This window comes from Peloplasma aerotolerans (assembly GCF_030012175.1).
GTDB classification, from domain to species: domain Bacteria; phylum Bacillota_I; class Bacilli_A; order Acholeplasmatales; family Acholeplasmataceae; genus Peloplasma; species Peloplasma aerotolerans.
Genome location: NZ_JASCXW010000007.1, coordinates 1 through 57671, shown reverse-complemented (window position 1 = coordinate 57671; position 57671 = coordinate 1). Strand labels below are relative to the sequence as shown.

The 57671-nt window shown below is 32.3% G+C and carries 57 protein-coding genes and 1 tRNA gene (1 of these 58 running past the window's edge); 52 read left to right on the top strand and 6 right to left on the bottom strand.

Translation table 11 applies throughout. The features are described 5' to 3' along the window. The 4 genes from uvrB to QJ521_RS03595 all read left to right on the top strand — a co-directional run. Positions 1-1143, top strand: the 3' portion of a protein-coding gene (gene uvrB, locus QJ521_RS03610) for an excinuclease ABC subunit UvrB (protein ID WP_282839061.1). Its footprint begins 822 nt before the window's first position; only the last 1143 of its 1965 coding nucleotides appear in the window; the start codon falls outside the window, past its left edge; it ends in the stop codon at positions 1141-1143. A gap of 24 nt (positions 1144-1167) precedes the next feature. Then, a complete protein-coding gene (locus QJ521_RS03605; RefSeq protein WP_282839060.1) occupies positions 1168-1788 on the top strand; it encodes a GDSL-type esterase/lipase family protein in 621 nt (206 codons plus the stop codon). A 68-nt stretch (positions 1789-1856) separates the two neighbouring features. Next, positions 1857-3122 carry a tetratricopeptide repeat protein gene (locus QJ521_RS03600; protein ID WP_282839059.1) on the top strand — a complete coding sequence of 422 codons (1266 nt, stop codon included), beginning with the start codon at positions 1857-1859 and terminating at the stop codon, positions 3120-3122. After that, positions 3110-3385 (top strand): hypothetical protein, encoded by a 276-nt coding sequence (locus tag QJ521_RS03595; RefSeq protein ID WP_282839058.1) that lies wholly within the window; start codon positions 3110-3112, stop codon positions 3383-3385. Before QJ521_RS03600 ends, QJ521_RS03595 begins: the two co-directional genes overlap by 13 nt. Positions 3386-3421: 36 nt before the next feature. Here the strand turns inward: QJ521_RS03595 and pepT are convergent, their stop codons facing one another. Further along, positions 3422-4636, bottom strand: coding sequence for a peptidase T (pepT, locus tag QJ521_RS03590; RefSeq protein WP_282839057.1), 1215 nt, complete (start codon positions 4634-4636; stop codon positions 3422-3424). A gap of 186 nt (positions 4637-4822) precedes the next feature. Here pepT and QJ521_RS03585 point away from each other — a divergent pair, with 186 nt between their 5' ends. The 15 genes from QJ521_RS03585 (at position 4823) to rlmD (ending at position 21915) form a co-directional block, all read left to right on the top strand. Next, positions 4823-5182, top strand: a complete 360-nt coding sequence (locus QJ521_RS03585) for a hypothetical protein (protein ID WP_282839056.1) — start codon at positions 4823-4825, stop codon at positions 5180-5182. A 14-nt stretch (positions 5183-5196) separates the two neighbouring features. Beyond that, the gene (locus tag QJ521_RS03580; protein ID WP_282839055.1) at positions 5197-5607 is read left to right on the top strand and encodes a DUF2089 domain-containing protein; all 411 of its coding nucleotides are present in this window, start codon (positions 5197-5199) and stop codon (positions 5605-5607) included. A gap of 28 nt (positions 5608-5635) precedes the next feature. After that, positions 5636-6019: an SHOCT-like domain-containing protein gene (locus tag QJ521_RS03575; protein WP_282839054.1), complete on the top strand. Its 384-nt coding sequence runs from the start codon at positions 5636-5638 to the stop codon at positions 6017-6019. Positions 6020-6129: 110 nt separating this feature from the next. Then, positions 6130-7908 (top strand): ABC transporter ATP-binding protein, encoded by a 1779-nt coding sequence (locus QJ521_RS03570; protein WP_282839053.1) that lies wholly within the window; start codon positions 6130-6132, stop codon positions 7906-7908. Continuing rightward, entirely contained in the window at positions 7889-9676 is a 1788-nt protein-coding gene (locus tag QJ521_RS03565; RefSeq protein WP_282839052.1) for an ABC transporter ATP-binding protein, read from the top strand. The genes QJ521_RS03570 and QJ521_RS03565 overlap by 20 nt, the downstream gene beginning before the upstream one ends. 96 nt (positions 9677-9772) lie before the next feature. After that, positions 9773-11158, top strand: coding sequence for a TldD/PmbA family protein (locus QJ521_RS03560; protein ID WP_282839051.1), 1386 nt, complete (start codon positions 9773-9775; stop codon positions 11156-11158). Beyond that, positions 11158-12468: a TldD/PmbA family protein gene (locus QJ521_RS03555; RefSeq protein ID WP_282839050.1), complete on the top strand. Its 1311-nt coding sequence runs from the start codon at positions 11158-11160 to the stop codon at positions 12466-12468. Before QJ521_RS03560 ends, QJ521_RS03555 begins: the two co-directional genes overlap by 1 nt. A gap of 16 nt (positions 12469-12484) precedes the next feature. Further along, complete coding sequence (locus QJ521_RS03550; RefSeq protein ID WP_282839049.1) at positions 12485-13477, top strand: aldo/keto reductase; 993 nt, start codon at positions 12485-12487, stop codon at positions 13475-13477. Positions 13478-13592: 115 nt separating this feature from the next. Next, positions 13593-14417 (top strand): ZIP family metal transporter, encoded by an 825-nt coding sequence (locus QJ521_RS03545; RefSeq protein WP_282839048.1) that lies wholly within the window; start codon positions 13593-13595, stop codon positions 14415-14417. A gap of 16 nt (positions 14418-14433) precedes the next feature. Next, positions 14434-15090 carry a metal-dependent transcriptional regulator gene (locus QJ521_RS03540; protein WP_282839047.1) on the top strand — a complete coding sequence of 219 codons (657 nt, stop codon included), beginning with the start codon at positions 14434-14436 and terminating at the stop codon, positions 15088-15090. Between the two features lie 85 nt (positions 15091-15175). Then, entirely contained in the window at positions 15176-16498 is a 1323-nt protein-coding gene (mgtE, locus tag QJ521_RS03535) for a magnesium transporter (protein ID WP_282839046.1), read from the top strand. A gap of 1 nt (position 16499) precedes the next feature. Then, positions 16500-17840: a magnesium transporter gene (gene mgtE / locus QJ521_RS03530; protein ID WP_282839045.1), complete on the top strand. Its 1341-nt coding sequence runs from the start codon at positions 16500-16502 to the stop codon at positions 17838-17840. A gap of 82 nt (positions 17841-17922) precedes the next feature. Beyond that, a complete protein-coding gene (locus tag QJ521_RS03525; RefSeq protein WP_282839044.1) occupies positions 17923-19419 on the top strand; it encodes a carboxypeptidase M32 in 1497 nt (498 codons plus the stop codon). A 17-nt stretch (positions 19420-19436) separates the two neighbouring features. After that, positions 19437-20651, top strand: coding sequence for an L-serine ammonia-lyase (locus tag QJ521_RS03520; RefSeq protein ID WP_282839043.1), 1215 nt, complete (start codon positions 19437-19439; stop codon positions 20649-20651). After that, the gene (gene rlmD / locus QJ521_RS03515) at positions 20635-21915 is read left to right on the top strand and encodes a 23S rRNA (uracil(1939)-C(5))-methyltransferase RlmD (RefSeq protein ID WP_282839042.1); all 1281 of its coding nucleotides are present in this window, start codon (positions 20635-20637) and stop codon (positions 21913-21915) included. The genes QJ521_RS03520 and rlmD overlap by 17 nt, the downstream gene beginning before the upstream one ends. Positions 21916-21932: 17 nt before the next feature. Here the strand turns inward: rlmD and QJ521_RS03510 are convergent, their stop codons facing one another. Next, positions 21933-22532, bottom strand: a complete 600-nt coding sequence (locus QJ521_RS03510; RefSeq protein ID WP_282839041.1) for an MBL fold metallo-hydrolase — start codon at positions 22530-22532, stop codon at positions 21933-21935. A 103-nt stretch (positions 22533-22635) separates the two neighbouring features. Between QJ521_RS03510 and cysK the strand changes: the two genes are divergently transcribed. The 21 genes from cysK to QJ521_RS03405 all read left to right on the top strand — a co-directional run bounded on the left by cysK (position 22636) and on the right by QJ521_RS03405 (position 41649). After that, positions 22636-23571, top strand: coding sequence for a cysteine synthase A (gene cysK, locus QJ521_RS03505; protein WP_282839039.1), 936 nt, complete (start codon positions 22636-22638; stop codon positions 23569-23571). After that, complete coding sequence (gene epsC, locus QJ521_RS03500) at positions 23564-24073, top strand: serine O-acetyltransferase EpsC (protein ID WP_282839038.1); 510 nt, start codon at positions 23564-23566, stop codon at positions 24071-24073. Before cysK ends, epsC begins: the two co-directional genes overlap by 8 nt. 134 nt (positions 24074-24207) lie before the next feature. After that, on the top strand, positions 24208-25242 hold the full coding sequence (locus QJ521_RS03495; protein WP_282839036.1) for a Fe(3+) ABC transporter substrate-binding protein: 1035 nt from the start codon (positions 24208-24210) through the stop codon (positions 25240-25242). 70 nt (positions 25243-25312) lie between these two features. After that, the gene (locus QJ521_RS03490; RefSeq protein WP_282839035.1) at positions 25313-26905 is read left to right on the top strand and encodes an ABC transporter permease; all 1593 of its coding nucleotides are present in this window, start codon (positions 25313-25315) and stop codon (positions 26903-26905) included. Further along, a complete protein-coding gene (locus tag QJ521_RS03485) occupies positions 26895-27560 on the top strand; it encodes an ABC transporter ATP-binding protein (RefSeq protein ID WP_282839034.1) in 666 nt (221 codons plus the stop codon). The genes QJ521_RS03490 and QJ521_RS03485 overlap by 11 nt, the downstream gene beginning before the upstream one ends. Before the next feature lie 76 nt (positions 27561-27636). Further along, positions 27637-27861: a preprotein translocase subunit SecG gene (gene secG, locus QJ521_RS03480; protein ID WP_282839033.1), complete on the top strand. Its 225-nt coding sequence runs from the start codon at positions 27637-27639 to the stop codon at positions 27859-27861. A 76-nt stretch (positions 27862-27937) separates the two neighbouring features. After that, positions 27938-28633, top strand: a complete 696-nt coding sequence (locus tag QJ521_RS03475) for an RsmE family RNA methyltransferase (protein ID WP_282839032.1) — start codon at positions 27938-27940, stop codon at positions 28631-28633. Between the two features lie 76 nt (positions 28634-28709). Beyond that, a complete protein-coding gene (gene rpsU / locus QJ521_RS03470) occupies positions 28710-28883 on the top strand; it encodes a 30S ribosomal protein S21 (protein WP_282839031.1) in 174 nt (57 codons plus the stop codon). A 120-nt stretch (positions 28884-29003) separates the two neighbouring features. Beyond that, the gene (locus tag QJ521_RS03465; protein ID WP_282839030.1) at positions 29004-29960 is read left to right on the top strand and encodes a PhoH family protein; all 957 of its coding nucleotides are present in this window, start codon (positions 29004-29006) and stop codon (positions 29958-29960) included. Beyond that, positions 29950-30366, top strand: coding sequence for an rRNA maturation RNase YbeY (gene ybeY, locus QJ521_RS03460; protein WP_282839029.1), 417 nt, complete (start codon positions 29950-29952; stop codon positions 30364-30366). Before QJ521_RS03465 ends, ybeY begins: the two co-directional genes overlap by 11 nt. A gap of 1 nt (position 30367) precedes the next feature. Next, the gene (gene cdd / locus QJ521_RS03455; protein ID WP_282839028.1) at positions 30368-30766 is read left to right on the top strand and encodes a cytidine deaminase; all 399 of its coding nucleotides are present in this window, start codon (positions 30368-30370) and stop codon (positions 30764-30766) included. Further along, positions 30759-31655, top strand: coding sequence for a GTPase Era (gene era, locus QJ521_RS03450; protein ID WP_282839027.1), 897 nt, complete (start codon positions 30759-30761; stop codon positions 31653-31655). The genes cdd and era overlap by 8 nt, the downstream gene beginning before the upstream one ends. Further along, a complete protein-coding gene (gene recO / locus QJ521_RS03445) occupies positions 31655-32308 on the top strand; it encodes a DNA repair protein RecO (protein WP_282839026.1) in 654 nt (217 codons plus the stop codon). Before era ends, recO begins: the two co-directional genes overlap by 1 nt. A 20-nt stretch (positions 32309-32328) precedes the next feature. Beyond that, the gene (locus QJ521_RS03440) at positions 32329-33699 is read left to right on the top strand and encodes a glycine--tRNA ligase (protein ID WP_282839025.1); all 1371 of its coding nucleotides are present in this window, start codon (positions 32329-32331) and stop codon (positions 33697-33699) included. 17 nt (positions 33700-33716) lie between these two features. After that, a complete protein-coding gene (gene dnaG / locus QJ521_RS03435; RefSeq protein ID WP_282839024.1) occupies positions 33717-35459 on the top strand; it encodes a DNA primase in 1743 nt (580 codons plus the stop codon). A gap of 11 nt (positions 35460-35470) precedes the next feature. Beyond that, entirely contained in the window at positions 35471-36733 is a 1263-nt protein-coding gene (gene rpoD, locus QJ521_RS03430) for an RNA polymerase sigma factor RpoD (protein ID WP_347568074.1), read from the top strand. Then, positions 36720-37340: a tRNA (adenine(22)-N(1))-methyltransferase gene (locus tag QJ521_RS03425; RefSeq protein ID WP_282839023.1), complete on the top strand. Its 621-nt coding sequence runs from the start codon at positions 36720-36722 to the stop codon at positions 37338-37340. The genes rpoD and QJ521_RS03425 overlap by 14 nt, the downstream gene beginning before the upstream one ends. 90 nt (positions 37341-37430) lie before the next feature. Continuing rightward, positions 37431-37859: a MarR family winged helix-turn-helix transcriptional regulator gene (locus QJ521_RS03420; RefSeq protein ID WP_282839022.1), complete on the top strand. Its 429-nt coding sequence runs from the start codon at positions 37431-37433 to the stop codon at positions 37857-37859. Positions 37860-37892: 33 nt separating this feature from the next. Continuing rightward, complete coding sequence (locus QJ521_RS03415) at positions 37893-39638, top strand: ABC transporter ATP-binding protein (protein WP_282839021.1); 1746 nt, start codon at positions 37893-37895, stop codon at positions 39636-39638. 1 nt (position 39639) lies between these two features. Continuing rightward, positions 39640-41520, top strand: a complete 1881-nt coding sequence (locus QJ521_RS03410) for an ABC transporter ATP-binding protein (protein WP_282839020.1) — start codon at positions 39640-39642, stop codon at positions 41518-41520. A 52-nt stretch (positions 41521-41572) separates the two neighbouring features. Next, positions 41573-41649: transfer RNA gene (locus QJ521_RS03405), tRNA-Arg, on the top strand. Between the two features lie 57 nt (positions 41650-41706). On the opposite strand, the gene QJ521_RS03400 is transcribed toward QJ521_RS03405, so the two are convergent. The 4 genes from QJ521_RS03400 to QJ521_RS03385 form a co-directional block, all read right to left on the bottom strand. Further along, a complete protein-coding gene (locus QJ521_RS03400) occupies positions 41707-42516 on the bottom strand; it encodes a Cof-type HAD-IIB family hydrolase (protein WP_282839019.1) in 810 nt (269 codons plus the stop codon). 89 nt (positions 42517-42605) lie between these two features. Then, entirely contained in the window at positions 42606-43757 is a 1152-nt protein-coding gene (locus tag QJ521_RS03395; protein ID WP_282839018.1) for a hypothetical protein, read from the bottom strand. A 13-nt stretch (positions 43758-43770) separates the two neighbouring features. After that, entirely contained in the window at positions 43771-44301 is a 531-nt protein-coding gene (locus tag QJ521_RS03390) for a hypothetical protein (protein ID WP_282839017.1), read from the bottom strand. After that, positions 44294-44740 (bottom strand): type IV pilus modification PilV family protein, encoded by a 447-nt coding sequence (locus QJ521_RS03385; protein WP_282839016.1) that lies wholly within the window; start codon positions 44738-44740, stop codon positions 44294-44296. The genes QJ521_RS03390 and QJ521_RS03385 overlap by 8 nt, the downstream gene beginning before the upstream one ends. A 159-nt stretch (positions 44741-44899) precedes the next feature. Between QJ521_RS03385 and QJ521_RS03380 the strand changes: the two genes are divergently transcribed. From QJ521_RS03380 to rnhB, 12 genes are all read left to right on the top strand, one after another. Continuing rightward, positions 44900-46096, top strand: coding sequence for a hypothetical protein (locus QJ521_RS03380; protein ID WP_282839015.1), 1197 nt, complete (start codon positions 44900-44902; stop codon positions 46094-46096). A 1-nt stretch (position 46097) separates the two neighbouring features. Next, positions 46098-47756 carry a GspE/PulE family protein gene (locus tag QJ521_RS03375; RefSeq protein ID WP_282839014.1) on the top strand — a complete coding sequence of 553 codons (1659 nt, stop codon included), beginning with the start codon at positions 46098-46100 and terminating at the stop codon, positions 47754-47756. 5 nt (positions 47757-47761) lie between these two features. After that, complete coding sequence (locus QJ521_RS03370; protein WP_282839013.1) at positions 47762-48982, top strand: type II secretion system F family protein; 1221 nt, start codon at positions 47762-47764, stop codon at positions 48980-48982. Between the two features lie 96 nt (positions 48983-49078). Continuing rightward, the gene (locus QJ521_RS03365; RefSeq protein WP_282839012.1) at positions 49079-49468 is read left to right on the top strand and encodes a prepilin-type N-terminal cleavage/methylation domain-containing protein; all 390 of its coding nucleotides are present in this window, start codon (positions 49079-49081) and stop codon (positions 49466-49468) included. 79 nt (positions 49469-49547) lie between these two features. After that, positions 49548-50300: a prepilin peptidase gene (locus QJ521_RS03360; RefSeq protein ID WP_282839011.1), complete on the top strand. Its 753-nt coding sequence runs from the start codon at positions 49548-49550 to the stop codon at positions 50298-50300. A 9-nt stretch (positions 50301-50309) separates the two neighbouring features. After that, positions 50310-51761 carry a type IV pilus biogenesis protein PilM gene (gene pilM, locus QJ521_RS03355; RefSeq protein ID WP_282839010.1) on the top strand — a complete coding sequence of 484 codons (1452 nt, stop codon included), beginning with the start codon at positions 50310-50312 and terminating at the stop codon, positions 51759-51761. Then, on the top strand, positions 51754-52320 hold the full coding sequence (locus tag QJ521_RS03350) for a hypothetical protein (protein ID WP_282839009.1): 567 nt from the start codon (positions 51754-51756) through the stop codon (positions 52318-52320). The genes pilM and QJ521_RS03350 overlap by 8 nt, the downstream gene beginning before the upstream one ends. Positions 52321-52459: 139 nt before the next feature. Further along, positions 52460-53233, top strand: coding sequence for a hypothetical protein (locus QJ521_RS03345; protein WP_282839008.1), 774 nt, complete (start codon positions 52460-52462; stop codon positions 53231-53233). Then, entirely contained in the window at positions 53230-55311 is a 2082-nt protein-coding gene (locus QJ521_RS03340) for a DNA translocase FtsK (RefSeq protein ID WP_282839007.1), read from the top strand. The genes QJ521_RS03345 and QJ521_RS03340 overlap by 4 nt, the downstream gene beginning before the upstream one ends. Positions 55312-55329: 18 nt before the next feature. Next, positions 55330-56169, top strand: coding sequence for a signal peptidase I (gene lepB, locus QJ521_RS03335; RefSeq protein ID WP_282839006.1), 840 nt, complete (start codon positions 55330-55332; stop codon positions 56167-56169). Next, positions 56169-57032, top strand: coding sequence for a ribosome biogenesis GTPase YlqF (gene ylqF / locus QJ521_RS03330; protein ID WP_347568076.1), 864 nt, complete (start codon positions 56169-56171; stop codon positions 57030-57032). Before lepB ends, ylqF begins: the two co-directional genes overlap by 1 nt. Beyond that, positions 56998-57618 (top strand): ribonuclease HII, encoded by a 621-nt coding sequence (gene rnhB, locus QJ521_RS03325; protein WP_282839004.1) that lies wholly within the window; start codon positions 56998-57000, stop codon positions 57616-57618. The genes ylqF and rnhB overlap by 35 nt, the downstream gene beginning before the upstream one ends. The last annotated feature ends 53 nt before the right edge of the window (positions 57619-57671 follow it).

Here is a 57671-nt window from a genome sequence, read left to right as displayed (position 1 = left end):
AAAGATAACAATATGTTATTAGAAGCTCAACGTATAGAACAAAGAACCAAATATGATATGGAAATGCTAGAAGAAATAGGAATATGCAGTGGGGTTGAAAATTACTCAAGACATTTAGCACTTAGAAAAGCAGGGGAAACCCCTGCGACACTTATGGATTTTTTTGGCGATGACTTTTTAATGATTGTCGATGAATCACATGTTACAATTCCCCAAGTTAGAGGAATGTATTTTGGAGATCGTTCAAGAAAAACAACACTTGTTGAACATGGGTTTAGATTACCTAGTGCACTTGATAATAGACCACTACAGTTTGACGAGTTTGAAAACAAGCTTAAAAACGTTATTTATTTATCTGCGACACCGGGTCCTTATGAATTAGAAAAAGGGATTCCAATTATAGAGCAAATCATACGTCCAACATATTTACTAGATCCCATTATTGAAGTTAGACCAACTGAAGGTCAAATGGATGATTTGTATTTCGAAATTAAAAAGCGAATTGCGAATAATGAACGTGTATTAGTAACAACTTTAACCATTAGAATGAGCGAAGATCTATCTGCTTACTTCAAACAGTTAGGACTCAAAGTTACTTATCTTCATAGTGAAATCAAATCACTAGAAAGAATTACTATTTTAAGAGATTTAAGAATTGGTAAATATGATTGCTTAATCGGTATTAACTTATTAAGAGAAGGACTAGATTTACCAGAGGTTTCATTGGTTGCAATCTTAGATGCTGATAAACAAGGATTCTTACGTAGTGAAAGAAGTTTGGTTCAAACCATTGGTCGAGCAGCAAGAAATCAAAATGGTCGCGTCATTATGTATGCTGATAAAGTCAGTGCGGCAATGGATTATGCGATAAATGAAACCAATAGAAGAAGATCGATTCAGCTTGAGTTTAATGAAAAATATAATGTCGTTCCTGTATCCATTCAAAAAGATATAAGGGATAAGATTAGTCTTAAAGAAGAATTATTGGAAGAAGAAAAAGATTATACGAAATTAACGAAGAAAGATAAAGACAAGATGATTAAGAAGCTTGAATCACAAATGAAAGAAGCTGCTAAAAATCTTGACTTCGAAAAAGCTGCAGAATATCGAGATTTATTATTTGAATTAAAGACAGAAAATTAACTTTATATCGAAAGAGGTTTCTAAATGAGTGAAAAGCGTGAAAACATAAAGGCAATCATTAAAGCTGATTATGAAAATAAAGTAAAAAAATTTAAGCAGCAAAATGAGACCCAAAAAATCATCTTTTTAGGTGATTCAATCGTCGCTTATTTTCCGTTGAAAAAGTTTCATTTAGAAAATAAAGTCGTCAATCACGGAATTCCAGGAGATACAACACCAGGTGTGTTAAATCGCTTAACAGAAACAATTCGACTAGAACCAAGACATGTTATTTTAAGCGTTGGGTCTAATGATTTAGTATTAACAAATCTATCTATGGACGAAACGATAAAAAACATTATTGAAATTAAAAACAAGATCGAAAAAGAAACTCAAAAAAAAGTATATATTATGAGTTTAACACCCATGCTAAAAGACCATGCATTAACGAATATCGATTATGTTGAAGGCAGAACCAATGAACAACACTTAAACATTAATGACCAACTTAGAAAGAGAATTAATGCTCATGAATTTATAGATCTCTATCAACTTTTTTTAGGTGATGACAGTCAGCTTTCTCCTGATTTAACAACAGATGGTATTCACCTAAATGAAAAAGGTTATCAAATTTATTTTGACGCAATAAAGCATTTGTTAGACTAGTCTTTTTAGATGTCTTATTCACAGTAAAATAGATTCATTTATGTTATGATTATGTTGGAGTTGATTATATGAATGCAAACACCCATTATCAAGCGGGTCTATCAAATTATTTACTAAATACACCAAAGAAAAATATCATGGCAGCGATTGAACATTTCAATCAAGCAGCCGTTTTAGGTCATGCTGATGCTCATTATTTTCTTGGTCGCTTTTATGGGCTTGGAGATGGTATATCTTTAGATCAAGGAAAAGCAATCGAACATTATAAAAAAGGTGAAGAACTGGGTAGCAATAAATGTGGATATGCTTTAGGTTTAATGTATCATACTGGGACAGGTGTCGAAAAGGATGAAGACACCGCTAAAGACTATTTCAAACAAAACTATCAAGTGCTCCTTAGTGAAGCTCAAAATAATGATCCTGTAAGCATGCACATATTAGGTACATATTTCTATTATGGCTTTTCTATACAACGTTATATATTTGCTGCAATGGAATGGTTTATCAAAGCTGCAGATTTGGGATACAGCGATTCACAGTATATGTTGGGTATGATTTACGAAACACTCAATCATGATGACGAGAAACAAAAAGACAAAGCAAAGCATTATTATGAACTTGCAGCTAAGCAAGACCATCCATATGCACAGTATGCATTAGGCATATGGGCGATTGAAGAAGAAAGATGGAGCAATGCAGTATTCTATCTTGAAAAGGCTTCAAACCAGCAGTATGGGCTTGCTGCATATACATTAGCAATGTATTACCATGAAAAAGAACCTAAACACCCATTGAAGGCATTCGAATGGTTTATGGTTGCTGCTAAGCAAAATCATACGGAATCAGAATATTATGTTGGACTTTATTATCAAAATGGTAAAGGTATTCCAGTTAATATTGAACAAGCAATTCATTGGTTTGAAAAAGCAGCCTTAAAAAAAGATAAGAATGCTTTATATCATTTAGCAATGATTTTAATTAAACAAGAAAGTAAAGATTATAAGAATATTGCAAAGCTTTTAGAACAAGCAGCTCAACAAGATCATGCACACGCTCAATATAATTTAGCAGTTATGTATCAAAAAGGTGATGGACTAGTTCAAAACATGGAAAAAGCATTTTACTGGTACGAGAAAGCAGCAAACTCAAATCTAGCGATTGCACAGTATAATTTAGGGATGATTTACTTTGAAGGTTCAATCGTAGAAAAAGATGAAAAAAAGGCTAAAGAGTTATGGCAAAAAGCTGCAGACCAAGGTTTGGAGGTTGCAGTCAAACTTATGTTATCAATTAATAACTACGAGAAACTGCAAAAAAGCACATGGCAGTCTTAAAGTATAGTTATTTAATATTTGGTGTTTTACTTTATATAGTCATCAATGTCATTTCATATACGAACCCCAATTTTGGTGGTGAACTTGGTATGAAACTATTATTTAGCACAGCATCACTATTTCTAATGACTTTAAATTATTCGATTATTTTATTTTCAGAGCGTTTATTTCATAAACCTTTTCATGCGTTTTCAACTTACGTAAAGGTTTCGCTATATTTAGGTGTTATCGTAACACCATTAATCAGTTTATATTATACGTAATCATAAACTGGCAACAAAAAAAGGGAATATTCCCTTTTATTTTTTTACACTTAATTTCACAATCTCAATTAAAACTTGCACTGCCTTGTTCATTTGTTGAATTGAGCAAAACTCCATACGACCATGGAACTGATATCCGCCAGTACCTAAGTTAGGGCACAATAATCCTTCATAAGTTAATCTTGCTCCATCAGTACCACCTCTAATAGGCTTAGTAGAAGGCGTTAGACCAACATTTTGAACAGCTTTTTTCGCTAAATCAATAATATGCATATGGTCTTTAATAATCTCATACATGTTATAGTAACTATCTTTTACCGATAATTCAACTGCTTGATAACCATATTTTTCATTCATGTATTTGCTGATTCTTTCAAACTCACTTTTCTGTTCTTTAAATTTATTCATATCATGATTTCTAATGATATAACTAGATATAGCTTGCTCCACTTCACCCTTCATACCAGTTAAATGATTAAATCCTTCATAGTTTTCAGTAAATGCAGGATTCAAAAATACAGGTAATAATGAATGAAATTCCATACCAAGATGCAATGCATTAATCATTTTATGCTTAGCAGAACCCGGATGAATGCTTTTTCCAGTGAATTTTACTACAGCAGTTGCTGCATTAAAATTCTCATACTCGATAATACCAACTTCATCCCCATCTGCAGTATATGCAAAATCAGCTTTGAAATAATCATAGTTAAAGTGGTCTGCACCTTGACCAATTTCCTCGTCCGGTGTAAAACAAATATAAATGTCACCATGCTTAACATCAGGGTTAGCCACAAAATACTCAGCTAACTCCATAATTTCAGCAACACCACATTTATCATCAGCACCCAATAAAGTATTGCCATCAGTTACAATAATATCATCACCAATAACTCTTGATAAACTAGGATAATGACTGGGGTCCATAGATAACTTATCATTTAGTTGAATGACTGAACCATCGTAGTTTTCGATAATTCTCGGGTTAACATCTTTACCTGGTGCATCAGGAGAAGTGTCGACATGAGCGACAAACCCTATCGCAGGTGCGCTTTCTATATTCTTTTCTATTTTTGTATAAACATAACCTAAATCATCTAGAAAAGCATCTAGTCCTATATCTTTTAACTCCTTAACTAAAACTCTACTTAAATCCTTTTGTTTTTCGGTCGATGGTGTAGTTGTTGACTCATGATCTGATTGTGTATCGATTTTTACATATCTTAAAAAGCGTTCAATTAATCTATTCATTTTGATATACCTTCCTTCTTTATGTCATATTATAACGCAAAAAGCTCCAAAAAAACAGGAAATATGAACAATTTCAAGGCAAAAATTAATTATTTTAATCAAAATCACACAAAAGTGTTGACAAACATCTAATAAATCAATATAATTAAAGTACAAATTAAAAATATTAATTAAGGCGGTGACAAAATGACAAAATATGAAGTGTTAACTAAATTAGAAAAAAAAGAACTCAATAAAAAGAAGGCATATCAACTTTTGTATAATCCCTATAAGGAAAGAAAACCTCAAAGAGCTGGTTTCGTTAAAATAAAAGTAAGGGTTCCAGATGAAAAAGCGGCAAATATGCTTTTAGGTATCATTTTGCTTTTACCCCTACCTATATTTTTAATTAAATGGATCTTGTTAAAACGATTTAAGAATCAAGAACAAATCAGTGAACAATTTCCAATGTCACCAAGTGAACTTATCGATTTGATATCGATGAAAGGTGTTAAAGTTAATATAAGTACAAAAACAAATGAAAGAATATTGATAAAAACAATCTAAAGGAGATGAATTAAATGAAAGAATCCAATAAAGTCAATGTTAATCCCGTTATATCAATGTGTCCAATATGTAAAAATGATTTAAGAGTAGCTAAGTTACATTGCGATCATTGCCATACTTCCATAGAAGGATCATTTACATTATCAAAATTTAACTATATGGAATCAGAGAAGTTATACTTCATAGAGATATTTGTAAAGAACAGAGGTAACATTAAAGCAATCGAAAAAGAACTTAATATAAGTTATCCGACTGTTAAGAAGATGTTAGACGATGTCATCATTGCTTTAGGTTATACACCAGAAACTGTTGATGACGAAGTTGAAAAAGAAGAACCAAGAGTGTCTAAAGCAAGTATTCTAGAAAAAATTGAACGAGGAGAATTATCTGTTGCTGATGCATTAGGTCTTCTCAAGAAAAAATAGGAAACATATAGAAAGAAAGGTGAACGAAATGTCAAAAGATCAATTAAAAGAAGGAAGAATGAAGATATTAGATTTACTAGCTAAAGGCATTATCAAAGCAGATGAAGCAGAAAACTTACTATCAGCTATGGAAAAACCAGAAGTTAGATTTGCTGAACAAACTGTTAATATTAAGAAACCACCGTTTAGAATGTTACGTATCTTTGTTGATTCTAAAGATGGTGACGTTGTAAAAATCCAGATACCAATTGAATTTGCCAAATTACTTAAAACTGGAAAATTTAATGTTAACTTACAACAATCTGATATCGACATTGACTCATTACTAGAAATGATCAATGCAGGTGTAGAAGGCGAACTTGTTAATGTGCAATCTGCTGATGGCGACACAGTTAGAATCGTTGTTGACTAAATCAAGTTTAATTAAATAAGTTTTCAATAGGGCGTTGATGAACGTCCCTATTGTTATGTTATAGAGCATATACAACAAAATGTATATTTGCATCATGTAAGGAGAAAAATATGTTACTAGGAAAGCATTTTCGCAAGTATTACCTTAAATACTCGCTTTTCTTTTTATTGGGAGCTAGCGTACTTATCGTTGTTGACTGGTATCAACTTGATATACCACGTTTAGTTGGGGGAATTATTGATACATTAAATTCAACCAATCCTGATGTCGACGCTGTAGAAGCAGCGATCATAAGAATAGCTGTATTAGCAGGAATCATTACTGTTGGACGTTTTATATGGAGATATACGATTTTTGGTGCTTCAAGACGAATCGAATATCAATTAAGAAATACTATGTTTGGTCATGCAACCAAACTTTCACAAAGTTTTTATAACCAAGAAAAAGTTGGCGGGTTGATGGCACATTTCATCAACGATTTAGAAGCTGTTAGAATGTCTTATGGGCCTGGAATATTAATGCTAATCGATGGGTTAACATTAGGTATTTTTGCTGTATATCGTATGGCTAGACTAAATCCTAGATTAACCTTTTATGCAGCAGTTCCAATGGTTATTTTAACAATTTTATTAGTCTTCATTAGAAGAACAATTTCAGCGCGATTTAAAGAAAGACAAGAGTCGTTTGAAAAACTAAGTGATTTTACTCAAGAAAACTTTTCTGGGATTACGGTCATTAAAGCATTTGTTAGAGAAATGAAAGAGGCTATGTTTTTCAGTAGAAGAAACTTAGATTTATACGATAAACATATTAAGTTTATAAAATTTATCATTATTATTAATATTGCTGTTGGCGTTGCACTTAACGTCGTCATTCTTTTCATTGTTGTTCTTGGTAGTTTATTGGTGATTAATCGTGATGCTACAGGCATGACTGCTGGACAACTTACTGAGTATTTAAGTTACTTCTTTGCTCTAATATGGCCAACCATGGCACTTTCTCAGTTTATTCAAATTCATAGTCAAGCAAAAGGTAGTGCACAAAGAATTGCAAAATTCTTAGATCATGAAATTGATGTTAGAGACCATGAGGATGTTGAGTATGTTGAAGACTTAAAGGGTAGCATTCAAGTTAAGGACTTAACTTTTAAATATCCAGATGGAGATTCACCAGTTCTAAAGAACGTAAGTTTCGATATTAATGCAGGTGAAATGGTCGGGATACTCGGTCGTACTGGTAGTGGTAAAAGTAGTCTCGTTGACTTATTGCTGAAAATTTATAATTTAGATCACAATCGGATTTTTATTGATGGTCATGATATTATGCGACTTTCAGTTAAATCTGTTAGAAATACTATAGGGTATGTTCCTCAAGATAATTTTTTGTTTTCTGAGACAATTATTGACAACATAGGATTTTCGATGGAACATCCAACTGAAGAGGATGTCATTGAATCTGCTAAACTAGCAGATGTCTATGATAATGTTATGGAGTTCAAGGAAAAGTTTGGAACAATTCTTGGAGAACGGGGTGTAACAGTTTCAGGTGGTCAAAAGCAAAGAATTAGTATTGCAAGAGCACTAGCTAAAAACCCTGAAATCTTAATACTAGATGATTCAGTTTCTGCTGTTGATACAAAAACTGAAGAAGCAATCATTAAAAACCTTCATCGTATTAGAAAAGGGAAAACAACCATTTTTATTGCTCACCGCATATCTACGGTTAGAAAAATGGATAAGATTATTCTATTTGACCAAGGCGAAGTGGTTGCTATTGGAAATCACGCACAACTGATGAAAACATCACCACTATATCAAGATATGGTGAAACGTCAAACATTAGAAAACTTAGTTCAAGGAGGTGCAGTCAATGAAGGACTTCAAGGATAATACTCGTGAACGAAGTGATAAGGAAGTTTTAAGACGCTTAATCTCATACATGAAACCTTTTAAAAAGGAGTTTATCATTATTTTTATTCTTCTGATTATCGGTTTAAGTGTCCAACTCATTCCACCGTTATTGATTGGGTTGACAGTTGATACGGTAGCAAGCGAAGTTTTATTAAGAAATGAAAAAATTACTTATATTATTACAATTAACGTTATCTTTATTGTGAGTCTTGTAATTGGTAATACAGTTCAATATATTCAAAGTGTTATGCTACAAAAAGTAGGACAAAAAACAGTTGTTAATTTAAGAGATGAAGTTTTCAATCATATTGAGAATTTGTCCATTGGGCAAATCAATCAAGTACCAGTAGGAAAACTAGTAACTAGAGTAACCAATGATACCAATGCGATTAGTGAAATGTATACAAATATTGCATTAAACTTAGTTAGAAACTTTTTAAGTGTCATCGGTATTTTAGTTATTCTGTTCATCATTAATGTAAAAATGACTTTAATTCTTTTAATTGTCATGCCGTTCTTGTTGTTAGCTACATACTTATTTAGAAGGTTCTCAAGAGCATCATATCGAAGAGTTAGAGCAAATGTTTCAGAAGTTAACGCATTCTTATCAGAAAATCTATCGGGAATTAAAGTAACTCAAATATTTAATCAAGAAGATAAAAAGATTAAGGAGTTTAATGAACGTAGTACAAAACTGAAAAAAAGTTATCTTCAAGAAATTATGGTTTTCGGGATATATCGTCCTATCGTGTATGCATTATCTATGGTTGGATCTGTTATTATCCTTTGGGTGGGTTATCAAGAAGTATTAGCAGCAGTTATTACTGCAGGGTTCTTGTTTAGTTATTTTATGTATGTTGGAGATTTCTTCCAACCAATACAACAACTAGCTGAGCAGTTCAACTCATTGCAAAATGCTTTTGCAAGTGCAGAAAAGATATTTGATGTATTAGATACGAAACCTGATATCGTTGATGACCCGGATGCGATTGAAATCAAATCATTTACCGGATCTATTGAGTTTAAGGATGTTTGGTTTCAATATATTCCTGATGAATGGGTCTTAAGAAACGTCAGTTTCAAGGTCAATCCCGGAGATACGGTCGCTTTTGTTGGCGCAACCGGTTCAGGTAAAACAACGATTTTATCGCTTATTGTTAGAAACTATGAAATCCAAAAAGGTCAAATATTAATTGATGGTATTGATATTAGAAAAATCAAAAGATCGTCACTTAGAAAACATATTGGCCAAATGCTACAAGATGTCTTCTTGTTTAGTGGTACAATTTTAGATAATATTACGTTAAGAGATGATAGTATCACAAAAGAAGAAGTTATTGCTGCATCAGAATATGTAGGAGCAAATACTTTTATTGATAAGCTACCAGATGGATATGACCATGTTGTATTAGAACGTGGAAATAACTTTTCTAGTGGACAAAGACAATTAATATCATTTGCTAGAGCTTTGGTCTATAAACCTAGTTTAATGATTTTAGATGAAGCAACAGCAAACATCGATAGTGAAACCGAAGAATTGATTCAAGAATCATTAGAAAAAATGATGAACATCTCAACGATGCTTATCGTTGCTCATCGATTATCGACGATACAGCATAGTGATAAAATCATTGTGATGCAAAAAGGCGAAATCAAAGAAGAAGGCAGTCATCAAGAGTTATTGAAACAAAAAGGGTTATATTATAACCTCTACAAACTTCAATATGATGATCAAGAGACATTATAATATTTTAGTTAAAAGGATTGGTGTCCAATCCTTTTTCTATTAGTTGTATTCATAAGCAATTTACATTAAAATAGAATAGAGAAAAGAGGCAATGATATGTTAAGTAAAAACGAGATACAGAAATTATTGAATGAAGCATTATTAACAGGAGCTGATTTTGCTGAAATTTTTATTGAAGATACGAAATCATCTTTGATCAAAGTCATCAGCGGAGAAGTGACTTCAATCGATCGTGGAAATGTGTTTGGTGCAGGCATTAGGTTAATACTAAATACTGATGAAGTTTATGGGTACACCAACAATGTGACTTATGAATCTTTATTAGAAGTTATCACTAACCTTAGAGCTTCCTTTAATGGCAAAATCCATAAAGCTAAATCTTTAGGTGATCAAAAACCATTTATAAGTCACATAAAAAAACCAATGGATAAAGTACCTACTATAGAAAAAACAAATATATTACAGGAGTTATCAAATCTTATCAAAAATTATAATCCAAAAATTGTTCAAGCAATAACACAGTTGTTAGAAAACGAGCAATCGGTTTTAATTGCGAATAGTGATGGTATTTTCCAAGATGATGTTAGAACACATACTAGAGTTGTCTTGATGGCAGTTGCTCAAGAGAATGGGTTGATGCAACAAGCTTATGAAGGACCAGGTCGTTATATGGGTTTTGAAATATTTGATGCAATTGATACAAGAAAGCTTGCTTTAGAGGTTGCCGAAAGTGCAGTTCAGTTATTATCAGCAGAAGATATGACTTCTCAAGTTATGCCTGTTGTCTTGCATAATGGTTTTGGTGGGGTAATTTTTCATGAAGCATGTGGGCATCCTCTTGAAGCGACATCTGTTGCAAAAGGTTTGTCTCCATTTGTTGGGAAGTTAGGCGAAAAAATAGGTTCAGATCTTGTGACTGCATATGATGATGGAAATGTAGACAGCGCATGGGGTAGACTTAATTTTGATGATGAAGGCATGGAGACACAAAAAAATCTATTAATCGAAAATGGAGTTTTAAAAGGCTACTTAATTGATTATCGTAATGCTAGAAAAATGAAGATGAAACCGACTGGTTCAGGCAGAAGACAATCTTATAAATATTCACCAACTTCAAGAATGAATTCAACTTATATTGCTCCAGGTAAAGATAAGTTTGAAGATATTATTAAAGATACTAAATATGGATTATTCGCCAAAAAACTTGGCGGTGGAACTGTTGTTCCAGCAACTGGAGAGTTTAACTTTGCAGTTCAAGAAGGCTATATGATTGAAGATGGTAAATTAACAAGACCTGTAAGAGGAGCTATGCTTATTGGACACGGTAAAGACATATTATTTAAGATAGACAAAGTTGCTGACAACCTAGAACTAGGACAAGGAATGTGTGGATCAATTTCTGGAAGTATTCCTGTTGATGTTGGCCAACCAACTATTCGTGTATCATCAATGACTGTTGGTGGATCAGGAGGACAAAAGTAATGTATAAAAAATGGATAGAGTTAGGATTATCGAAAGGGTTAAAAGACTTAGAAATATTTGCTGTTCGCAATCGGAGCTTAAAGTTAGGTGTCTATCAAAACGAACTTGATCAACACGTTCAAAGTGATGTTGAAGTTGTCAATATACGAGGGATTTATAATCACAAATTATCAACAATTAAATTCGAAAACCTTTCAACAAGCAACGTTGATCAAATGCTCGATCAACTTATAGAAAACGCTAAGGCATTAACTATTGAAGAACCAGCTATTATTTTTGAAGGCTCTCCATCTTATCCAGAGGTTAAAGATGAGATTTATGATTTTAGTAAAATAAACGTCCTAAACAAAATAGAACTGCTTAAAGATTTAGAAAAAACAATATTAACAAACAAGTATGTGTCACAAGTTCAAACATCTGTGTATCAAGAAAATGATACAACGACAACATTAATTAATTCCAAGGGGCTTTATTTAACAAGAAGAAATACATATGCATATGCTTATGCCATCGGAGTGTTTAAAAAAGATGATGATATTAAAACAGCATATGACATTAAACTTGTTAAATCATTTGAGCAATTTGAGGCTAAAAAAATGGCAGAAGAAACAATACATAAAGGCGTTTCTAAATTAGGAGGGTCATCGATTCCTTCTAAGTCATATCCTATTGTTTTTTCGAATGAAAAATTCAGCGACTTATTACAAGTATTTTCAACAATCTTTTCTGGCGAATCGGCATACCGAAATTTAACAGCATTAAAAGATAAAGTAGGTCAAAAAATAGCAAATGAATCATTTAATCTCATAGATGATCCGCTACATAAAGATGCATATTTTCAAACACCATTTGATGATGAAGGTGTCGCTTGTAAAAAGAGATATGTCGTTGAAAAAGGTGTATTTACTGGATTCAACCATAACCTAAAAACAGCGAAAATATATAATGTTGAACCAACAGGTAATGGCTTTGGTGGAGGGATTTCACCAACCAACCTTTATTTAGAACCTAAGGCTAAATCCTTTGATGATATTATCAAAGATATACAAGATGGTGTATATATCACAGAACTTGTAGGTCTTCATGCTGGTGTAAAAACTGTATCAGGTGATTTCAGTTTACAAGCATCAGGTTTTAAAATAAAAGCTGGTGAAATTGACCATCCTGTTAAGATGATTGTTATATCTGGAAACTTCTTTGATATGATCAATGAGATTGTAGAGATTGGCTCAGACCTCAAATTTGGTTTAAGCGGTATTGGCAGTCCAAGTGTTTATATCAAACGTTTAATGGTAGGCGGAGAAGTATAAAAAAAGGAGTGAAATAATGTTTAAAGCAGATTCAAAACGGTATGAAAAAATGATTTATAGAAGACTAGGGACAAGTGGTTTGAAACTTCCGGTTATGTCATTTGGCATGTGGATGAATTTTGGTAGAGATAACGATTATGAAGTATGCAAAAAAATGATACATGAAGCATTTAATCATGGCATCACACATTTTGATTTGGCTAATAATTATGGACCACCTCCAGGCTATGCTGAAGAAGTAATGGGTAAAATCTTGAAAGAAGGTTTAATGGATTATCGAGATGAACTTATCATTTCTACAAAAGCTGGATATTATATGTGGGAAGGACCTTATGGAGACTTAGGTTCAAGAAAATATTTAATGGCAAGCATCGATCAATCATTAAAAAGATTAGGGTTACCATATGTTGATATTTTTTATCACCACAGATTTGATTATGATACAGATTTAAGAGAGACGATGTTAGCCCTTCGTGATATCGTTTTACAAGGAAAAGCATTATACATAGGATTATCAAATTACAATAGTGAACAACTAAAAAGAGCGCATTTAATATTAAGTGAACTGAATGTGCCTTACGTTATTACTCAACCTTCGTATAGCATGTTAAATCGTTGGTTAGAAAAAGATCAATTATTAAAAACACAATATGATTTAGGTGGAGGTACAATTTGTTTTAGTGCACTCCAACAGGGATTATTGACTAATAAATATATTGACGATATTCCTAAAGATTCAAGAGCTAAGAATCCCAATTCATTTTGGTTAAAGGAAAAGGATATCACACCTGAGTTAAGAGACAAACTTAAGAAGTTAAATGAAGTCGCTAAAAAAAGAGGCCAATCCATTGCACAACTTGCACTTGCATGGGCAATACGAGATGAAAAAATGACATCAACACTAATTAGCACATCAAAACTTTCTCAACTTCATGAAAATTTAAAAACATTAGAAAACCTAACATTTTCACAACAAGAGTTAGATGAAATTGAAAACATCATAACTTAAACACATAAGAGCCTTCATTGGCTCTTTTTTATATTGACAAAAGTTATAAATAATGCTATATTTAAAATGGTTTTAAGGTATTCCTTAATTTAGGAAAGAAAAAAAGGTGAAAATAATGCTGGCATGGTTTATGGGTCTTGAGGTTTGGGTACAAGCATTGATTGGTACATTATTTACGTGGGGAATGACTGCACTTGGGGCATCATTTGTATTCTTCTTTAGATCAATTAAAAGAGAAATGTTTAATTTGATGCTAGGGTTTGCATCTGGTGTGATGATAGCTGCTAGTTTTTGGTCCCTTTTAGCACCAGCTATTGAAATGGCTGATGAACAAGGAGCGATATCTTGGTTGGTTGTTGCGATTGGTTTTTCACTTGGCGGGATATTTTTATACATCGCAGATAAAACAATACCGCATATGCATTTTGGTTTCGATCATGATAAAGAAGGTATACCAACAAAATTAAAAAGAAACATATTGTTAGTCTTTTCAATTACGCTTCATAATATTCCAGAAGGTTTAGCTGTTGGTGTTGCTTTTGGAGCAATCCATTATACAACAGGTAGTATTTTGGGAGCTACATTGTCTGCTATCGGTCTTGCAATTGGTATTGGGATTCAGAACTTTCCAGAAGGTGCTGCAGTATCTATTCCATTAAGACAAGAAGGTATGTCAAGAAGAAAAGCATTCTTTTATGGACAAGCATCGGGGTTTGTTGAGCCTATCGCTGGTGTTTTAGGTGCTATACTCGTGATTTACGTTAGCACTATTCTTCCTTACGCATTAGCATTTGCTGCAGGAGCAATGATTTATGTTGTTGTTGAAGAGTTAATTCCTGAAGCACAACAAAAAGTGACGCCTAAAGGTGCACATTATGCTGTATTAGGTGTTATGGTCGGGTTCATTATGATGATGATGCTAGACGTAGCATTAGGTTAATAAGAAAGGTGATAGTATGAATCGAGCAGAAGAAGATTATATAAAAACTATATATGAGTTAACTGTAGAAAAAAGACAATCTTTAATTAAGTCTAATGAATTATCTGAGCGATTGGGTTTTAGTGATCAGAGTGTCAATGAAATGGTGAAAAAACTAGAAACTAAAGGACTTGTCTCGTTTATCCCATATAAAGGTATTTCTTTGACATCAAAAGGAAAAAAAGTAGCCATTCGAATGATAAGATCTCATAGAATTTGGGAAGTTTTTTTAACTAGCAAATTGGGGTTTTCATGGGAGAATGTTCATGAAGATGCAGAAAAACTTGAACACGCAACAAGTGACCAAGTACTTGATAAACTATACCAATACTTAGGAGAACCAAAATATTGTCAACACGGTAATCCGATTCCAGATTTTGAAGGCCATATGGAACCTCTCAAAAGTGTTGCTATTGAAGATATGGAAGTTGGAAGTGTTTTTGAAATTTCACGCGTGCTAGACTTCAAGGAATTGCTAGTTCATTTAAATGAGCAAAACATCAAATTATATGACCAATATGAAATAGTAGATAAAGATAATTTCAGTGGAATAATAAAACTTAAAGCCGGAGATTCTATTAAAATAATTAGTTCAAAAATCGCAAAAATGATCTTTGGAACGAAGATAAAATAACCAGTAATTATAGTTTTGCAACTGTTTGTGGACAAAGTTTAAGGTGTGATATATGTTACAATAAAATAGAGAAAGGGGTGTTTTTATGTTGAAAGAAATGCTACAAAATGCAAATGATCAAGTTCTAAAACAATATCTTGAAGATATCCACGCACATGACCTTTCTGAACTTTTTCTAGATTTAGATTATGAAGAGCGACAAAGACTATATCGTTCATTATCAGATGAGAAATTAGCTGACCTTGTTTCATATCTAGATGCAGAAGAAGCTGCAGAAATATTTACAGATTTTAATCTTAAAAAGCAAAAACAACTCGTTGAATTGATGGAACCAGATGATGCTGTTGATATTATTCAAGAACTTGAAGATGATCATCAAGATGAACTGTTAGACATCTTAGGAGAATCATCAGACATTGTTCAATTAATTCATTATGGTGAAGATGAAACAGGTTCTGCTATGACGAATCTCGTTGTAGTCGTGCATCCCGATTTAGATGTCAAACAAGCAACTAAAAAAGTTATTCAAGAAGCTGTTGATGTTGAGTCGATTAATACTATATTTGTCACCGATGAAGAAAACCATTATTTAGGCGTTGTTCCCCTTAAAAAATTGTTGAAAGCAAAGACACCATGTCAAATTTCTGAAGTTATGGAAGAATATCCATTCGCATATGCAAGTGATTCCATTACTCAAACTGTTCAATCTATTCGCAATTACGCTATATATGAAATGCCTGTCATTAATGAAAATCATGTCTTATTAGGAATGATAACTCTAGATGATGCACTTGATATCTATCAAGAGGAAGCCCAAGAAGACTTTGAGAGACTTGCAGGGTTACCAGAAACAATGCCTGACAGTAGCGCATTAAAAAGTGCATTTCATAGGTTACCTTGGCTATTAGCTTTACTTTGTTTTTTAATACCTATAGCCTTAGTTACTTCAGCGTTTGAACATATATTAGCAACTGTTGCAATTTTGATTATCTTTCAGCCTTTAATATTAGACTCTGCTGGTAATGTAGCTACTCAAACACTTGCAGTTACATTAAAAATGCTTTCAACGAATGAAAAAGGTATGTTAAAAAATAGTTATCGTGAAATCATAACTGGTATGATTAACGGATTGGTTATTGGATTCGTTGCCTTTGCAGTTACATTTGCATTTGCACATTTAAACACCTCGCTTACAAGTGAACCAGTTCTTGTATCTTTTGTTGTAGGTGTTTCTCTGTGGCTGACAGTATTAACTGCGCCACTTATTGCAATCATCATTCCATTAACGCTTAAAGCAATTAAAGTTGATCCGGCAGTAGCATCTGGACCATTTATTACAACATTTATTGATGTTGTTGCATTATTTATATATTTTGGTCTAGCAACCATCATGTTGGGAGGGCTATAAAATGAATAAGAAAATAAACTTCAAACATAATGATGCTTCCCTCAAGAAATCTTTAAAATCAGTTTTTGCTTATGATCTTGCCGTTTTATATCACAATTTAGATAAAGACGAAAAGCGTAGATTACTAGATTTAGTTGGTTTAGAGAAGCTAACTGACATATTTGTTGAACTTGACTCAGAGAATCAGCAAGACTTGATTAACATATTAGAAGTTCCAAAAAGAAAATCTTTACTTAGAAATCTCGAAAGTGATGATTTAAAAGAGTTTATTGAAGAATTAGATAAAGAGCAACAAACCGAAATGATTAAATTGTTACCAGCTGTAAAAGCGAAAACAATCAGTTTATTACTAACATATGATGACGATTATGCTGCTTCCATAATGTCAACAGAGTTTATCACAATCGAAAGACATTTGACAATTAAAGAAGCAACTAATCATGTTGTTACAACCTCTAGAGAGCAAGATTATATTGACACTATTTTTGTTGTAGATGAGAATAAAAAAATCGTTGGGACAATCTCTTTAAAATCTTTGATTATGGCAAGAAGCGGAACATCATTAAATCATGTTATCAATGAAGATTTCCACTTTGTTATGGAAAATGATTCGATTGAAAAAGCTATCCAAACAGTAGTCGACTATGATGAGAATTCAATTCCTGTATTAAACAAAGATGATCAAATTATAGGGATAGTTACTGCTGACGATATTTTCGATGAGATTATTGAGAATACTGAAGATGATTATCAAAAAATGGCGCTACTTCAAGACCATGATTCAAGTTTTACAGCATTAAGAAGATCAAAACAAAGATTGCCTTGGTTAATGATAGCAGTTGTTCTAAATTTAGTTATTGCGAGTTTTATATCTATCTTTGAAGCGACCATCGCAGAAGTAACAGCTCTTGTTTTATTTCAGCCGTTAATTCTTGCTATGGCAGGTAATATAGGAACCCAGTCATTGGCTGTGACAATCTTAGGTTTACATTTAAAAGAATTTGATGAAAAGTCTATACCAAAAAAACATATCGCAAAAGAAGTTATCATTGGTTTTGTTAATAGTCTACTATTGGGTATCGCATCCTTTGCTTTTGCCTTCACCTTTCTAACGCTATTACCAACACAAGATGTTCAAAGACCAGTTGAAATAGGGACTATCGTTTTCATTGCAATTTTTAGTTCAATGTTTATATCTGCATTAATGGGTGTGTTTGTACCACTGTTTCTTAATAAAAGAGGTATTAATCCCTCAGCAGCTTCAGGACCCATTATGACAACCATTAATGATGTAGTTGCATTGGTTATATATTTTGGTGCAGCAACTATAGCATTTTTATAAGAAACATTTAAGGATTTCTCTTTAGAGAAGTCCTTTTTATATGGTATAATAATAGAAAAGTCGAATAGAAAGAAGGTTCAATATGGAAAACTATATTACGCTTTATAAAGAGACAAGAAGAAAGTTAAAAGCTTATCGTTATTTTGGTTGGTTAATGGGGTGGGACCAAGAAACTGAAGCACCAGAATTAGCAGTTGAATATCGCACAAAACAATATCAAGTTTTAGCGGAAGAATCTTATAAGCTTCAATCTGATCCCCAATTTATGGAGGCAATCGAAAAATTACATGAAAATCTAGATCAACTCGGAGACCAAGATTTCAAAGTTGAAATCAAAAATGCTTATAAAGATTTAAGAATCGTTAAGAAAGTTCCTAAAGATGAATTTATTGCTTATCAAGTATTAGTATCACAAGGATCTCAAATTTGGGCAAAAGCAAAAGATAATAATGATTTTTCTATGTTTGAACCAACACTTGAGAAAATCGTTGAATTCAATCGTAAATTTGTAAAATATTTAGAAACACCAGAGTTAAAAGGTTACGATATTTTACTTGATATGTACGAAGAAGGTTTTGGAGTTCAAGAATACGATTTATTTTTTAATACACTTAAAGAAGAATTAGTACCATTTGTTTTAGAAGTTACAAAAAACAATAGACAAAAGTTTAGTCGTAGATTAACAAAAGCAGTTTATCCAAAAGACAAGCAAAAAGAATTTTCAGAGTATCTAATCGAAGTTTTTAACTATGATCTAAAACGTGGTGTTCTAAAAGAAAGCGCACATCCATTTACATCAGGAGTTAGCACAAGAGACACTAGAATTACAACGCATTATCATGAAGATAATTTTACATCTTCAATTTTTTCTACGATTCATGAAATGGGACATGCGATTTATGAACTTCAAAATGATCCTAAATATGATGATACAAGCCTTCATGGTGGAACAAGTTTAGGCATTCACGAGTCTCAATCAAGAATGTATGAGAATATGATTGCTCGTTCAATGGCATTTTGGAAAACACATTATCCAAAATTAGTAGAGCTTTTCCCAAAACAACTCAAAGATATATCTGTTGAAGAGTTTCATCGCTTTATTAATCAAGCACAACGCTCTTTAATTCGTATTGAAGCTGATGAACTCACTTATTCATTACATGTTATGGTAAGATATGAACTTGAAAAACAACTTATTAATGGCAAATTAAAAGTTAAAGACTTACCAAACAAGTGGAAATCATTAATGTCAAAGTATGTTGGTAAACGACCAACTACAGACAAAGAAGGTGTATTGCAAGACATTCACTGGTCAGGTGGTATGATTGGATATTTCCCAACATATGCATTAGGATCAGCTTATGCAGCACAGATGTATCAGGCCATGAATAAAGAAATAGATATTGAAAAAGAAATAGAAAATAATAACATAAAAGCAATCAATGAATGGTTAAGAAAACATGTTCATCAATTTGCACAATCTAAAACACCAAAAGAAATATTAAATATTTGCACGAAGGAAGACTTTAATCCTACATACTATGTAGATTACTTAAAGAACAAATTCAGCAGCGTATAAAAAGGAAAGTGAAGTAAATGCTCTCAATTCGATCACTGTATCAAATCGGATATGGTCCATCAAGTTCTCATACGATGGGTCCTGCTAAGGCAGCCAAAATCATCAAGGAACAATTTCCAAATCTTGATAGATTTGAAATTACACTCTATAATTCTTTAGCTTTAACAGGAAAAGGGCACTTAACCGAAGAAGCAATCAAAGAGTCACTTGCACCATGTCATGTGGCTTTTTTGACGTCAATTGATTTGGCAAAACATCCGAATACGTTAATCATTAAAGGTTATGATAATGATATGTTAATCGTTGATAAAGAAATCCAAAGTGTTGGTGGAGGAAGAATTCTATTCTCCGGTGAAGGTGACATAGAAAAAACTATTTATAAACATGAAACATTTAGAGAAATAAAAAACTATTGTAGATCTAAAAAAATATCTTTAGCTGATTACGTATTTGAGATGGAAGATGAAGGCTTTCATGACTTTTTAGTTGAAATATGGGAAGCGATGAAAACGTCTATTATGAATGGCATTTCAACAAAAGGCGTATTACCGGGCCCATTAAAATTAAAAAGAAAAGCGCCATTTTTATATAGTCGTGATCAAGAAAAAGAAATGCCTGAAATTACTGAAAATAGACTTGTCAGCAGTTACGCATTCGCAGTTAGTGAAGAAAATGCGAGCGGTGGAGTGATTGTCACAGCACCTACATGTGGGGCTTGCGGAGTTCTGCCATCTGTTTTATACTATATGCATGAGAAACATCATGTCGTCACTCAAGAACGTATCATTAGAGGGCTTGCAGTTGCTGGCTTGATTGGAAACTTGATTAAGCAAAACGCATCGATTAGCGGGGCTGTAGCAGGTTGTCAAGCTGAAATAGGCAGTGCGTGTGCAATGGCAGCTGCAGCTCATGCAACTTTGTTTAACTTATCGATGGATCAAGTAGAATATGCTGCTGAAATTGCTATAGAGCATCATTTAGGTTTGACATGTGATCCAGTTAATGGGTATGTACAAATACCATGTATAGAAAGAAATGCGGTTGCCGCACTGCGTGCAATCGATGCTTGTGGATTAGCATTTTTCTTGACAGATTCAAGAAAAATATCATTAGATATGGTAATTCAAACCATGTATCAAACAGGTTTGGATATGCACACGTCCTACAAAGAAACCTCTCAAGGTGGACTTGCGTTTTACTTTAAGGAGGAAGAAGATGTTAACTGTTGGTAGTATTATTGAAGGCATGGCTGTTGATTTAGATTATCAAGGTCAAGGTGTTGTTAAATATGAGGGGTATGTAATTTTTGTACCTAAACTCATAGATGGTGAAGTTGCAGAAATTGAAATAACAAAACTCAAAAAAAGTTTTGCAGAAGGCAAGGTTAAGAGACTTATCACGAAGAGTGCTGATCGTGTTGAATGTGATGAAATTGAATTAGGTAGTTATGATTTGATCCACCTTTCACAAGAAAAACAAGATGCATGGCAAATCAAAACAACTTATGAGACCATTAAAAAAATAGCAGATATAGATTTTCCGATTAATCAAATTTTAACAACAAATCAAACAACACATTATAGAAATAAAAGTGTTTTTCATGTACTGAATAAGCCCTATCTAACACTAGGTTTATACAAAGATAAGAGTAATGAACTAGTCGCTGTAGATCACTTTATTTTGTCTGATCAAAAGACAAATGAAGTATTAAGTTTTATCAGTAAAAATCAAATTAAAGTAGATTCAAACAAACTCAAACACATCGCTTTTAGAACAAATAGCAAGTCAGAAATACTGATCACTTTGATTGCGACACAAGATAAATTTATGGGTAGAAATGATATTGTTTCTAAACTGATGACTATACCAAAAGTTGTAGGTGTAACAGTCAATGTTAAGGATCATCCAAAAGTTATATTTGGCAAAAAATCAAAAACATTATTTGGGTTAAATCGCATAACAGAAACACTTAACGGAATCGAGCTACAAATCAATGATCGATCCTTTTTCCAAGTTAATCTACCTGTTATTCAAATGGCATATCAATTGATTAAGGATCAAATTGAACCTAACGCTTCAATCGTTGATGCATATAGTGGAATCGGAAGCATCGGTTTTTACTTGCATGACAAAGTTAAAAAAATAACGATGATTGAATCTAACCCAGATAGTATTGAAATGGCAAAAAAAATTCTTAACAAGCATCAAATTGAACATGTAGATATCATTGATGATTTAGCAGAAAAAGTTATTCATTTATTAGATGCTGACTTTTTAATCGTAGATCCACCAAGACAAGGTTTAAGTGAAAAATTGATTGAACAGGTTATTGAAAAATCATTTAGAAAAATCTTTTATTTATCTTGTGACGTAAAAACTTTAGCTAAAAATATTGCATCACTTCAACCTGCTTATGAATTAAAAAAAGTTATTCCAATCAAAATGTTTTATCAAACATCTGAAATAGAAACACTTGCTATACTTGAAAAAAAATAAAACCGCATTTGCGGTTTTTACTTTCTAACAAAAGGATTATTATTTTTTTCATGAAAGATTGAAGTAGGCTTTCCATGTCCTGGATAGACGATAACATCATCATCAAATAAATCATATATTTTTTTAACACTTTGATAAATGATTTTAGAGTCTGATAATGGAATATCTGTTCTACCGATACTTTGAAAAAAGAGTGTATCACCAGAAAACAAAACACGATCATTATATAAAACAGTACTACCAGGTGAGTGACCTGGAGTTTCATAAACAATAAAAGTTTTACTTGAAAACTGAATTTCGTCACCCTCGTTGACCCATTGATCAACAGGTGTTATATAACCCAATTGATTATATGAAGGATTATCAATCCACATACTATCTTTTCTTGGTGCATAAACTTTCGGATTATATAATTCCTTTAACTGCTTAACACCACCGATATGATCAAAATGACAATGAGTTATATAAATCGCCTCAACATTTAAATCATTTGAATTAACATAATTGATAACATCTTGGCTTTCATAACCAGGATCAACAATTAAAGCATTCTTGTTTTCTGAAAGGATATAGCAGTTACTTCTTAAATTCCCCAATGTTATTTTTTCTATTTTCATATCTATCACCTTTCATATTATATCATGTATGCGTTATCTTAATCGTATTACAAGCATTACTTATTAAAAAAAAGTATAATAAGAAAGGTAAGGAGAGATATATATGAAAATAGCAAACAATTATACAGAACTCATTGGAAATACACCATTACTGAGACTTAATCGATATGAAAAATTAATTGATAGTCAAGCAGAAATCGTTGCAAAATTAGAAAACTTCAATCCATTAAGCAGTGTCAAAGATCGTTTGGCATTAGCATTAATTGAATCTATAGAAAATCTAGGGATTGTTGATGAAAATACAGTATTTGTCGAACCAACCAGTGGAAACACAGGCATTGGATTAGCATTTATTTGTGCTGCGAAAAATTATAAATTGATTCTTACAATGCCTGACACAGTCACAAAAGAACGTGTTCAAATCGTTCGTGGTCTTGGGGCTGAGGTTATTTTAACTGATGGAACCAAAGGTATGAAAGGTGCCATTGCAAAAGCAAATGAAATCAAATCACAAGGTGATAAATATATTATCCCTATGCAATTTGAAAATTTAGCAAATCCAGAAATACACAGAAAAACAACAGCAATTGAAATACTCAATGATACAAATCGACAAATCGATATATTCATCGCAGGAGTTGGTACTGGGGGTACAATCACTGGTGTTGGAGAAGTACTCAAAAAAGAATTAAAAAATATACAGATTATTGCAGTTGAACCATCTGATTCACCAGTTTTGTCAGGAGGCGAGCCTGGTCCACATAAAATTCAAGGTATTGGTGCAGGGTTTGTACCACCTATATTAAATCTTGAAATCATCGATGAAATCATTCAAGTTACAAATAATCAAGCAATCGAAACAACAAGAACACTCGCGAAAACAGAAGGTGTCTTTATGGGCGTATCATCAGGAGCAGCATTATATGCAGCCTCAATTATAGCGAAACGAAAAGAAAATAAAGGGAAGAGGATTGTTGTAGTTTTACCTGATACAGGTGAAAGATATTTATCTACAACATTATACGAATACGATGTTTAAATGCACGCAAGAAGATGTAAGAGCTGCGAAAAAGTTTGACCCTGCTGCACCATGTTGCCTAATGATATTTCTAGCATATCCTGGTGTTATAGCATTGAGAAGACACAGATTTGCGCATAAACTATACAATAAAGGATTTAAAAACTTAGCAAGATGGATTTCATACAAAACAAGGAAGAAAACAGGTATTGATATTCATCCAGCAGCAAAAATCGGTCATGGGGTTTTTATTGACCATGGTATGGGTGTTGTTATCGGTGAAACTGCTGTTGTTGGTGATCATTGTGTTTTATATCATGGTGTCACATTAGGTGCGAACACTTTTGATAAAGTAGATCGTCATCCAAAACTTGGAAATAATGTTATTGTATATGCAAATGCCACCATTATTGGACCGATAAAAATTGGTGATAACAGCATTATTGCTGCCAATGCAGTTGTTGTCAAAGATGCACCACCTTTTAGCAAATTAAAGGGAATTCCCGCGCATAGAAACAGTTGACAAATCAGCTGTTTTTTTCTTATTTATTATAAAACACACGACTGTTTATAATCTTAATCATATTCTTTGACTTTAACAGTTATAAAACTTAAAATGAATCATGTTAATCATCGAAGATTTTAGGAGAAAACAAAATGAAGAAAATGATATTAACGCTTGTTATGTTTTTTGTGACCACTATATTAACCGCTTGCCAGTTTGGTAACGCTGGTGGAGATAAAGTTATTACTGTTTATACAGAAAGACATTACGACACAGACCAATTGTTATATGATAGATTTACAGAAATAACAGGTATTAAAGTAAATCTAATTAGAGATGGCGCTGATCAACTCATTACTCGTATGGATAATGAAGGTGAAGATTCACCTGCAGATGTCTTAATTATTGCTGATGCAGGGCGTTTACATCGTGCCAAAGAAATGAATTTGCTTCAACCAGTAACATCAGATTTGTTAGATGAACATGTACCTAACAAATATAAAGATGTAGATGATTATTGGTATGGGTTGACAATGAGAGCAAGAGTTTTCGTATACCATCCAGACCGCGTGGATGTAAGTGAACTATCAACTTATGAAGATTTAACAGATTCAAAATGGGCAGGACGTATCATCACTAGAACATCTACAAACATCTATAACCAAAGTTTAATGGCAGCAATGATAGAAATTTTAGGTGAACAACAAGCAAGAACTTGGGCATCTGGTTTAGTTCAAAATTTCGCAAGAGATCCTCAAGGCAATGATAGAGACCAAGCGAAAGATGTTGTTGCTGGTGTAGCTGATTTAGCTATTATGAATACATATTATATTGGAAGAATGTTAAACTCAAGTGATCCATATGAAGTTGAAGTAGGCGAAACTGTAAGAATCTTTTTCCCTAATCAAGAAACGACAGGAACACACATTAACGTTAGTGGCGCAGGTGTTGCAACACACTCAAAAAATGTTGATGAAGCAATTCAATTAATAGAATTTTTAACAAGTGAAGAAGCACAAAGGTCATACGCAGATGCAAATTATGAGTATCCAATTAATCCTGCTATTGAACCACATGACTTATTGAAGTCTTGGGGAAGTTTCATAGCTCAAGATATACCACTTAGTAAACTTGGTGAACATAGTGTACAAGCAACCATAATCATGAATGAAGAAGGTTGGAAGTAACTAGAATTTAAAGGATGTGTATTTTATCATAAGCACTAAGATAAAACGCCATTTTAATATTTTTACCATTATGAGTATTGTCATTGGCGTTTTAATATTATTGCCTATTGTCAATATTCTTTTTGAGTTTTTTGGTCCAAGTACTTCTACTTGGGAACATATAAAAACACACTTATTAAAGGAATATATAATAAATTCAATAGTTTTGATTATAATTGTTTCAATCATATCATTAATCATAGGATTCACAGCAGCTTATTTTGTTGCTAGATATGATTTCAAAGGACGCAAATTTTTAAGTTGGATGCTTGTCATACCATTAGCTATACCCTCCTATATTGCAGCATATGTTTATGCAGATATGGTCAGCTATACTGGGACATTCTCAAGACTAATGCGAACAATAGGCATACCAGGACAAATTAATATCATGAATATGACTGGTGCCGCATTAATATTTGCATTTACTCTATATCCTTACATTTATATATTGACGTTAAGCGCATTATCAAGGCAAAGTTCTTCATACATTGAAAGTGCAACTTTACTTGGTGCGAACAAATGGAAAAGGTTGATTTCTGTAACAATCCCACTCGTTAGACCAGCACTCGTAGCAGGATCATTATTAGTTATTTTAGAAACATTAAATGATTATGGTGTTGTTCAATACTTTAATGTTCGAGTTTTTAGTTTTGCAATCTTTAATGCATGGTTTTCTTTAGGTGATATTAATAGTGCGATTAGATTGTCAGCATACCTAATGATTCTTGTCTTTGGTGTTATTTTAATAGAACGCATTTTAAGAGGAAAAAGACAATATAGCATGCACGTTAAAACAAAATTAATTAATAGACGTAAAATCCATGGTTGGAAACATGTTGGAGTAACTTCATTTTTATGGTTCGTCTTAGCCATTGGATTTATCATTCCATTTTTACAATTAATTTGGTATTTATTCTTAACTTTCCAAAATGTATTCAACATGAGATTGTTAATAGCAACCATGAATACTGTTGTTAATTCAGTTATAACCGCTATATTTATTGTCGTTATCGCATTATTTATGGTGAATTTCAGCCGAATGAGAGCAAGAAGTAAAATAAGCAAATCATGGGTCAAGTTAGCAAATTTAGGTTATGCTATACCTGGCGCGGTCATCGCAGTAGCAGTTCACGTATTTTTCGTAGACATTGATAGATTATTAGCTCCAATTTACTCAATACTGATTCCAAATGGACCTACACTTGTAATCACATTGAGTTTATTTACCCTCATTTTTGCCTATGTTTTAAGGTTCTTATCCATAGGATTTAATAGCATCGACAGTCAATACGAAAAAATAGGAACGAAATTTACTGAATCTGCATATATGCTAGGATCAAGTAGACTAGATGCCTTAATACGCGTTGATATACCTTTAATATTACCCGGCTTAATTGGAGCATTTATATTAGCATTTGTAGATATCATTAAAGAATTACCATTAACTTTAATATTAAGGCCTGCTAACTATGACTCTTTATCCACAATGGTTTATATTTATGCAAAAGATGAAATGATTCAAGAGTCAAGTTTGGCATCGTTAATACTAATCACAATAGCTGGTGTGTTAATTTATATCTTGACACACTATAAGAAGGGATTGTTCAATAATGTATATTGATATCAATAAAATTGATTTTGAATATGATAAAAACAATTTGGTTTTATGTAGTTGCTCAACAGGCATAGAACAAGGAGAAATTGTTGCTATATTAGGTAAAAGCGGATCTGGTAAAAGTACATTATTAAGAGTACTATCAGGTCTTGAAATACCTAAAAATGGAGAAATCACAATCGATGGGGAAATCTTAGTTTCTAACCGTCATTTTGTCGAACCTAATAAAAGAAAAATAGGCATGGTTTTTCAAGATTATGCGCTTTTTCCACATTTAAATATAATACAAAATATTCAATATGGTTTAATGAAAAAATCAAAAGAAGAAAAAGAAAAAATAGCATTAGAAATGCTTAAATTAATTAGTTTAAATGAGAAGTATACAAAGTATCCTCATGAACTATCTGGAGGTCAGCAACAAAGAGTTGCTTTGGCAAGAGCACTTGCTCCAAATCCTAAAATGCTCCTTTTAGATGAGCCATTTAGTAACTTAGATAAGGATTTAAGAAAGCAGATTAGGCAAGATTTAAAACGTATTATGAATCAACAAAACATGTCATGTATTTTTGCAACTCACGACTATGAGGATGCAAAAGATATTGCAAATCGAATTTTGTATTTAGAAGATGGAAAGATTGTGAAAATTGAGAAAAATGTATAATCATCGTTTATATGAATATATAATTGACAAAAAAATGAAAATTTGATATCATTAATTGAGTTTTAGGAGGAAATATATGATCTGGGTAGACTATTTAGCAATTATCGTAGCAATCTTACTTGTTATTACCGTGTTGTTACAACACTCACAAGACAATATTAAAGATGCTTTTAGTGGTGAAAAATCTGAATTATTTAAGAACAGAAAGACTAGAGGATTAGAATTATTTTTAGTTAGAGCTTCTGCTGTACTTGCTGTTTTATTATTTGTGTTTGTTGTATTATCAAACAACCTACACTAAGAATTCAAAATATCACACAAAAAATTAGCTAAAAGTGTTTCTTAGGAAGCACTTTTTTCATCAAAAAGGTGATTGAATGCCACAACGTTATTTTGTAAATGAATTAAATGATACGATTACTGGTCAAGATGCACACCACATCACAAAAGTGATGAGAATGAAAACAGGTGATGAGGTTATTGTTTGTCATCAAAGGTCTTGTTTTTCAGTATCTTTAGACATCAATCAACAAGAAGTACGTTATAAAATTATTAAGAAATTAACAAATCCAGTAACCGTTGATATAACTCTGATCCAAGGGTTACCAAAACATCCGAAAACAGAAACTGTTGTTAAATATGCTACTGTCTATGGTGTATCTAGCATTATTTTTACACCAATGAATCGAAGTATCGCAAAACTTGAAAATAGTGATAAAAAGTTATCAAGGCTAAAACTTATAGCAAAAGAAGCTTCAGAGCTAGCACATCGATTTGATGTGCCAGATATTTTAATGATTCAATCATTGAAAGATCTCGATTTATCAGTCTATGATTTTGTTTTGCTCGCAGATGAAAATCAGAAAACAACATCGTTGAAAGATGCGTTTAATATAGATATTTCAAACCTAAAAATTGCAGTAATAATTGGTCCAGAAGGTGGTATTTCTGATCAAGAAAGACAATTATTACTATCACAAAAAGTTGTCCCTGTTTCTTTAGGGCAATATATTTTACCAACAGAAATCGCAAGCCTATATGTACTGAGTTACCTATCAGTTAAAAATTCATAAATATTTTTGACAAATCAAATAAAATCATATATAATGAATAAGGCTAATCAATCTAAGCGTGAGAGGAGGGCAGACAATGCCTAAAACAGTCGTTCGCGAGAAAGAATCAATTGAAGATGCTTTACGTCGCTTTAAACGTGATGTTTCTAAGTCAGGAAACCTCCAAGAAGCACGCAAACGTGAATTTTATGTGAAACCTAGTGTTGCACGTAAAGATGCACAGCGCGCAGCACGCAATAAGAAAAAATAACGTATAACTAAATACGCACCTTTTGGTGCGTTTTTATATGAATCATTAAAAAAAAGTACTGTTGTGCTTTTTTATTTTTTTGGCTGTGGTATAATAATATCACGGTAAGGAGCGGATTTAATGAAATTAAATCAACAAATTCATCATGCTGAAGCAATCGCAAGATTAGTAGGCATACAAGATCGTAATCTATTGGTTTTCAAACAATATTTAGGTATTAATGTTTCTCTGATGGGCTCCGAGATTATTACGGATGCGAAAAAAGAGATGATACCGTTGTTGGAAGCTATTTTTGCTGTATTAATAGAATTGGCTGAACATCAAGTTCAATTAACTGAAAGAGATGTTATGTACATTATTAAACTAGGTGAAAAAAATGAACTTGAGAATGTTTTTGATTTATATCGTAATCGTAAAAAGATATTAGTTAATGATCATGGTAGATCAATATATCCGAAAACATTTAATCAAAGAACATATGTGGATGCTATTTCGAATTACGATTTAGTTTTAGGTGTGGGTCCTGCGGGAACAGGTAAAACATATTTGGCTGTTGCACAGGCTGTTGCCGATCTAAAAAATAATAAAGTTAAAAAATTAATCTTAACAAGACCTGTTGTAGAAGCAGGAGAAAATCTAGGATTTCTTCCAGGTGATTTGAAAGAAAAAGTTGATCCATACTTAGTACCACTTTATGATGCACTATATGAAATGCTTGGTATGCAAACAACCATGAGCCTTCTTGAAAAAGGTGTTATTGAGATTGCCCCACTAGCGTATATGAGAGGTAGAACTTTAGAAAATGCTTTTGTTATTTTAGATGAAGCACAAAATACAACAAAAGTTCAAATGAAGATGTTTTTAACTCGTCTAGGATTCGCATCGAAAATGGTCATCACTGGAGACCCATCACAAACTGATTTACCAAAAGGATCTAGCGCTTCAGGATTGAATCAAGTTTTAAAGATCTTATCAGGCATGGATGATATTCAAATCATTCAATTTGATAAAATTGATGTTGTTAGACATCCTTTAGTACAACGTATTCTTGAGAGGTATGAAACAAATGAGAATTAATCTACATAATCAAACTCAAGAAGATATTATTGAAGTTGAAAGTTTATTAAAAAGAATATTCAAACCAATTAGAGAAAAAAACAACTTACAAGTTATATTTGTTACACAAAATGAAATTCAAGAATTAAATAAAAAATTTCGTAATATCGATCGTCCTACGGATGTATTAAGTTTTATAAATGATGATGAAGATGATAAATCATTAGGAGATGTTTTTATATCTTTAGAACAAGCAAGAATTCAAGCAAAAGAATTTGAACATTCATTGGAAAGAGAAATCGGATTTCTAGCTGTACATGGGTATCTACATTTAAAAGGGTATGATCACTACACGAAAGCTGAAGAAGAAATCATGAAACAAGAGCAAGAGAAAATATTGAAAAAAGCAAAATTGGAAAGGAGCTAACATGAAAAATTTAGAACAAGCAATGATTGCAAGAGAACGTGCATATACACCATATTCGAATTTTAAAGTTGGCGCAGCTATCTTATTAAAAGATGGCACCTACATACACGGAGCAAATATAGAAAATGCATCATTTGGATTATCTAATTGTGCTGAAAGAAGCGCATTATTCTCATTATATAGCCAAGGATTTAAAAAAGAAGATATCGTGTCCATAACAATTGTAGCAAATGATAATGGACCTGTATCACCATGTGGTGCATGCAGACAAGTTATGCATGAGTTGTTGCCTAGAGATGCGAAAATAATCCTTGCAAATACAAAAGGTGAAACTATGGAAACAACAACAGATGGTTTACTTCCATACGCATTTGTATTGGATGAAAAGCCAAATGAGTAATCATAAGTCTGGATTCATTGCAATTGTCGGTAGACCAAATGTAGGAAAATCAACATTACTAAATGCAATCATTGGTGAAAAGATTGCAATTATGAGTCCGAAACCTCAAACAACAAGAAATCGAATATTAGGAGTACATACCAAAGAAAATTATCAAATGGTTTTTGTAGATACTCCAGGTATGCACAAAGGAAAAGATTTGCTGAACAAAACAATTGATAAAGTTGCTGTAGCAAGCATTCATGATGTTGATGTCGTCTTATTTGTTGTTGATACAATCAAAGGTGCTGCTGAAGAACATATTATGAATCATTTCAAGTATTTAAAAATCCCAGTATTTCTAGTGATTAATAAAATTGATGAACTCAAAGGAAAATCAGGTATCGATGAAGTGATTTTGTCTTATTTAGGGTCTTATGATTTTGAAGGAGTCATACCTATATCTGCGAAAGATAAAACTTTTTTAGATCGACTTGAAGAAACACTAGTCCCATATTTAGAAGAAGGTCCTTTGTTTTTCCCTAAAGAAATGAAAAGTGATCAAAGTGAACAAAAACTGATGTCGGAACTTATTAGAGAGAAAATTTTATATCATACTGAACAAGAAGTTCCACATGCGGTTGCTGTTGTCATTGAATCATTAGCAGAAAATCCTGAGTTGAATACTGTCGATGTTTCCGCATTAATTATTGTTGAACGTGCAACTCAAAAACAAATATTAATCGGTAAAGCTGGCGATAAAATTAAAAAAATCGGAACAGAAGCAAGAAAAGAAATTAATCAGTTGTTAAATACTAAAATACATTTAACGCTTTGGGTTAAAATCAAAAAAGACTGGAGAAATCGTCCAAACGATTTAAAAGCTTTTGGATATGGAGAAGACGTTTAATGGAAGGTCTTATCTATAAGGTTCAACCTTATCTTGAAAGTGCAAGACTTCTATTTGTGTATACACCAAACGGCAAAAAAACTTTACTTGCTCAAGGTTCACAAAAAATCAATCAGTCATCAAGAGTTTTAGCACAATACTTAACTCATATAGAGTTTAAAGACCAAAATAAATCTTTCATCACTTTAGCTGAATCCAAAATCATCAATGATTTCTCTAAAATTAAAGAAGATTATGCTCAAACCAAAAGCGCTGCACTCATATTAGAGATCATTGATCAACTTATCGTTGATAATTATAATCATCAACACATATTTCAAGAAATGTTGCTAGCTCTAAATGGCGATAATATGGTTACATCATCTTATAGTTTTGCACTTAAGATATTAAAACCTTTAGGTTATGAACTTAATCTTAATGCGGATGGTAGAAAAGTATTAGGTTTCAACATTGATAAAGGTGGATTAGTTTATAAAGGAGAAACAGATATTATTGATCTGGATCTTCAAGCTTCTATCACACTTTTAAAACTTTACTACAAGCCATATCATGAGTTAGAGGAACATGAATCAGAGATTTTGACTAAAATAAAAGAATTTATTTTAAAATATTACCAGTTTCATTTACAAACGACATTAAAAAACCTACAATAGACGTTAAAGGATGTGTTCATATGGTTACATTAGATCAAATTGTACAATACGCAAAATCAACAGGATTTATATTTCAAGGAAGCGAACTCTATGGAGGATTAGCAAATACTTGGGATTATGGTCCTTTAGGAAGTTTATTAAAGAAAAACATTAAAGATGCTTGGACATTAAAATTTCAAAGAGAAACACCAAATAATGTGTTACTTGATAGCTCAATCCTTCTCAATAGTGAAGTATGGAAAGCAAGCGGACATGTTGGTGGTTTTAGTGATCCATTAACAGAATGTAAGAGTTGTAATCAACGCTTTAGAGCTGATCAACTGATTGAAAATCACGACAATACATTAAATGCAGATGGATGGGATACTGATAAAATGTATCAGTATTTAGTTGAACATAAAGTACCATGTCCAAATTGCGATAAATCAGATTACTTACCGATTAGAAAATTCAATATGATGTTTCAAACATACCAAGGTGTTATTTTAGAACAAGCAAATCAAATCTTTTTACGTCCTGAAACTGCACAAGGTATCTTTATCCAATTTAAAAACATTCAAAGATCAACAAGAAAGAAAATACCATTTGGTGTTTGTCAAGTCGGTAAAGCATTTAGAAATGAAATTACACCAGGTAACTTCATTTTTAGAACGCGTGAATTTGAACAAATGGAATTAGAGTATTTTGTTAAACCAGGAACAGAATTAGATTGGTTTGATTATTGGAAAACATATTGTATGGATTGGTTAGTCAATTTAGGGTTAAGAAAAGATGATTTAGCTTTTGATGATCACAGTCCAGAAGCTTTAAGTCATTATTCAAATGCAACCACCGATATTAAATATCGTTTCCCATGGGGTTTTGATGAACTTTGGGGTATTGCGTCACGCACAGACTTCGACTTAAAAGCTCATCAAACACATTCTGGTGAAGACTTAACTTATTTAGATCCAGAATCAAATGAAAGATACTTACCTTATGTCATTGAACCTTCAGTAGGTGTTGAACGTTTATTGTTGGCATTTTTAACAAGTGCTTATGATGAAGAAACACTAGATAACGGAGATATAAGACAAATACTGCATATACATCCAGCATTGGCCCCATATAAAGCTGCAGTCTTACCTTTGATTAAAAAGAGCCATGGTGAAAAAGCATTTGCTGTTTATCAAATGTTATCCAAATATTTTGATGTTTCATACGATGAGACACAAAGTATCGGTAAACGATATCGTAGACAAGATTCTATTGGGACATATCTATGTATCACAGTCGATCACGACACAGAAAAAGATGAAACGGTTACCGTAAGAAATAGAGATACAATGGAACAAGTAAGAATACCAATTAATGAATTAAAAGCATATATAGAAGAAGCTGTGAAATTTTAGAAACAAGGAGGAATACCATGGATGATAAACTCATTATTGAAATTAATGAGAAGACGCCTATCGTTGATTTAGTCAGCGAGTTTGTGTCTCTTCAAAAACGTGGTAAGAACTTCATGGGTTTATGTCCTTTCCATCAAGAAAAGACTCCGAGCTTCTCTGTTTCACCGGAAAAAAACATAGCGAAGTGCATGTCTTGTGGTGAAGGTGGAACACCGATTAATTTCTATCGAAAGATTAAAAATATATCTTTTGATGAAGCTGCTCAAGAATTAGCAGAAAGAGCAGGTATTACGATTAAAAAAACAAAAGTGAAGAAAGACCCTTATGCACAATATTATGAGTTGATGAACGAAGTTGCTTCATTTTATCAATTTAATTTAAAAAACAGTGAAAAAGGTCAGGAAGCACTTAAATATTTATATAATCGACAAATGACTGATGAACTCATTCTCCATTTCAAAATGGGTTATGCACCTTCATATGGAGATACATTATATCAAGTCCTAAAGGACAAAAATTATGCTGTATCGGATATGATTAAATTAGGTGTTGTTAAACAAGCAGATGATGGTTCATATTATGATTTATTTAGTGATCGTGTTATCTTCCCAATCACAAACCCTAAAGGTGATGTGGTTGGATTGAGTGGTCGAACACTCAATCCAAAGGATCAGGTTAAATACATCAATAGTCCAGAAACAGTTATCTTTAAAAAAGGTTTACTATTATATCACTTTTATGAAGCCTTAAGTGAGATTAGAATGTCAAAACAGGTTATACTATATGAGGGATTCTTTGATGTGATTAGTTCTTATGCTGCTGGTGTGAAAAACGGTATAGCAACCATGGGGACAGCATTAACTAAAGACCAAGCAAAACTCATTAAATCTGTGACACAATCAATCATTATTGCTTATGATGGTGATCAAGCAGGTTTGAAAGCAGCAGATCAAGGAATACCCGTACTAGAAAAAGAAGGACTAAAAGTAGAAGTCCTATCGATTCCTGAAAAAATGGACCCAGATGAGTTTATCAATGCTTACGGTCCAGAAAAATACGAGATGCTCTTTGGTGAGTATACTCAGGATTCATATGCGTTTAGATATCAATATTACAAACGAGACAAAAACTTACAAGATGCAAACGACATGAAAGAATTTAAAAAACAAGTGGTTCAAATGATTCAGTCTTCAGATAGTTCAATTCAGTCATTTTATATTCAAAAACTATCTAAAGAGCTCAATATACCTGTTGAAGAACTCAAAGTTAAACCTAAATTAACAACGATTGTTGAGCCAAGAATACCAAAACAAGAAAAACCGAAAATATTGAACCGAAATGAAAGAGCTGAACGTTTAGTCATTTTTGCGATGTTAAAGTCAAAAGAAATATGTGAATATGCATCGAAAAAATTAAAACCAAATGATTTTGCAGATCATATTACAGCAGCAATCAGAATTAGAATCGAAAATTATTATGAAGATCACCTAGATTTAGATATTAACGATTTTCTAGATACACTAACAAAAGACCAAAGAGATTATGTTGAAAATATATTGTTTAAAGACATGTTTTGGGTAGACAAAATAGATGTACTTGAAAAAAATGAAATAGATAAATATATAGATCTCATCAAAGATGCTAGTTTATGGAGACGCTATACATATTTAAAAGACAAAATTGCAAATCTTGAAGATTATAATGCAGCATTAGTTGAAGAAAGAGACAAGATTAAACGTTTATTGATGAATAAAAAATAGGAGGAATCACATTGAAACAAGAAAAAATTATTGCACAATTAATAAAAAAAGCTGGTAAAGAGAAATTCTTAAGTCATGAGGATGTATTACCCTTTGCAGAACCAGGTAGTGAAGATTATTTTGAAATAGAAAGAGCATTGCTTAATGAAGATATTGATATCATTACTGAAGACGAACTTGAGGAAGTAGTAGATGATGAAGAACAAGCAGATGTTTTAGAAATAGATGAAGATGATGAAGTTGATTTTGATATTGAAGAAGATGAACCAGATGACTTATCATTAAGTGGTCTTGAAGTCGAAGAAGAAGAACTGATTAATATCGATACTATCGCATCAACGATTAAAATAGATGATCCTGTACGGATGTACTTAAAAGAAATTGGGCAAATCCCATTATTGAATCAAGAAGAAGAGCAAAAATATGCGATTGCAGTTTCTAATGGTCGTTATGCAAAAGAACAACTTGATGAAATCAAACAAGGCCTTTTAGAATTGCCTGATGAAGATGTTGAAGAATTAAGAAGAGCTCTTGAAAAAGCTCAATATTCTAAAAACAAACTCGTAGAAGCGAACTATCGTTTAGTCGTATCAATTGCTAAAAGATATGTAGGTAGAGGATTATTGTTTTTAGACCTTATTCAAGAAGGTAATATGGGTTTGATGAGAGCAGTCGACAAATTCGATTATGAAAAAGGATTTAAATTTTCTACATATGCTACTTGGTGGATTCGTCAAGCGATTACTCGTGCTGTTGCTGATCAAGCTAGAACAATCCGTATTCCAGTTCATATGGTTGAAACCATTAATAAAATGATTCGTATCCAAAGACAATTAATACAAGACTTAGGGCGCGAACCATCATTAGAAGAAATTGCTCAAAAAATGGGGATTACTCCAGAAAAAGTTCAAAATATTCAAAGAATTGCCAAAGAACCTATTTCACTTGAAGCACATGTAGGTGAAGAAGAAGATTCATCATTAGGTGATTTTATTTCTGATCCAAATGCTTTAACACCACATGAATTTATGCTACAAGAAATGGTACGTCAAACATTAGATGAAGTACTTGAAACTTTAACAGATCGTGAAGAAAAAGTTTTACGTCTAAGATATGGTTTATTTGATGGTAAGAATCATACATTAGAAGAAGTAGGGCGCGAATTCGGTGTAACACGTGAGCGTATTCGTCAAATTGAAGCGAAAGCATTAAGAAAATTAAGAAGTCCTTCAAGACAAAACAAACTGCGCGAATTCTATTATGGCAAGAAGTAAAAGAATTGAATTTCTAGCAGAATTAACCAAAGGACATCATCATGTACTAGACATAGGGACAGATCATGGGTTAGTTTTAAAAATTGCATTTGAAAAAGGATATATTGAAAAAGCGATTGCCAGCGATTTACGTGAAAAACCGTTAAAACAAGCTGAAAAAAACTTGAAAAACTATCCGACATCGTTTATCAAGTCGGATGGTTTTTTGAATGTTAAAGAAAAATTTGACTTAGCGATAATTGCAGGTATGGGTTCTTACTTAATTTGTGATATTCTAGATCATGCTCCAAACAGTGAAATCACATATCTTTTACAACCCAATGATAAAATTGAAATACTACGAGCATATTTAATGAAACACCATTTTAAAATAATTGATGAATATTTGATTTTTGACAAGTTTTATTATGTCATTATTAAAGCGATAAGAGGCAAAATGGTATTAAATGAAAGTGATTTATATCTAGGCCCAATTCTCATGACTAAACCCGAATCTAGGGTATATTATAACCATAAAATAAAGCAAATTGAAAAAATTATAGTTAAAGCGGATTCAAAAAGAAAAGAAGAATTAGAAAATCTATTAAAAATATATAAATCGATATGACATTTAATAAATTAAATAACTTTACATCCATGTAAAAATTCGTTACAATAAAGAGTGGACAATGCGTCATTTATTGAGGAGGAAATGAAGTTGAAAGAGTATAGAACATTACAAAAATTAGATCGTTCACTGCAAGCTTTTCGTCGTAGTGGTGTTTATAGAAGAATTCATACTGAATTGAGTGATGCAGATATAATGGTTTTATTTTGTGTTGCATTTTGTGACCTTAATCAAAAAATCAAATTATCCGATGTCGCGAAAACACTTCGCGTAACATTACCTGCAATTACACATAAGGTCAATGACTTAGTTGAAAAGAAATATTTAACAAAAGAAACATCGACAAAAGATTTACGTGTCACCTATATTAAGCTTACACATGAAGGTAAGGCTTTTGTTGAGTCAGTTCAAGAAGCATATTATAAACCATTAAGGGTTTTAGCTGATCACTTAGGTGAGGAAGATACTAAAGAACTGATGCGTTTATTAGATAAGATAAGCCAATTAGGAAAGATTTAAGTCTTTCCTTTTCATTAGAAAGCTGGAGAAATTTTGATTAAAGCACTCAAATTTTTAAAACCTTATAAATGGGGGGTTCTCCTTGTATTTGCTCTAGTCGCACTTAGAGCTTTTTTAGATTTATTGCTGCCAATGATTCTAGGTTGGTTAGTTAATGAAGGTATTGGTTTAGGTGATGCAACGATTGATCCTAATATCGCTAAAATTTGGGAATATGCTCTATTAATGCTTGGAGCAACTATTTTGAGCATTATATTTACAATTATTAGTGGCTATATGGAATCTAAAATATCTGCTGCATTTGCGGTTGACTTAAGAAGAGCTGTCTATAAAAAAATCGAACAATTTTCACTTCGTGAGATGGACCACTTTACAACATCATCATTAATCACAAGATCTACCAATGATATTCAACAGTTACAAAATATTGTTAACACACTACTAAGAATGGTCATATTAGCACCTTTCTTAGCTGTTGGTGCAATTGCATTTTCTATTGCACAACACCCAACATTATCGATGCTTTTAAGTGTTTCAATTATTAGTTTAGTTGTGATGCTTGCAATCATTTTTACGATTACATTACCAAGATTCCAATTGATGCAAAAATTAATTGATAAATTAAACCTTAGAACACGAGAAAATTTAAGTGGATTACGTGTCGTTCGCGCATATAATACACAAGAATTTCAAGCACAAAGAATTGACGAAGCTAGCCAAGAATCTAAAAATCTTAATATATTTGTGAATCGTATTATGAGTATGATGTGGCCAACAATGGGATTGATTATGGGATTGACAAGCCTTGCTATTGTCTATTTGGGTTCTAGATACTTTATTGGAATCGATGGGTTTGATCCAGGTTCTATGATGGCATTAATGCAATATTCAATGCGTGCGATTATGGCATTCATGTTTTTAACAATGATTTTTATTATGATCCCAAGAGCTGCTATATCAGCAAAACGTGTGATGGAAGTTCTTGAAATGGAAATTGAAATCAATGATCCAGAGGACCCCATCGCTTTACCAAAAGATATGAAAGGTGAAGTTGAGTTTGATAATGTGACTTTTAAGTATCCAGATGCTCACGCACCAGTCTTATCAAATATCAGTTTCAAAGCTGCTGCAGGAAAAACTACAGCATTTATCGGATCAACTGGGTCCGGTAAATCTACATTGATTAATCTTATTCCACGTTTTTATGAACGAACTTCTGGAACAATAAAAATTGATGGCATTGATATAAAAAAACTTAGACAAGAAGACTTGCATAGTACAATGGGATATGTCCCTCAAAAAGGGATTTTATTTGGGGGTAGCATCAAAGGTAATATTTTGTTTGGAAATACAGACTACGATGATAACGTTATGATTGAAGCAGCACAAATAGCACAAGCTGAAACATTTATTCAGGAGATGGAAGATGGTTATGAACATAATATTTCACAAGGTGGTACAAATGTTTCTGGTGGACAACGTCAAAGACTAAGTATTGCTAGAGCAATCGCAAAAAACCCGTTAATCTATATTTTTGACGATTCCTTTTCTGCGCTTGATTATCAAACGGATCAAAAATTAAGAAAATTATTAGATGAGAAAATTAAAGCTACCAAACTCATTGTTGCTCAAAGAATCAATACCATTCGTTATGCAGATCAAATAATCGTTTTAGATCAAGGTACAATTGTTGGCAAAGGAACGCACCATGAATTACTAAAATCTTGTTCCGTGTATCAAGAAATTGCCTCCTCACAACTATCGAAGGAGGAAATGTAATATGGCCGACAAAAAAGATAACAAAAAATCCTCCTCATCAAGTCCTATCATGGGCGGAAGACGTGGTATGAGTTACACAGAAAAACCACAAGACTTTAAAGGCACAATGATTAAATTAGCGAAATATTTAAAACCATATGGTTGGCAAATTGGATCAGCTGGAGTTATGGCTATTATTGCTTCATTACTTGCTGTATTATCCCCTTGGTTACTAGGGTTAATTACATCTGAAGTTGCTGATGCTTTTAAATCATCTAGACCCATTGGTTTAATTTATATCATTGGGAATATCAATTTATCATTAGGTGAAATTGCATTAGTCATTGCGGGCACTTACGTATTAGCATCAGTATTCAACTATTTACAAGCCTTTATGCTGATTGGTATGACACAAAACTTAACGTATTCAATGCGTAAAGAATTATCAAGTAAATTAAATAAATTACCGTTAAAGTTTTTTGATGATCAACAGTTTGGTGATATCTTAGGCCGAGTAACCAACGATGTGGAAACCATTAATATGACCTTAACACAAAGTATATCTGAAATATTTAGATCAATTACATTAATCATTGGTATTTTCGTAATGATGATTGCTTTAAGTTATATACTTACAGGTGTTGTATTTATCACAACTGTTTTAGCATTGTTAGTTGCTAGAAAGTTCGTACAGTTATCTCAAGGATATTTTAGAGCACAAGCAAAATCTTTTGGTGAACTTAATGGTCATATTGAAGAAACATATAGTGGACATACGGTTGTTAAAGTATTTAACCACCAAAAGCAATCTGCTGAAAGATTTGAAGAAATCAATCATGACTTATATAAAAGTGCAGTAAAATCACAATTTATTTCAGGCATTATGTGGCCTGTACAGTTTTTTATTGGGAATATTGCATATATTGCAATTGCTGTTATTGGTGCATTTTTAGTCTTGACAACAAATCCATTAATTGCGATTCAAGTTGGTATCATTCAAACGTTTATTCAATACACAAGACAAATCAACCAACCCATTCAACAAATTGGAAGTATTGCAAATGTGCTTCAATCAACTGCAGCTGCTTCAGAACGTATATTTAACTTATTAGATGAAGAAGAAGAGTCCCCAGAAAGAGATGTATTAAGTTCTCTAGATGTTGAAAATATTAAAGGGCATGTTGTGTTCAAAGATGTTTATTTTGGATATGTTAAAGATGTTGATGTTATTAAAGGATTTAATGCAGAAATCAAGCCAGGACAAAAAGTTGCGATTGTTGGACCAACTGGTGCAGGTAAAACAACGATTGTTAATCTTTTGATGAGATTCTATGAAATCAAATCAGGAACGATTGAAATCGATGGAATTGATATTAGAAATATGAAGCGAGCAGATGTTCGCAAACTCTTTGGAATGGTGCTTCAAGATACGTGGTTATTCGAAGGGTCGGTATATGAAAATATCACTTATGGATCTAAAGATAAATCAATAGAAGAAGTTGAAAAAGCAGCTAAACTTGCACAAACAAATCACTTTATAGATTCATTATCAGGTGGTTATGAGTTTCAGTTATCAGAAGATGGCAGCAACATCAGTCAAGGTCAACGACAATTATTAACCATTAGTCGAGCAATGCTTGCAGATCGACCAATGCTTATTTTAGATGAAGCAACCTCCAGTGTTGACACGAGAACTGAAGTTTTAATTCAACATGCTATGGAAGCACTTATGGAAAATCGCACAAGTTTTGTTATTGCACATCGATTGTCTACAGTTAAAGATGCTGACATCATTTTCGTGATGAATGACGGTAATATTATTGAACAAGGTAAGCATGAAGAACTGCTTGATCAAAACGGATTTTACTCAAAATTATATTATAGTCAATTTGAAACAAATTAACACTTTACATTCGGCATTGATTGGGTTATAATAGTCAATGCCGACTATATGTGTTGCAATAGCTCAGCTGGATAGAGCAACGGCCTTCTAAGCCGTCGGTCGGGGGTTCGAATCCCTCTTGCAACGCCACTAAACAAATAACCCCGATTGACGGGGTTTTTTATTTTTCTATTTTTTTGTATTTTATTATAGATTAAAGAATTTAATTAAGTATTTTGCAATACCATCTTCATCATGTGTAAACTCTGTAACATCATTACCTACTTTTAGAACCTCTTCAACAGCATTTTTCATAGCAACACCATGTGTCGCATCTCTAATCATCTCAACATCATTAATACCATCACCAAAAGCTATCCAATACTGCGGATCAATTTCATAATGGTCGATAAGATATTTAAGTGCTGAAGATTTAGAAATATGTTTCAAATAAACCTCATAGATTGCATATTGTGTATCAGTACCCCATAATCGATAAGACAAAGTGTGACCAAAGTTGTCATCAATAAAAGTTTCAAATTGTTTTTGATATTTCTCATCAATTAGAAATACTAAACCAGTAGGTTCAATATCTAATGTTGTAAAGTCTGATTCAATAACATTTTTGCTATGCATCCCACTAAAATACTCTTCTAATTTTTTTTCATATTGATAAGCATAAACAACTTCATCAACACTGAAAAAAGAAGAAACAATAAATGATTTACTATAAGAAAATAATTTATGCATCATTTCTTTAGGAATAAATGTTTTTTGCTTTGCAAAACTAGAATCCATCGGATTTTCGATAGATCCACCATTATCAGTAATTAAGGCAGTATCAAGCTCTAATTCTCTATATTTACCGATTGCACCATTAAATGGTCTTCCGGTTGCTATAACAATAGTATGCCCTTGATTTTTAAGTTTTGTTAAAACTTCTTTTGATAATTTTGATATTTCACCTTTTCGGTCAAGTAGTGAACCATCTAAATCACATGCGATTAAATATTTCATGAATTTCACCTCTAGACCATTATCTCACAATTTGCTTTGATTTCAAGCGAATAGATAATAAAAAAGACATGTTTCCATATCTTTCTTGCTTATGTTGTCAACTTAGGATAAGTGAACCTAAACCCACTAAATCCTATTTCACCTGTAGAATCACTTTCGACATAGACGACAGTTGGTATTGCATAATCATAGAATAACGATTCATCCAAATCTGGATATAATTCAACATCATTTTGAAGTATTGAGTTATAAACTGTATAAACACCACCAGTAATATAAATGTTACCTTGTTGAGCAGAAAAATTTTGACTCAAAAAGTATGCAATACCACTTGTATTGTTATCTAAAATGATATCTTGTTCCGAGAAGACAAAACTTGGTCTTTCATAGGTTCCCAAGGTCATATTTTTAGCAAAATCAACATTACCATTAGCATAAATAGTTCCTTCAAGTCCTTGGACTCTACTACCTTGAGATGAATAAGTAACCTTGCCATTAACAACAACATTCCCATATAGTTTGCTACCAGCACTTAAGTTGAGGTCGCCATCAATAATCAGCATCAACCCGTTAGGTATCGTTAAATTCTTACCTCCAGTTATTGAAACATCATCTTCGATAATCCAATGTGATAAAACAGTTGGATTAGATTGACTTGTTAATAGTGTTCTTGGTACAATTTCAAAACCGTTATTACCCATAGATTGAAGTTTGATATAATCAACGATTTCTTGAAAAGAAGTTAAAGATTGATTCATCGATAGTTCTGGAAAATTGACTTTTAAATAATTAACTAAGTAGGAAGTTAATAAGCTTGAAGGTGTAATTAAAGGACTTAAATAAAAATCTGGTTCTTCACCTGTTTTCTCAAAAATGGTTTCATATGTATTAACCACCATTGTTGACCCAGTGATAAAACTTGTAACTTTTCTACCATTACTCAATGTTGATGAAACTGACCATAAATTGTTACCATACGGTTCTATTGAAACATCCATATATGATTCTAAAGAATTTAGATAGTCTTCATCCAATAGTTGATCTCTTACGATAATATTGAGAGTTGTTTCCACCTTTTGGACAGCATTGATATATGATTCGCTAGATTCTATACTGGTTTGAATCAATCGAGCTTGGAAAAAGACATAAGTTAAAAGGGTTGCTGTTGTCCCAAGGACAAACGCAACTACACCTAATACAGTTGGTAAACCTATACCTTTCTTGTTTTTTATTAATTTCATGTTCAAACCTCGCTTATGATCCTGGTATTTCTTGTTTTTCAAATGATTTACTTATCGTAAAAGGATACGTGTTTTCGTTATTAGAAATTAAAACAAAATAGAACTTCATACGAACGGTGTTTTGCAAAACTATTATTTCAATTGAACTATCTTCATGAAGCATAAACCCTCTTAATGATATTTCAGAATTATCTATATAAAAAGCATGATTTTTGATTTCAAATCTAAGCGTCAATGCAGGTTCATAAGTTTCTAACAAGATATTTTCGGTTTCCTCATCAAGCACATATGAAAAATGATTTTCAACAATGATACACTCAGTCGTGTCCAAGCATATCTGATAATCCGTTGCACCAAAACTCTGAAGTTTAGATTCTATTAAAGAAATCAAATACATACCTTCGGTGTTTGCTCTACTTTTCTCAGTAATTTTGTCACTCGCATTCAAAATAAATGAAATAAGAACCGAAAGCATGGATACCATCAATCCGAAAATGACGATAGCACCTAGCAACTCAAGTAATCCCAATCCCTTTTTATCCATATATCATACCTTCTAACTGGATTTTCCTAGAATTATGATAAACGACTTCAACAGTAAAATGAATAACTTTAAATTGAATAGACTGCTCGGTTGGTGATTGAAATATGATACTTACATTATAATCATATATTTGGTTATTGAGTTCATATTCAAAAAGTGAGCAAGATATAGGGTTATTGACATCACCACAATTTTCAATGTCAACGATAATATTATGATCACTCAACCATAAAGATAAGGTTTCATAATCATAATCTAAATAGATTTGATTTCTTATACGTGACCCAACTTCAACTGCAGCAATCTGACGATCAGAGGATATAACTTGATTACGAACAGTAGCAATAATTGTTATAGCAGTTGTAAGGGCTAGAGAAATGATAAAAACAGAAGCTAATGCTTCTAACATCGAAAAACCTCTATGATCTAGAATTTTCATATCCTCCATCACATCCTTTACACCTAACATTATATAATATTTGAGATTAAAGATTTGGTTTTAATTATTAAGAATAACTTAAATAGTGTCCAAAAACCAAACTATTTCACAAATATTTCATCATCTTTGCTATAATAAGGCTAAGTAGAGGTGGTTATATTGAAACGTGTAACAAGTTTTTTTAAACGCAACCTATATTTCATGGTTTCAGTGTTTGCTGTTTTTCTTGCAATCGTTTTTTCTATTGTCATCATGTCTATTTTCGATTTATCAAAAGATGTTGAAAAGACCAGTGTTGGTTTTATTTATTTAGGAAATTATGAACCTAACCAATATGAAACCATCTTGAGTCAACGTATTCAACAATGGAAAAATACTGCTGATTATAAAATCATTTATCAAAATAATGAGTATATTATTGACATTACTTGGTTTGATTTTGAGATTGATGAGACCATTAATCAAATCAGTGTAAATCAAAATAATCGAGCATTTTTTAGTTTATCTACAACTAATGATTTAGCTTTAAAAACAGAATTGGAAAACACATTTACAACCTCTATCGTTAATCAATTTGCATATCAATGGTTTATAGATGATTTATTAGAAGACATGGGGTCATTAAAAAATAGAAAAGTATATCATCTCATTGATTATCTTGATGAAACTGCCAGTCTTCATGTTATATCTGAAAAAATCGTATCGTCTATTGATAGCGAACATGTTATTTCAATATTAGAAAATGTTACTGAAATTAAAATTTTCGAGAACTCAAGATTTTCATTATTAAATTATTTAAAACACACTACACTAAGTAATACTCAATTAAGTGTTATTGCATCTGCAATGCAAGAATTAATGATTGAGACACATTTCAATGGTTTTATTTTTGAACAAAATCCAACCATGCCTGATTGGGCTGAAATAGGAAGTAATGTTAGAATACTAAAAGTTAATCAATTTGACTTTTCATTTTTCAATGGATTGAATCACAGTTATACAATTACGCTTGAAAAACTTACTGATACATCCATTGAGTTTAAACTTATTGGATATCCATATATAACAGAATACAAGGCAACTCAAAATATTGAGGTCATCATCCCATATCAAACTATCATCATTGAAAACCTAGAAATTGATGATACAACCCCAGAAGTCATTGTAACCGAAACCGATACTCACTTTATTTATCAAGTCATCACACAAACTGGTGTCGACGGTTTTGTTGTTTTCTTTTACCGTACCATAGACCCCAATCAATCAAATCCTTTGACATTAACATTATATAATGAACAGTATCTCCCTTTACAAGAATTAATTGAGCAAAATATTGTAGAAAAGGTAGGTGGTTAATATGGCATTAAGACGTATTGGCGACATATTACTTGATGCTAAAGTCATCACCGAAAATCAATTAAATGAAGCATTAGAAAAAAAAGAGCCTACAGAATTACTCGGTGAAACACTAAGCCGTTTGGAATATGCAACCGAAATGCAAATACTAAAAGCTTTAGAAGATTCAACGGGTGTTAAAAGAGTTGCATTATCAAATTTCACAATTGATGAGCAAGTGTTAGCAATGGTTAGTGAGGAGTTTTGTCGAAGACATCACATTATTCCATTGCGTATTGAAGAAAAAAATCTGATGTATGCAACATCGAATCCACTGGATTTTGTCGTTAACGAGGAATTAAGAGTTTTAACAGGTTATCGACCAAAAGCTTTTTCTGCACCAAAAAACGAAATTATTACTCAAATTGAAAAATATTATGGTTTCACAAGAACTTTAGAGGCATTAGGTGCGAAACAAAGCATTTCAAAAGAAGAAGAGTTTAAAGAAGAATTAGATGAAGAAACACCGATGGTCAAATTGGTTAATCAAATACTCACTTCAGCCGTTTTTCAGCGTGCAAGTGATATCCATATTGATCCTTTAGATGATAAAGTGCTTATTAGATATCGTGTTGATGGTATCCTAGATATCGTAAAAGAATTCCCAATCAAAATCCACAATCAAATGATTTCTCGAATTAAAGTAATGTCAGGAATGGATATTACAGAAACACGTATTCCTCAAGATGGACGTATTCAAACTTTAATTCAACAAAAAAATATTGATTTAAGAATTTCAACACTACCAACGGTACGTGGTGAAAAAATCGTTATGCGTATCTTAGATTTATCAGGGACGATGAATAGGTTGTCTGCAATTGGTTTTGATAGTAAGGAAGAGCGTTTAATTAGACAAATGATAGAACAACCCAATGGTATTGTTTTAGTAAGTGGTCCTACAGGATCAGGGAAAACAACAACACTTTACGCTTGTTTACAAGAATTAAATAAACCTGATGTCAACATCGTAACAGTAGAAGACCCCGTTGAAATCAAAATGGCAGGTGTAAATCAAGTACAAGTACACCCCGAGGTCAATCTGACATTTGCTCAAGCGCTCCGCTCTATATTAAGACAAGACCCAAATATCGTTATGGTTGGTGAAATCAGAGATGTTGAGACAGCGGAGATTGCCATTAGAGCATCTTTAACTGGGCATTTGGTATTATCAACAATTCATACGAATAACGCCATTAAGACAGTAACAAGACTCTTAGACATGGAAATAGAACCTTTTTTGATTGCATCATCATTATCCGGCATCATTTCTCAACGTTTAGTTAGATGTTTATGTACAGAATGTAGTTATGATGATGAACCTACACCAAGTGAGGTTGTTATGTTTAAAAAGTTTGGTATGGATCTTGAGACAGTTAAACGAGCAAAAGGTTGTCCATCTTGTAACTATAAAGGATATGCTGGTCGTACAGGTATTTTTGAAGTTCTACCGATTACTAAAAACATGCAGAAACTGATTGCTGAAAATGCTGGAATTTCTGAACTGACAAAGCTAGCAAGATCAGAAGGTATGAAAAGCATTATGGAATCAGGGATGAAGAAAGTTAGAAGTGGTGTTACATCTCTTGAAGAAGTTCTTAAAGTAGCAAATGAGATGGAGTGATGTGAATGGAACTTCGTAATTTTAAATATTTAGCGATGAATGCTGAAGGTAAAATGGTTCGCGGTAGAATAGAAGCTTTAAATAGAAATGTGTGTATTAAGTATCTTCAATCAAAAAATTATGACATAAAAAATATCATTGAATATCGTAATTTATTTACTCAATTAAATCAAATAACTTTTGGGAAGGTGATGAGTACTAAACAACTTATTTTCTTTCTAAAACAATTAGGATCACTTTTAAATGCGGGTGTTAAATTAATCTCCGCTTTAGAACTCTTATCCATTCAACAAGAAAACAGAGCACAAAGAAAACTGTATTTTGAACTATTCCAGCAAATTAACAACGGTCTCTCATTTTCAAAAGCCTTATCGAAAAGACCAAAAGAATTCCCTAATTTATTAGTACAAATGGTAGAGGTTGCTGAATTATCTGGGGATCTTGGTGATATGATTTTGAAGATGGCAGAATACTATGAAAGACAAACTAAAATCACAAATGATATAAAATCCGCTTTAAGAATGCCATTGGTCTATTTAGTAGCAGCAATTTTGATATCTATTGGGATGACAGTTTTTGTTTTTCCAAAAATCATTGGATTGTTTGCAACATTTGAAGGTGCTGAACTACCCGGAATCACAAGGTTTTTTCTGAACTCTGGAGCATTTTTGAGTCAACATGGTATTTTCATGTTTAGTGTTTTATTTATGATTATATTCACAATATTTACACTCAACAAAAAAGTAGAAAGATTCCGTTACGCATTTTCAGTTTTTAAACTAAATATACCTATATTCGGTAGTCTTATTCAAATGAACAATCAAATATTAATTGCGAATTCTTTGAGTCAGATGTTATCAAAAGGTGTTAATTCAGTTAAAGCTTTGCAAACGGTAAGAGGTGTTTTGTCAAATGTTGTTTATAAAGATTTAATAACAAAAACTTTAGCATATATTGAAGATGGCAAACCATTTTCAAAAGCATTTGAAGAAAGCAAGTTTATCGATCCCATTATGGCAAGAATGATTTCAACCGGAGAAAGAACCGGAAATATTCCAACATTGATGGAAAACTTATCGAATTATTACAATGGTGTCTCGGATTTAAGAGTACAACAACTAAAAAACTCTATTCAACCAGTATTATTAATTATCGTCTATGCATTGGTTGCTGTTATGATTTTAGCAATCATGATGCCAATGCTTTCATTAGGATCACAAATCTAAACATTACATTTTTATTAATTAAAATGAAGTAATCTTGACATATTTTGAATGAGTGATATGATTATTGTAAGAAGTAAGTTAATAGGAGGAAAATATATGACTAACATTCTTAAGAATAAAAAAGGTGTAACATTAATTGAGTTGCTAGCTGTAATTATCATTTTAGGAATTATTGCTGCTATCGCAATACCTACAATTGGTAACTTAATTGAAAGACAAGAAGCAAGAGCTGCTGAAGCTACATTTTCATCTATCGAAGAATCAGTAAGAATTTTCTCTCTTGATGCAACAGATGGAACTTATAACTTAGGACAATTAGGTATGAACTTTGGTTCTAACACTGTTTCATTAACTGAAAGTGGATCTCATGAGCCTGCTAATATTGATTTTATAGTAGCTAGTGGAGTGGCAACCTTCGACGATGACACAATCTTTATTAATGGTTTTGAGATTGATACAGAAACAGGATTAGTAGTAACTCCATAACAACCATTAAAAAAGATTACAGGAGGTTCGTCTAGAACCTCCATTTTCTTTAACCTTTGATAAGGGGTAATTGAGCTCTATGACGATGATTTATGCAACCCTCATGTTCATATTTGGCGCATTAATGACCTCTTTTTATCATGTAATCGCTGTTAGAATTCCTAATCAAGAATCCATAAAGGGTCGTTCACATTGTGACGCATGTCATCATCAGTTAAGATGGATGGATATCATCCCTATCTTTGGATATCTAATAAACAAAGGAAAATGTCATTACTGTAAGTCAAAAATACCAATATGTCATTTATTTATAGAGTTGCTTGGTGGACTTATATTTATGACGTCATTTCTTATTTATGGGTTTACATTAGAGTTCATTATTGTAATCGTGATGGTTACGGTTTTCATGGTGGAATCTATAAGCGATATTAAATACAATATTGTTATTGACCGTATATGGATGATTGGTTTAGTTCCTCTTGTCGTTATTAGGATAATAGAAAATTCATTTTTCACACATTTACTTTCTGCAGCCATTTTATTTACACTTCTTTATTTAACAGCTTTCATTTCACAAAAAATAACAAAAAAAGAAGCTTTAGGTGGTGGAGATGTTAAACTATTTATTTTCATCGGTTTTTTAGTTACATATCAACTGGGCATTTTAACTCTGTTTCTAGCTTCGTTACTTGGATTGATATACGGTATGATTAAATATCGAGATAAGAACAATGGAATACCTCTGGTACCATTTATTTTCATTGCCACAATAATTGTTTATTTCTATGGTCAAGATTTTGTAAACTGGTACTTCGGTTTATTAGGGATGTGATGGATTAATATGAGAAAAAGAATTGATATGAGCATATTTTTTACAGATGACTTTGTAGGGTTTTTTGAGCATGCAAAATCATTAGAGCATGCACAACATGGCTATATGAAACTTGAAGCAAACACAATTCAAAGTGGATATATTAAAGATCCAGAATTATTATTAGAAAATTTAAAAAGCTTATTTAGAATGCATAAAATTAAACCAAGAAAAATAACACATGTTATACATGATCAAAATATATTAATACGTGATATAAAAATCAGTAAAAATGATCTATTGAAGAAAAATGTAGAGTCGTATATTAGAGAACAAATAGGCAAATCAATTCATTTGCCATTTGAGGAGTCTGTTCTTACACACTCAATACGACACGAAGATCATAAAGAGGTAAGAGTCATTGCATTTATTGCAGATAAGAATCTACTTCATGATTATTGTGATATTTTTGAACATCTTGGAGTAAAAGAAATAAATCATGAAGTGTCAAGTTTACCGTTATATGAACACTTTATCGTTAATAACAATGAAAAAGATGAAACTAGCATGACAGTTTCTTTATATGATAAGTTATTTAGTATCCAAATCATTGAAAATCATACGACAATCTTCAATTTAGTTGAAATAGAAGATGGTGATGTCAACAATTTTGGTCAACTTGTTGAGAATTTTATTGAACGTATTCATAATTACTACAAGTTTAATATGAGAAAAGGAAAGAAAGATATTAAAAAGGTTATTTTTTTCAATTTCAATGATTATATTGATTTTGATTATATAAAGCAAAATATAACCAATCAATTACAACATTTAAACCCGAAGATTTGCTATATGGCAACAAACGACCCAATTGCGAAAAATATTCATTTAGCCTCATTTATTCCTTATGTGACTGCATTATATAAACGTAAAAAAGAACCGATTCAACATGATTTTAATATTAGACGTATGAATAAATTTAATATATATGCTAATTATTTATTTGTCTTGTCATTGTTGATTGTTTCTTTGATTGCTTTAATATATATCCCATATCATACAATGAATGAAGACATCAAGTACCAACAAAACAAAATTAATAATCTTCAAATACAGTTAGATTTACTTATAGAAGAGACACCTCCTTATCCAACTTATACACCACTTCAAATTGACTACAGTGATGCATATGATTATTTAGTTGAAAAAGAACATTCTCAATCCCCTTACCTATTAGATTTAATTACTGAAATGGGTGCCAACATTGAACTGATGAACTATAAAACAAATGCAATTGGAAATGAGATTGTATTTACAATTACTGCATCAACTGAATATGAGTTATATGAATATCTTATTCAAATATATGAGGAATATGGCATTATAGAAGGAAATTCAGATATGACGCGTTGGATGGTGAATGCACCATCGCATAAGTTCACTCAAACTCTAGTTATGGAGGTGACAGTGAATCATGCGTAAATACGATGTTTTTGGAAAAAAGATAAATCAGAATCGAACATTACTCTATATATTTATCGTTTTCGTTTTAGTTCTTGGAGGTTATTTACTCATTCAAAACATTCAACAAAAACGACTAGAGGAATTAAGAAGACAAGAAATTGCCATTCAAAATCAAATCGATCAATTACTTCATATGGAACAACCAGTATCATATCATTCAATTAGCGAGATCATTCAATTCTTACCAAATACATTTAACCAATCAACTATCAGTCATCAGATTGAATCCGTTAAGAATGTGTCTGGTCTATCAGCTGTCGAGAACTATCAAATCACCTTCAACACAAATGTTACATCACCTTTTACTGATGACCTACCAAGTTCAGTTCGTTTTGTTAGATTGACGATATCTTTTGTCACTGATAATCCACTAAACGTATTGGATTTTATTGACCATTTATATGATCTGGACTTAATCTATTATATTGCCCAAGTACAAGTTCTCTATACCGATGATGATGAAGCAATCATTCAAATGATTGTCTATACCTTTTATAATGATGTTGACATCTCATAGGAATGTATGTGTTATGTTACTATAACCAATGGATGTAGCGAGATTTTGCTACATCCATTTTTTGTCAAGATATTGATGTAATCTATGTTTATGATATTTATCATACATGATATAATAATCTATAGGAGGGAATCTCATTGTGTATATTTTTCTAACTTTAGGTCCAATACGACTAGATTTTTCAACTTTGATAAGCTTCCTATTAGGAATAAGCTTTGGCTTTTTGTTATTGTTTATGTTTTACTTATACGCAGTCCTGAAAAGTTTGAACAAAGGTTTAAAGCTTAGAGGTGTTGATGAACAAGACATTGATGAAGAAGAAATCAAATGGTTAATCAATGATGCTCAAAACCAATTTAAAGATAAAGAGATGAGAGATTCTATTGGTTATTTTAAATATTTAGGTCAAATTGCAAAAGAACTCTCTGTTGATATATCAAAGAAATTCTACCCGAAATCGAAGTATCCATATTTAGAGTTAACCGTTGATGAAACGTTACTCTTAAATCACTATATAACAAATCGGATTGAAGAGTTTTTAAGCGGGAAAATTTTAAGACTTACAAGAGGTTGGACGTTAAGTAAAATCGTTGAAATGAATGATGTTAAAACTAAAATCGATAAAAATCCAGTTGTAAAAACAGCAAAAAAATATCAAAAAGTAACAAAAGCTGCAATATCAATTGTTAACATTGTTAATCCGGGTTATTGGGTAAGAAGAATATCACAACAAGTTTTCTTCAATAAAGTGATGCAAAAAATCGGTATGGCATTTATTGCCATCACAGGTGAAGAAACGTACAAAATATATAGTAAAAAAGTGTTTGATGAAGAAAAAACACTTGATACTGGTGTCGACGCAATATATGAAGATATTAAAAGCGATTTAGAATCCGAAGGTGATGAATCATGAGAAAACAAAAAGAGAATCCCCAACTTAATATTGAAAAAGAAAAATTCATTATTTTTCAGTTTGTTAAGTTAGAAGGTATTCGGGGGAAAGAAAAATATAAATCAGATCGATTTGTTTCCCCTATTTTTGGTAGAAGTGTAAAAGATGTTGTAACGGTTCCGTTTACTGTGAAAGACACTGGTGATACAACACGTCGTTTTGACGCGTTTAGAACCAAAGCAAAGCTATCTGAAGAAGAAGCAAAAGAAAAATATGGCAACAAATATTATGAGTTCACGAATATCGTTAGTAATAAGACGAGAACTGAATATTTTGGTGAATCTAATTATGTACCAACAAACGAGAAAGAAAAAGAAGAAGTTAAAGAACGTACAATTATTAAACCAATTGCTAGAAATTATAGAGAACCTGTTCAAAAAGAACAAGAGTCTCCATTTAAGGCTTATCAAGAGCCAAAAAGAGTTGCTCATGTTCCACCAGTTATGAATGAAAAGAAGATTGAACAAGAACCTGTTGTTGAAACTTATAAACGAAGAGCTCCAATAGAAGCAAAAGATATTGTTACTTCAGATTTTGGTTCAAATCAAGACCTTGATGATGTTTTACAAGATGAAGTTAGAAAACCTCAACGTGAAATATACAAACCAAAAGAAGAATCTTACATTTATCCTTCAATTAAAATATTTAGTAAAAAACAACGTGATTTAAATGATAAACCACAATGGTTACTTGATCAAATTGATGTAATCAATGCCACATTCGAACAATTTGGAATTGAAGCTGAGGTTACCGATAGTAGAAAAGGACCAACAGTAACACGATATGAAGTCTCATTAGATCCAGGTGTTAACGTTAAGCGTATATCAGGTATTCAAGACAATCTAATGATGAACTTATCTTCACAATCTATACGTATTGAAGCACCAATTCCAGGAAAACCTTATGTTGGCATTGAGGTGCCTAACGTTAAAACAGAAATTGTTGCTTTTGGTAATGTCGTCGATACAAAAGAATTTTTAGAAGATATGGAACATCCATTAAAAGTTGCTCTTGGTGTTGATATTGATGGACAAAATATCTATGTTGACATTCAAGCGATGCCTCATGGTTTAATTGCAGGAGCAACCAATTCAGGTAAGAGTGTTTGTGTAAATACTGTTTTAGTGAGTTTGTTACTTAAAAATTCACCTAAAGATTTAAAACTCATTTTAATTGACCCTAAGATGGTCGAACTAACTCCATATAATGATTTACCACATTTGATTACGCCAGTGATTACAGATGTAAAAATGGCTGCTGCTGCACTTAACTGGGCAGTTTCAGAAATGGAAAAAAGATATCAAACATTCTCACAAAGTCGTAGTCGAGACATTAGGTCATATAATGACAATGTCAAACGAGGTCTAATAGATTCAGAAAAAATGCCTTTTATTGTTGTTGTTATTGATGAATTAGCTGACTTAATGGCTGTAGCTGCACATGATGTTGAAGAATCCATTCAACGTCTAACTCAAAAAGCTAGAGCTGCGGGTATCCATTTATTGGTTGCTACACAAAGACCTTCAACTGATGTTGTTAAAGGTACAATTAAATCGAACATACCTGCTAGAATCGCGTTTAAGGTTGCTTCATTTGTGGATTCAACAACGATTTTAGATGGTGCTGGTGCAGAAGCTTTATTAGGTAAAGGTGATATGCTCCTCAAACGTTCTGATCGTACGCATCGTCTTCAAGGAGCTTTTATTCCAGATGAGGAAATCTATGCAGTGACTGATTTTATTAGAGAACAGTATCAGCCACAATATGTATTCCAACATGAAGCACTCAAACAACAAGCTCATATGCGTGAAGTGACTTCTGATGATTTGTTTGAAAGTGTTGCTTATTTTGTTGTTCAAACAGGAAATGCATCAATTAATAATATTCAAAAAGAATTTACAATTGGGTTCAATAGAGCGCAAAAATTGGTTGAAATGCTTGAAGAATATGAAATTGTATCTAGACACCAAGGAACAAAAGCAAGAGAAGTTCTTGTTACTACAATGGAGTTAAAAGAAATATTAGGACAAAACGAGTAATAAAAAAAGGATGGGCTTATGACATTAAAGAAAGCATATAAAACATTAATCATCACGATAATTCTTATGATGTTGACCATCATTTTTTATGCTTTAGGCGTCTCTAGACTTGCCTTACAGTGGGGGATGATAGGATTTGTTATTTCTGCAGTACTATCTGTTTTTTCGATTGTACTGAGCATTCATACTACGAAACATGAGCAAGAAATATTAAAAGTGAGTTTCTTAAGTAAAAGAAAATTTGAGATCTTAGACTGGTTTACATTTTTAAGTGTCTCATTAATGGCAATCTTCATTATCTTTATGTTCATCGTACTACCTTCTGATGTTAAGCATAGTTCAATGATGCCCACATTAAAAGAAGGGGAACGCATTTTAATCTATCATTTTAATTATGAACCTGAGACAGAAGATATCATCATCTTAAAGATGACTAAAGAAAACTACAGTTTAGTACCTGACAGTATGTATATAGAAAGAGACTCTCAAGGAAATATAAAAAGAATTCATGACGTTATCTATTTTGTTAAAAGATTGAAAGCTAGTCCAGGAGACTTAATAGAATTCGTGAACTATAATATCTTAAAAGAGCAATATGAAGTTAGTGTTAATGGAGTTGTTATTCTCACACCTCAAAATGAACCTTATTATGTGATGCAAAATCAAAAAGAGATTATTGAACTATCTTTAGACCAAGGCATATTAAAAGCGGGACTATATCTTGCATTTGGAGATAATGCAAATGGCTACTTATCATATCCTGCATCCTTTGATAGTCGAAGTTTTGGTGCAGTGTTTGAAGAGGATATCGTTGGAAAAGCGATTTTCAAACTATGGCCAATAGGTAAAGTAGAATGATGAAGCAAATACAATGGTTTCCAGGACATATGTTTAAGTCCATTCGAGAAATCAAAGAAAAAATTTCATTAATGGATATCGTTATGGTCTTGCTAGATGCAAGACTACCTTTGTCAAGCGTCAATCCTGAATTGTTTAAAATTGTTTCGCATAAACCGATGATGATATTATTTAATAAAATGGACTTAGCAGATGAACCTATTTTAAATCAATGGGTTAAATATTATCAAGATCAAGGTCATGCGACTTTAAAGATAGATTCGCAAACCGGTAAAAACGTTGGAAAGATTCGTGAGTTAGCACAAAGTGTATTGCACGAAAAAATAGAAAAAAGAAGAAGTAAAGGATTAAAAGATCGTCCCATAAGAACAATGATTATTGGTATCCCCAATGTCGGGAAATCAACACTAATCAATCAACTTTCTAAATCAAGTGCAACAAAAACCGGGAATATCCCAGGCGTTACGAAGGCTCAACAATGGATTAAACTTAGTGATGACTTCGAGTTGCTAGATACCCCAGGCATCTTATGGCCAAAATTTGAAGACGAAAAAGTCGGATATCATCTAGCTATTACTGGAGCAATCAAAGATAAGATTCTACCGGAAGATGATGTTGTTCATTACGCTTTAACATTTCTTAAGAAATATTACCCTCAAAGACTTCTTGAACGATATGGTATTGAAGGAGATCTAGAATTTGTAGAAATGCTAGACACTATAGGTAGATTAAGAGGATGTTTGATTAAAAATGCTGAAATTGATTATAACCGTGTTTACACAATCGTTTTAACAGACATTAGAAACAAAAATTTAGGAGGTCTCTCTTTTGACAGACTTGAAGATGTATCAATACGAAAATGAATTATACAATCAAGGACTGAAGTACATCGCAGGTGTAGATGAAGCTGGAAGAGGACCTTTAGCTGGACCCGTAGTTGCCGCAGCAGTTATCTTGAAAAAAGATGCAAAGCTTAAATATGTAAACGATTCGAAACAATTAACAGAAAAACAAAGAGATTTAGCATTAATTGAAATCAAAGAAAATGCACTTGCGATAGGTATAGGAATATCATCTGTTGATGAGATTGACCGTATCAATATTTATAGAGCAGCAAGGGAAGCCATGCTTTCTGCAATATATCAACTAAAAATTAGACCGGATTTCTTATTAATTGATGCAATGCCTATGGAAATAGATATTCCATTTAAAAGCATGATAAAAGGTGATACCTTATCTGTATCGATTGCTGCTGCTTCCATCGTTGCTAAAACAACAAGAGATGCGTATATGATAGAGATGGACAAGGTTTTCCCACAATACAATTTTAAACAACATAAAGGATATGGGACCAAAGAGCATCTTGAAGCAATCAAAACATATGGAATAACACCAATCCATAGAAAGACATTTAAACCTATAAAAGATATGTTAAAAGAGATTATATAACTAAAACAAATAATTCTTTATAGACAGTTTTTGATAAAGCTGTCTTTTTTAAA

Excerpts from the sequence above, each read along its gene's own strand:
- QJ521_RS03605 (WP_282839060.1), top strand. The coding sequence starts at position 1,168 with ATGAGTGAAAAGCGTGAAAACATAAAGGCAATCATTAAAGCTGATTAT.
- QJ521_RS03600 (WP_282839059.1), top strand. The coding sequence starts at position 1,857 with ATGAATGCAAACACCCATTATCAAGCGGGTCTATCAAATTATTTACTA.
- QJ521_RS03595 (WP_282839058.1), top strand. The coding sequence starts at position 3,110 with ATGGCAGTCTTAAAGTATAGTTATTTAATATTTGGTGTTTTACTTTAT.
- pepT (WP_282839057.1), bottom strand. The coding sequence starts at position 4,636 with ATGAATAGATTAATTGAACGCTTTTTAAGATATGTAAAAATCGATACA.
- QJ521_RS03585 (WP_282839056.1), top strand. The coding sequence starts at position 4,823 with ATGACAAAATATGAAGTGTTAACTAAATTAGAAAAAAAAGAACTCAAT.
- QJ521_RS03580 (WP_282839055.1), top strand. The coding sequence starts at position 5,197 with ATGAAAGAATCCAATAAAGTCAATGTTAATCCCGTTATATCAATGTGT.
- QJ521_RS03575 (WP_282839054.1), top strand. The coding sequence starts at position 5,636 with ATGTCAAAAGATCAATTAAAAGAAGGAAGAATGAAGATATTAGATTTA.
- QJ521_RS03570 (WP_282839053.1), top strand. The coding sequence starts at position 6,130 with ATGTTACTAGGAAAGCATTTTCGCAAGTATTACCTTAAATACTCGCTT.
- QJ521_RS03565 (WP_282839052.1), top strand. The coding sequence starts at position 7,889 with ATGAAGGACTTCAAGGATAATACTCGTGAACGAAGTGATAAGGAAGTT.
- QJ521_RS03560 (WP_282839051.1), top strand. The coding sequence starts at position 9,773 with ATGTTAAGTAAAAACGAGATACAGAAATTATTGAATGAAGCATTATTA.
- QJ521_RS03555 (WP_282839050.1), top strand. The coding sequence starts at position 11,158 with ATGTATAAAAAATGGATAGAGTTAGGATTATCGAAAGGGTTAAAAGAC.
- QJ521_RS03550 (WP_282839049.1), top strand. The coding sequence starts at position 12,485 with ATGTTTAAAGCAGATTCAAAACGGTATGAAAAAATGATTTATAGAAGA.
- QJ521_RS03545 (WP_282839048.1), top strand. The coding sequence starts at position 13,593 with ATGCTGGCATGGTTTATGGGTCTTGAGGTTTGGGTACAAGCATTGATT.
- QJ521_RS03540 (WP_282839047.1), top strand. The coding sequence starts at position 14,434 with ATGAATCGAGCAGAAGAAGATTATATAAAAACTATATATGAGTTAACT.
- mgtE (WP_282839046.1), top strand. The coding sequence starts at position 15,176 with ATGTTGAAAGAAATGCTACAAAATGCAAATGATCAAGTTCTAAAACAA.
- mgtE (WP_282839045.1), top strand. The coding sequence starts at position 16,500 with ATGAATAAGAAAATAAACTTCAAACATAATGATGCTTCCCTCAAGAAA.
- QJ521_RS03525 (WP_282839044.1), top strand. The coding sequence starts at position 17,923 with ATGGAAAACTATATTACGCTTTATAAAGAGACAAGAAGAAAGTTAAAA.
- QJ521_RS03520 (WP_282839043.1), top strand. The coding sequence starts at position 19,437 with ATGCTCTCAATTCGATCACTGTATCAAATCGGATATGGTCCATCAAGT.
- rlmD (WP_282839042.1), top strand. The coding sequence starts at position 20,635 with ATGTTAACTGTTGGTAGTATTATTGAAGGCATGGCTGTTGATTTAGAT.
- QJ521_RS03510 (WP_282839041.1), bottom strand. The coding sequence starts at position 22,532 with ATGAAAATAGAAAAAATAACATTGGGGAATTTAAGAAGTAACTGCTAT.
- cysK (WP_282839039.1), top strand. The coding sequence starts at position 22,636 with ATGAAAATAGCAAACAATTATACAGAACTCATTGGAAATACACCATTA.
- epsC (WP_282839038.1), top strand. The coding sequence starts at position 23,564 with ATGTTTAAATGCACGCAAGAAGATGTAAGAGCTGCGAAAAAGTTTGAC.
- QJ521_RS03495 (WP_282839036.1), top strand. The coding sequence starts at position 24,208 with ATGAAGAAAATGATATTAACGCTTGTTATGTTTTTTGTGACCACTATA.
- QJ521_RS03490 (WP_282839035.1), top strand. The coding sequence starts at position 25,313 with ATGAGTATTGTCATTGGCGTTTTAATATTATTGCCTATTGTCAATATT.
- QJ521_RS03485 (WP_282839034.1), top strand. The coding sequence starts at position 26,895 with ATGTATATTGATATCAATAAAATTGATTTTGAATATGATAAAAACAAT.
- secG (WP_282839033.1), top strand. The coding sequence starts at position 27,637 with ATGATCTGGGTAGACTATTTAGCAATTATCGTAGCAATCTTACTTGTT.
- QJ521_RS03475 (WP_282839032.1), top strand. The coding sequence starts at position 27,938 with ATGCCACAACGTTATTTTGTAAATGAATTAAATGATACGATTACTGGT.
- rpsU (WP_282839031.1), top strand. The coding sequence starts at position 28,710 with ATGCCTAAAACAGTCGTTCGCGAGAAAGAATCAATTGAAGATGCTTTA.
- QJ521_RS03465 (WP_282839030.1), top strand. The coding sequence starts at position 29,004 with ATGAAATTAAATCAACAAATTCATCATGCTGAAGCAATCGCAAGATTA.
- ybeY (WP_282839029.1), top strand. The coding sequence starts at position 29,950 with ATGAGAATTAATCTACATAATCAAACTCAAGAAGATATTATTGAAGTT.
- cdd (WP_282839028.1), top strand. The coding sequence starts at position 30,368 with ATGAAAAATTTAGAACAAGCAATGATTGCAAGAGAACGTGCATATACA.
- era (WP_282839027.1), top strand. The coding sequence starts at position 30,759 with ATGAGTAATCATAAGTCTGGATTCATTGCAATTGTCGGTAGACCAAAT.
- recO (WP_282839026.1), top strand. The coding sequence starts at position 31,655 with ATGGAAGGTCTTATCTATAAGGTTCAACCTTATCTTGAAAGTGCAAGA.
- QJ521_RS03440 (WP_282839025.1), top strand. The coding sequence starts at position 32,329 with ATGGTTACATTAGATCAAATTGTACAATACGCAAAATCAACAGGATTT.
- dnaG (WP_282839024.1), top strand. The coding sequence starts at position 33,717 with ATGGATGATAAACTCATTATTGAAATTAATGAGAAGACGCCTATCGTT.
- QJ521_RS03425 (WP_282839023.1), top strand. The coding sequence starts at position 36,720 with ATGGCAAGAAGTAAAAGAATTGAATTTCTAGCAGAATTAACCAAAGGA.
- QJ521_RS03410 (WP_282839020.1), top strand. The coding sequence starts at position 39,640 with ATGGCCGACAAAAAAGATAACAAAAAATCCTCCTCATCAAGTCCTATC.
- QJ521_RS03400 (WP_282839019.1), bottom strand. The coding sequence starts at position 42,516 with ATGAAATATTTAATCGCATGTGATTTAGATGGTTCACTACTTGACCGA.
- QJ521_RS03395 (WP_282839018.1), bottom strand. The coding sequence starts at position 43,757 with ATGAAATTAATAAAAAACAAGAAAGGTATAGGTTTACCAACTGTATTA.
- QJ521_RS03390 (WP_282839017.1), bottom strand. The coding sequence starts at position 44,301 with ATGGATAAAAAGGGATTGGGATTACTTGAGTTGCTAGGTGCTATCGTC.
- QJ521_RS03385 (WP_282839016.1), bottom strand. The coding sequence starts at position 44,740 with ATGAAAATTCTAGATCATAGAGGTTTTTCGATGTTAGAAGCATTAGCT.
- QJ521_RS03375 (WP_282839014.1), top strand. The coding sequence starts at position 46,098 with ATGGCATTAAGACGTATTGGCGACATATTACTTGATGCTAAAGTCATC.
- QJ521_RS03370 (WP_282839013.1), top strand. The coding sequence starts at position 47,762 with ATGGAACTTCGTAATTTTAAATATTTAGCGATGAATGCTGAAGGTAAA.
- QJ521_RS03365 (WP_282839012.1), top strand. The coding sequence starts at position 49,079 with ATGACTAACATTCTTAAGAATAAAAAAGGTGTAACATTAATTGAGTTG.
- QJ521_RS03360 (WP_282839011.1), top strand. The coding sequence starts at position 49,548 with ATGACGATGATTTATGCAACCCTCATGTTCATATTTGGCGCATTAATG.
- pilM (WP_282839010.1), top strand. The coding sequence starts at position 50,310 with ATGAGAAAAAGAATTGATATGAGCATATTTTTTACAGATGACTTTGTA.
- QJ521_RS03350 (WP_282839009.1), top strand. The coding sequence starts at position 51,754 with ATGCGTAAATACGATGTTTTTGGAAAAAAGATAAATCAGAATCGAACA.
- QJ521_RS03340 (WP_282839007.1), top strand. The coding sequence starts at position 53,230 with ATGAGAAAACAAAAAGAGAATCCCCAACTTAATATTGAAAAAGAAAAA.
- lepB (WP_282839006.1), top strand. The coding sequence starts at position 55,330 with ATGACATTAAAGAAAGCATATAAAACATTAATCATCACGATAATTCTT.
- ylqF (WP_347568076.1), top strand. The coding sequence starts at position 56,169 with ATGAAGCAAATACAATGGTTTCCAGGACATATGTTTAAGTCCATTCGA.